The organism is Lutimaribacter pacificus, from assembly GCF_900142185.1.
Classification (GTDB): Bacteria; Pseudomonadota; Alphaproteobacteria; order Rhodobacterales; family Rhodobacteraceae; genus Lutimaribacter; species Lutimaribacter pacificus.
Window position 1 is genome coordinate 446,447 of sequence record NZ_FQZZ01000003.1, and the last position, 56,621, is coordinate 503,067.

The following is a 56,621-nucleotide window of genomic DNA, read 5'->3' on the forward strand; positions in this document are numbered from 1 at the left end:
CGATGGCGGCGCGATCCATCAGGCAAAACGCGGTGGACAGCGCATCGGCCAGCGCTGCCGAGCGGGCCGAGACCGCCACGGTGGACCAGCGCGGCGCGCGCCCGTCGGGATGCAGGATATGCGGCAGCCCGTCCGGCCCGATCCGCGTGGCCATGGGCGAGGAGGTGGCCAGCGCCCGGTCGCGCAGCGTGATATCCGCCAGCCGCTGCCCCGCCGGGCCGGCGATGGCCGCGCGCCAGTCGCGCCCCTCGGGATGCCGGCCAAGCGCCGCGATCTCGCCCATGTCGATCAGCACGTCCTGCAGCCCGCGCGCCCGCATCAGCGCCGCGATCCGGTCGGCGGCCCAGCCCTGGGCGATGCCGTTGAAGGTCAGCGCCGCGCCGGGCGGCAGCCGCAGCCCGCCATCGCGGCGCATCAGCCGCCCCCAGCCCGCCGCGGCGCGCGCCGCCGCCGGGTCGCGCCCCCCGGCCTGCGCCTCGAACACGCCCTGCACCGTGGGGTCGAACGCCCCGTCGGTGGCGTCATGTACACGGTCGCACAGCGCGACCAGCGCCGCGAAATCCCGCGAGGGGCGGGCCAGCAGGCCCGTGGCGTTCAACCGCGTCACCTCGGACCGGCGGTACAGCGAAAACCGACGTTCGATCCCGTCCAGCGCACGCGCCACGTCGCGCCACAGCGCGCGGGCGGCATCCGGCGCCAGCCCCGCCACCGACAGGCGCAGATCGGCCCCCAGCGCCCGGCCCTGCCAGTGCTGCAGGCCGGGCGCGGCCAGCGCGGGGCCGGCGGCCAGCGCGGCGGCCGTGACGGTCAGGAAGCGGCGGCGGCCCAGGCTCATGCCGCCCCCCTTTGGGCGGTCAGGCGCGGCCCCCAGAACACCGGCCAGAGCGACACGGTGAACAACGTGAAGGCCAGCAGCCACAGCGCCCCCGACCCCAGTACCGCGGGATAGTAGAACGCGGGCCAGGCCGAACCGGCAAAGCGCAGCGCGGCGGCCAGCGGCACCAGCCCATAGGCCAGCGCCACGCCCTCGGGCGCGACCAGCGCACGCCCTGAATGGCCCAGTGCGGCGCGCGACATCACCGACAGCGTCATGCCGCCGACACCGCCGATGCCCAGCACGTGCAGCGCCGCCACCTCGGACCCGAGGCCGAGCCAGGCCAGGCCCATAAGGATCAGGCCCAGCGCCGACATGGCGTAGGACAGGTGCAGCGTCCACAGGATCGGCTGGCGCAGGCACCAGCCGCCACGCCAGAACGCAAGCCGCCCCAGCGCCGCCGCCCCGGCCAGCAGCGCGGGCACGGCGATGACGGGCTCGGGCAGGCGTGCCAGCATGGCCAGCGGCACCAGCATCGCCGCGGCAATGGCGGGTATCGCCAGCGGGCGGGGGTCGCGCGGCAGGCCGGTTTCGCGCCCCTCGCGGATCATCGCGTTGCGGGTAAAGGCGGGCGTCACCCGCCCGCCCAGCACCGCGATCAGCGCCGCCAGCGACAGCAGCCCGGTGCGCAGCCCCTCGTTCGCGCCGCCCGCAGTCAGCCCGGCCCATTCCAGGTGCACCGACAGGTTGCCCGCCCAGAACACCGCGATCACCGCCAGCAGGATCATCTGTTGCGGCTTCGGCCGTTTCCACAGCATCCCCAGAAGCCGCCCGGCGACCAGCGGCAGGAAGGCCAGGTCCAGAACCGCCACCAGCAGGTCGGGCAGGCTGGCCGACCACCAGATGCCCATCCGCCCCGCCAGCCACAGCGCCGCCGCCCCGGCGAAGAACGGCACCGGCGCCGACGGCCCGCCGGTCCAGTTCGGCGCGGCGGTCATCAGGAAGCCCGCGACCGCGGCCGCCCCGTAGCCGAATATCATCTCATGCGCATGCCACAGATGCGGCGCCTGCGCGAAAGGCATGTCGTTGACCATGCCGCCAAGGGCGTGCACGGCGAGCCAGCCCTCCCACACGATCATGGTGAAGACGGCGAACAGGCCCGCGGCCAGAAAGAACACGCGGAACCCGGCGGTAAACAGGCGATGCAGGGGTGTCATTGCGGTCTCCGTTGCGTTTGCAGACTCAGAATGACGCCGGTGCCGTGCGGATGCCTTAACGAAAGTCAACTTACCAGAATCATCAGGTTTAACCGACGAGGGCAGAGTCGCGGGAATTCTCTGCCGTTCGGGTAGGCCGCAACCGAAGGGCAGCGCACGGCCGCGGTCGGGCGATCCGACGGCTGTGAGTGGCAGTTTATCGTGCCGCCACCTCCTCCCTCAGACCGTGGCACTTACGGCAGCCAATCGCCCGGCCGGGGGGCGGCCGTGCGATGCCCGGGCCGCTGCGCGGCCGTTCCGGGCTGGGTGTGCCCTTCCAGTATCGCTTCGTGCGACAAATACCCCGATCCCCCGTCACCCGCCCGCCCGTGCGCGGCGTTTCAGTACCGGGCATTGCGTGCCGTCGCTCATGATGACCTGGCAGCGCAGGCACAGCACGCATTCGTTGGGGTTGATCCGCCCCACCGAATCGATGGCGCCCACGGTGCATTTCGTTTCGCACAGCCGGCATTCGCGGCCGCATTGCGGGCGGCGGTGCAGCCAGTCGAAGATCTTGAGCTTGGCCGGAATCGCCAGCCCCGCCCCCAGAGGGCAAAGGTAACGGCAATAGAAGCGTTCGATGAACAGCCCCGCCGCCAGCAGCACGAGGACGAACAGGACGAACGGCCAGGCCCGCAGCATCCGCATGGAAATCGCCGTCTTGAACGGCTCGGCCTCGGCCAGGATCAGCGCGTCGCGCATCGAATAGAAGGACAGCGCGACGATGGCCACGAAAAGCGTGTACTTGATGATCCAAAGCCGCTCGTGCAGGGCCTGCGGCACGGCAACCTGTTTCACGCCCAGTTTCACCGCCAGCCCGTTCAGCAGCTCCTGCAACGCGCCGAAGGGGCACAGCCAGCCGCAATAGACCCCCCTGCCCCAGAACAGCAGCCCCAGCGCGACGAACCCCCAGAGCAGGAAGATCACCGGCTCGATCAGGAAGGTCTCCCACCGGAACCCCTCCAGCAGCGCGTGCAGGAAAGCGACCACCTGCACGATGCTGAGCTGCCCGTTCAGCCCGAGACCCAGCACCACGAAGGTGACCGACAGGAATCCGATGCGCCCATAGCGCCACAGCTTCGGCCGCCGGGTGATCGCCTCCTGGAACAGGAATACCAGCCCCAGCACCGCCAGCAGGGCGGCGACCACAGCGATTTCGGGGCGGTCGTCGCGCCACGCCTGCCGCCACAGTGGCTCGGGCTCGGGCGGGGGCGCGGTGCGGAACGCCTGCGGCAGGGTATAATCGGCCTGCGCGCCCAGCGTCACCGCGCCGCCATCGGCGGCCGGGCGGCTGGCGGTGACCTGCACCGAGAACGGGCGCAGCGGGTCGATGGCCGGGGGCAGCCGGTAAAGGCCGATCTCGCGGAAGGTCGGCGCCCCCGCGATGGCCAGGCGTTTCACCAGGTGGAAATCCCCGGCCCGCGGCTGGTGGACGGTGTCGCCCTGGACGATGCGCAGCCGGTCGAACACGCCGCTGCGCCGCCATTCGGTGCCGCGCGGCGAATGCACCCCCGCCGACAGGATGGCCAGCATGGTTTCGCCCGGCCCCAGGTTGCCCACCGCGCGGGTGAATTCCTGTTGCCCCAGCAGGTTCTGCCCCACCGTGGGCGGATCGACCAGCCCGGCCCGGATGTCGATGAACGCGCCGTCGCCCGGCGCGGGCGGCACCCTTGCCCCGGCCAGTTCCTGCGCCGCCTCGTTCAGCGAGACATAGAGCGGCACCAGCGCGCCGGTGGCGGTCAGATCGTCCCATGTCATCGGCCGGAACCCCACCCTGTCGATCCCGCCCGAGGCGGCGATGATCCCCCGCCCGATGGCCAGCGTGCGCGCGGTGCGCAGGATGCCGTCGCGGATCACCCCGGTGGACACCGTGGCACGGCTGATCACGTCGGGCAGGTCCGCCGCGCTGTCCTGCGGCGGGCGGGTCAGGTCGTAGCCCGCGAAGCTGCCGACATAGGCGGCGATATCCTGATCGGAAATGCCCAGCGTCAGCACCGGCTCGTTATGGCGAACCAGCTCGGCCCCGGAAATCACGCCCTGCGGATCGACCGCCACCAGAACGTCGAGCGGGCGGCCGGAATAGCCCACGGACCCGGCGATTTCCGATGTCGACCCCAGATGCCCCAGCACGCGCCCGTCGCCGCGCGCGATCCAGCCGGGCACACCGTCCCCGATCCGGGTCAGCGTCACCGCGCCGTCATGGTCCAGCAGGCGCGCGGCCATCGCGGGCGTGGGCCCCTCCTCCTGCGCCGCCGCCTGCACGGCCCACAGGCAGAAAACCATCCAGACAATTCTCAGGACCATCGCCGGTTTCCCCCGTCTCGCTGGCATGTCGCGCGGACCCTGCCGGACCCGGCCCGCCGCCACCTTAACGAAAGTCAAGGAGTTGCCGGGGCGCCCGGCGCATCATTTGTTCAGCCTCACCAGCCGAACGGAGAAATGAAATGACCACCCAATTCACCCAGGCCAGAAAGGCGCTGTTGTCGGGCGCGGCCATGGCGCTTGCGCTTGCCGTCTCGCCCGCACTGGCCCAGGAAAAGCCAAAGGATCACGCCGACGGCCCCGCCGCGGCCTACGAGCCGTCGATGACCACGCTCGGCCAGATCCAGGTGGAAATCCCCGGCCGCAAGGAGGGCGACCCGGTGATGACGCAGGAGGAGTTCCAGCGCGGCACCACGATCTATTTCGAACGCTGCGCGGGCTGCCACGGCGTGCTGCGCAAGGGGGCGACCGGCAAGGCGCTGACCACCGACATCACCCGCGAGAACGGGTATGAGTACCTGCACAGCTTCATCACCTACGGCTCGCCCGCAGGGATGCCGAACTGGGGCACCTCGGGCGACCTGACCGAGGAAGACGTCGACCTGATGACGCGCTACCTGCTGCTGGAACCGCCGGCGCCGCCCGAATTCGGGATGCCCGACATGCAGGCCAGCTGGAAGGTCCTGGTCGCGCCCGAGGACCGGCCGACCGAGAAGATGAACGATATCGACATCGAGAACCTGATGTCGGTGACGCTGCGCGACTCGGGCGAGATCGCGCTGATCGACGGCAACACCTACGAGATCCGCGAGATCATCAAGACCGGCTATGCCGTGCATATCAGCCGCATCTCGGCCTCGGGCCGCTACCTGCTGGTGATCGGGCGCGACGCCAAGGTCAACATGATCGACCTGTGGATGGAAAAACCGGCCACCGTCGCGGAAATCAAGATCGGGATGGAGGCGCGTTCGGTCGAAACCTCGAAAATGGAGGGCTGGGAAGACAAGTTCGCCATCGCCGGGGCCTACTGGCCGCCGCAATACGTGATCATGGACGGCGACACGCTGGAGCCGCTCAAGATCGTGTCGACCCGCGGCAACATCTACGACGAACAGACCTATCACCCCGAACCGCGCGTCGCGGCGATCCTGTCGAGCCACTACCGGCCGGAATTCATCGTCAACGTCAAGGAGACGGGCAAGATCCTGCTGGTCGACTATACCGACCTGAAGAACCTGAAAACCACCGAGATCGAGGCCGAACGCTTCCTTCACGATGGCGGGCTCGACAGCACGCACCGGTATTTCATCACCGCGGCGAACGCGCGTAACAAGCTGGTGGTGATCGACACCAAGGAAGGCAAGCTTGTCGCCATCACCGATACCGAGGGGCTGACCCCGCACCCGGGCCGCGGCGCGAACTTTGTCCACCCCGACCTGGGGCCGGTCTGGGCCACCTCGCACCTGGGCGACGAAAGCGTCGCGCTGATCGGCACCGACCCCGAGGGTCACGCCGACAACGCGTGGAAGATCGTCGATACCTTCTATGCCCTGGGCGGCGGGTCGCTGTTCATCAAGACGCACCCGAATTCGGAAAACCTCTATGTCGACGCGACGCTGAACCCCGACCCCGAGATTTCGGCCTCGGTTGCGGTGTTCAAGATCGCCGACATGAAGGAAGGGGAAGACCCCGAATATACCACCCTGCCGATCGGCGAATGGGCCGGTATCCCCGAGGGTCAGCCCCGCGTGGTGCAGCCCGAGTTCAACAAGCAGGGCACCGAGGTCTGGTTCTCGGTCTGGAACGCCAAGGACAAGGTGTCGGCCATCGTGGTGGTGGACGACAAGACGCTTGAGCTGAAGAAGGTGATCAAGGACGAACGCCTGATCACGCCGACCGGCAAGTTCAACGTCTTCAATACCCAAAAGGACGTCTACTGACGCCCCACCGGGCAGGGGGGCATCCCCCTGCCCGACCTTTCCCCCGAGATATGTCAGCGAAAGAGCCAGCCATGAAAGATATCAAACCGGGCAAGGTATTCCTTATCGGCGCGGGGCCGGGCGATCCCGACCTGCTGACCGTCAGGGCGCTCAGGACGCTGCAATCCGCCGATATCGTGGTGTTCGACCGGCTGGTCAGCCCCGAGATCATGGCGCTGGTGCCCGCCGCCGCCCAGCGTATCGACGTGGGCAAGATGCCCCGGCGCCACCGCGTGCCGCAGGACGAGATCAACGCGCTGCTGGTCGACCTGGCCCGCGAGGGCCTGACCGTGGTGCGGCTGAAGGGCGGCGATCCGCTGATCTTCGGCCGCGGCAGCGAAGAGGCGGCGGAACTGCGGGCCGCCGGGATCGCCTTCGAATACGTGCCCGGCATCACCTCGGCGCAGGGCGCGGCCTGTTCGACCGGCGTGCCGCTGACCCATCGCGGGCTGGCCACCGGCGTGCGCTATGTCACCGGCCACCGCGCGCATGACGCGCAGCTGGATCTCGACTGGGCCTCGCTGGCCTGCGAGAACACGACGCTCGTCATCTACATGGGCGCGATGAACATCGCCGAAATCTCGGCGCAGCTGATGGTGCACGGGTTGCCCGCCGACCTGCCGGTGATGGCCGTCAGCGCCGCCACCACGCCGCGCGAAACGCGCATCCTGTCCACCCTTGTCCGCATCCCCGAGGATGTTGCGCGGGCCGATCCCGCCGCGCCGGTGCTGTTCGTGATCGGGCATGTCGTGTCGCTCTGCCCGCAGGACGGGATGGCCGATGCCGAAAGGGTGGCCGCCTATGCGTAAGGCCGCACTATGCCTGTGCCTGCTGCTGGGCGCCGCGCCGGTCCGGGCCGAGATGCCCGCCCCCCGCGCCGCCGAGCTGGAGCATATGGTGATCCAGGATTGCGGATCGTGCCACGGCCTGACGATGAAGGGCGGGCTGGGCAGCCCGCTGACCCGCGATGTGCTGGACGGCGCACCGCCCGAGGCGCTGGCCAGCATCATCCTGGACGGTGTGCCCGGCACCGCCATGCCGCCCTGGCGCCCGCTGCTGACCGAGGCCGAGGCGCTGTGGATCGCCCAATACCTTCTGACAATGGAGCCCGCACGATGAAACGCCTGCTTGCCGCCACCGCCATGGCCCTGCTGCCCCTGACCGCCCTGTCCGACACGGCGATCCGCGCCACCGGCGACCTGGGGCTGGTGATCGAACGCGCCAGCGGCTCGCTGGTGCTGGTCGATCGCTCGGACCGCGCGGCGCTGGCCCGTATCGAGGGCCTGGGCGATCTGTCCCATGCCTCGATGACCTACAGCCCCGACGAACGTTTCGCCTATGTCTTTGCCCGTGACGGCGGGTTGTCAAAGGTCGACCTGCTGGCCGGCGAAGTTGTCGCGCGCACCGTGCAGGCGGGCAATTCCATCGGCGGGGCGATCTCGGACGATGGCCGGCTGGTGGCGGTGTCGAACTACACCCCCGGCGGGGTCAGGGTGTTCGACGCCGACACGCTGGAGCTGGTGGCCGACGTGCCGATGGCGGGCAAGACCATCGGGCTTGCCGATCTGCCGGGCCGCCGTTTCGCCTGGGCCGTATGGGACACGGGCGAAGTGTTCATCGGCGATTTTTCCGGGGCCGAGCCCGCCATCACGTCGCTGGGCGTGGCCGGGGCCAACCCGTTCGACGCCGTCGTGACCGAAGATGCCAGCACCTATCTTGTCGGGCTGTTCGGGGAAAAGGGCGTGGTCGCCATCGACCTCTGGGCCGACCCGCCGGTGACAACGAAGTTCCTGAAGGATTACGGCAAGGTCGAGGACGACATGCCGGTCTACAAGATGCCGCACCTGCAGGGCTGGGCCTTTTCCGAGGGGCAGTTCGTGCTGCCCGCCGTGGGCCGCCACGAATTGCTGTGGGTGGACCGGGCCACGTTGCAGGAAACCGGCCGCACGCCGGTGCATGGCCAACCGGTGTTCATCATCGCGCAGCCGGCCTCTCCTTACGTCTGGGTCAACTATGCCACGCCGCTGAACGGGGTGGTGCAGGTGGTGGATTCGCGCACGCATGACGTGGTCAAAACGCTGGAGCCGGGCCGCGCCATGCTGCACATGGAATTCGCACCGCGCGGCGCCGAGGTCTGGATGTCGTCGCGCGACGACAACAAGGTGCTGATCTACGACACCCGCACGTTCGAGAAACTGGCCGAGATCGACGCCACCGCGCCATCGGGCATCTTCTTCACCGCCCGCGCGCACCAGCCGGGGCTGTAGGCGATGGTTGCGCATCTCGATCCGCTGGACCAACGCCTGCTGGACGAGTTCCAGCGCGACCTGCCGCTGGTGCCCCGCCCCTTTGCCGCGATGGCCGACCGGCTTGACGTGAGCGAGGCCGAGGTGATCGCCCGGCTGGCCGGGATGCGGGCCGAAGGGCGCATCGCGCGGGTGGGCGCCACCGTGCGGCCCAACACCGCCGGCGCCTCGACCCTGGCCGCGATGGCCGTGCCCGAGGACCGGATCGAGCAGGTGGCGCAGATGGTCAATACCGAGGCCGGAGTCAACCATTCCTACCTGCGCGAGGACGCGTGGAACCTGTGGTTCGTCGCCACCGCGCCCGACCCGGCGGCGTTACAGGCCAGCCTGGACCGGATCAGCGCGGCCACCGGCCTGCGGGTGCTCGACCTGCGGCTGGTGCGGCCCTTCAATATCGACCTCGGATTCGCCCTGCGCGGGACGCGGCGGGCCTTGCCGCCCGCGCGTGAGCCGGATTTGAGCGTGCTACGCGACGACGACCGCCCGCTGCTGCACGCGCTGTCGCAGGGCCTGCCGCTGGTGCCCCGGCCCTTTGCCGCGCTGGACCGCCCCGAGGATCAGGCGATTGCCCGCATCGCCGCGCTGTCCGCGGCCGGCATCCTGACCCGTGTGGGCGTGATCGTGCGCCACCGCGCCGTGGGCTGGACGGCCAACGCCATGGTGGTCTGGTCGCTGCCCGGGGATCGCATCGCGGCGGCCGGAACCGCGCTGTCGCAACATCCCGGCGTGACGCTGTGCTACCAGCGCCGCACGGTGCCGGGGGTCTGGGACTACCCGCTATACTCCATGATCCACGCCCGCAGCCGGGCCGAGGCGCTGGCGGTGCTGGAGCGCGCCGCCGCCCTGCCGGACCTGGCCGGGGCCCGGCACCGCGCGCTGTTCTCGCTGCGCTGTTTCAGGCAGACCGGCGCGCAACTGGCCGCACCCGGCGGAAAGGCGGCCTGACATGCGCCGCACCCCCCTGCCCCCCGACGCGCTGGACGCCACCGACCGCCTGCTGCTGAACGTGCTGCAGGACGGCTTTCCGCTGTGCAGCCACCCGTTCGCCGCCGTGGGCGAGGCGCTCGGGCTGGCGGAAAGCGAGGTGATCGACCGCGTCCATCGCCTGCGCGACCTGGGCGCGATCACCCGCTTCGGCCCCTTCATCGACGCCGAGGCGATGGGCGGCGCGTTCTGCCTGTGCGCGATGGAGGTGCCCGCGGAACGTTTCGAAGCGGTCGTGACTTTGGTCAATGCCCATCCCGAGGTGGCGCATAATTATGAACGTGTCCACCGCCTGAACATGTGGTTCGTGCTGGCCTGCGACCGGCCCGAAGCGATCGCCCGGGTGGCGGACCGGATCGAGGCGGAAACGGGCCTGACCGTTCTGCGCTTTCCGAAACTGCAAGAATTCTTCATCGGCTTCCGGGTTCCGGCATGACAATCGACGCCACAGACCGCAAGATCCTGACCGCCACCGCCAGCGGCCTGCCGCTGTCGCCCACCCCCTATGCCGAGGTGGCGGCCTGGCTGGACCTGCCCGAGGACGAGCTGATCGCGCGCATGGCCCGGATGCTGGAGGACGGGGTGATCCGCCGCATCGCCGTGGCGCCCAACCACTATGCCCTGGGGATGGTCGCCAACGGCATGAGCGTCTGGGACGTAAGCGATGACGCGGCCGAGGGGCTGGGCACGCAGGTCGGCGCGCTGGATTTCGTCAGCCATTGCTACCTGCGCCCGCGCGCCCTGCCCGGCTGGCCCTATAACCTGTTCGCCATGATCCACGGCACCAGCCGCGACGAGGTCGAGGCGCACCGCGCCGAGATCGCGCGCCTGCTGGGCCCCGCCTGCCGCGCCAGCGACATCCTGTATTCCAGCCGCATCCTGAAAAAGACCGGGATGCGCTTTGCCAACGGAGGATAACCGATGTTCCGCCTTTCCCAATACATGCGCGAACTGGTCCATCCCACGCCCGTGCGCACCCGTCGCGGAGACGGCCCGGTGAAACCCGTGGTGATCTGGAACCTGACCCGGCGCTGCAACCTGCGCTGCCGGCACTGTTACACCACCTCGGCCGACGTGGATTTTCCCGGCGAGCTGAGCCATGAACAGGCGATGGGCGTTCTGGACGACCTGCACGGCTTTGGCATCCCGGCGCTGATCCTGTCGGGGGGCGAACCGCTGTCGCGGTTCGATTTCTTCGATCTGGCCGAACGCGCCCGCAGCCTGAATTTCCGCTACCTTGCGCTGTCCACCAACGGGACCAGGCTGATCGACAGCACCGCGCAGCGCGTGGCCGACCTCGGCTTCGATTATGTCGGCATCTCGCTCGACGGGATCGGCGACATGAACGACTGGTTCCGCGGTGTGAACGGCGCCTATGCCGCGGCGCTGCAGGGCGTGCGCGAATGCAAGCGGCGCGGTGTGAAGGTGGGGCTGCGCTTCACCATCACCGAAGACAACGCGCATATGCTCGAAGACATGTTGGACCTGTGCGATGGCGAAGGCGTCGACAAGTTCTACCTGTCGCACCTGGTCTATGCGGGCCGCGGCGACAAGCATCGCGGCGACGACACCCAACATGCACGCACCCGCCGCGCGATGGACATCCTGATCGACCGCGCCTGGGTGGCCGAGGCCGAGGGCCAGCCGCTTGAGATCGTCACAGGCAACAACGATGCCGACGCGGTGTATTTCCTGAACTGGGTGCAGCGCAATTTCGATGCCGGTCGCGCCGAACACGTGGCCGATCACCTGCGCGCCTGGGGCGGCAATTCTTCGGGGCTGGGGGTGGCCAATATCGCCCCGCTGGGCACCGTGCATCCCGATACCTACTGGTCGGATTACACCGTGGGGAACGTGAAAACGACGCCGTTTTCCGAACTCTGGACCGGGGACGACCCGATGCTGGCCACCCTGCGCCAGCGCCCCCGCCCGCTGAAAGGGCGCTGCGGGGCCTGCGCGTTCCAGGACGTGTGCGGCGGCAATACCCGCATCCGCGCGCTTCAGGTTTCGGGCGATCCCTGGGCCGAAGACCCGGCCTGCTATCTGTCGAATGCCGAAATCGGACTGGGCACGCCCGAAGGCGAGCGCCTGACCGTCACACCCTTCAGGGGAAAACGCCATGATCCCGCGCATCGTTTCTTCTAAAACCGGGCTGCGCGGCCCGGCGGTCATCGCCACGATCCTTGCCCTTGCGGGCACCGCCCATGCCGGGCCGGACGGCGCGGAAATCTACCGCGACCTCTGTGCCTCGTGCCACGGAGAGGCGCGGCTGGGCGGGATCGGCCCGGCGCTGATCCCGGAATCGCTGACCCGGCTGCGCGGCGAGAATCTGGACGATATCGTCGCGCATGGCCGGCCCGCCACGCAGATGCCCGGCTTTGCCGGAACGCTCGGCTCCGCGGATATCACGGCGGTGGCCGCATACCTGCGCACCCCGCTGCCCGGCATTCCGACATGGGATGCTGCTGAGATCGAGGCGACCCGTGCCCTGTCGCCCGAGTATACCCCTGCCGCGGCCCCGGTTTTCAAAGGCGATCCGATGAACATCACGCTGGTGGTGGAAACCGGCGATCACCATGTCAGCGTTCTGGACGGCGACACGTTCGAGGTGCTCGACCGTTTCGCCACGCCCTTTGCCGTGCATGGCGGCCCGAAATTCAGCCCCGACGGTCGCTATGTCTTTGTCATGTCGCGCGACGGCTGGGTACAGAAATACGATATCTGGTCACTGCAGGAGGTGGGCCGCGTCCGCGCCGGGATCAACAGCCGCAACATCGCCATGAGCGCGGATGGCAAATGGCTCGCGGTGGCCAATTACCTGCCGCATTCCGTCACCATCCTGTCGGCGGACGACCTGTCGGTCGCCCATGTGCGGCGCGTGATCGACGCGGATGGCCGGGAAAGCCGGGTTTCCGCCGTCTACCAGGCGCCGCAGCGCGAAAGCTTCATCCTCGCGCTCAAGGATTCGCCCGAGATATGGGAGATCGGCACCACGCCCGATGCCGGGCCGTTCCACGACGGCTTCGTGCACAGCCACGAAAAGGACATGAAAGAGGCGCTTGGGGCCGAACAGGGCCTGTTCGCCCGCCGCCGCATCAAGGTGGCCGAACCGCTGGACGATTTCTTCTTCACCCCCGACTACCGCCACCTGATCGGCGCCAGCCGCAGCGGCGACAAGGGGGTTGTCGTCAACCTGGACGTGGGCCGCGAGATCGCCGACCTGCCCCTGCCCGGGATGCCGCACCTGGGATCGGGCATAAGCTGGACCAGCCAGGGCCGCGAGGTGATGGCCACCCCGCACCTGAAAGAGGGCCGCCTGTCGGTGATCGACACAAGCGACTGGTCGGTGGTAAAGACGATCGAAACCATGGGGCCGGGGTTCTTCCTGCGCAGCCACGAAAACTCGCCCTATGTCTGGGCCGATGTCTTTTTCGGCCCGCACCGCGACAAGATGCACGTGATCGACAAGAACACGCTGGAAATCGTGCGCACGCTCGACCCCGCGCCGGGCAAGACGGTGGCGCATATCGAGTTTACCCGCGACGGGCGCCACGCGCTCGTGTCGATCTGGGAAGACGATGGCGCCGTGATCGTCTACGATGCGCGGACGCTTGAAGAGGTCCGGCGCCTGCCGATGCGCAAACCCTCGGGGAAATACAATGTCTGGAACAAGATCACCTTTTCCGACGGCACCAGCCACTGAGGGCGGCGTTCTGATCGTCGCCCATGGCAGCCCGTCCGACCCCGCCCCGCAGGAAGAGGCGTTGCGCGACCTGGCCGCACGGGTGGCCGCGCAGGCCCCCGGGCTGCGGGTGGGGGGCACCACCCTGGCCGCCCCCGGCGCGTTCGAAAAAGCGGTGGCCGATCTGGACAGGCCGCTGATCTATCCGTTCTTCATGGCGAAGGGCTGGTTCGTGCGCAAACCGCTGGCCGAGCGCGCGCAACCTTTCGGCCTGCATATCCTGCCCCCCTTCGGGCTGGAGCCGGAACTGGACGCGGCGGTGGCCGACGCGATAACGGCAACGCTGGACCGGCAGGGCTGGGCGGCGCGCGAGACCGGGCTGTTCGTCGCCGCCCATGGCAGCGCGGTGTCGCAGAAGAACGCCGAGACCACCCGCGCCCTTGCCGCGCGGCTGGCCCTGCGGCTGGGCATGGGGCGCGTCGCCACCGGCTTTGTCGAGCAGGAGCCGCGGCTGGAAACCGCCGCGCGCGATCTTGGCCAGGCGCTCTGCCTGCCGTTTTTCGCCCTGCGCTCGGGCCATTACAGCGACGACCTGCCCCGCGCGCTGGACGCGGCGGGGTTCACCGGCCCGGTGCTGCCGCCTTTCATCGAATGGCCGGCCACCGCGCGGCTGATCGCGCGCAGCCTTGCCGCCCGCGCGACCCCGGCGGAGGCGATGCGATGAAACGCCTGTTCGGCCCCGCACCCCGCAGGCTGTGGCTGATGCTCTACCCGTTCACGGCGGCGGCGGTGGCGATCAACCTCTTCCTGCTGTTCCTGATGCTGCAGGCGGTGGGCATCCCCGCCATGCCGCCGGTCACGGCTCTTCTGATCGGCCTGCCGCTCGGGCTGCCGGCGAATTTCGCCGTCACCGCCTGGGTGCAACGCCTGATCGACGAGGCCGAGGGGCGCGGCTGAGCGGCGTTTCGCCCCCACCCCGGCCGGAGCGGTGCAGCGGCGCCGTTTTGCCGCCCCGCCGGGCCCTGTCTGCTGTCGACTCGGGCCGCGAGCTTTCCTATTATCCCGGCAACGGCAGGAACGGGAGCGGCATCTCATGCGCGCAGAGGACCGGGAACTGGCAACCGCCACCATGTTGTTGAGCGGTTTGTCGACGGACGTTCAGAACCAGTTGCTGAAAAACGCGATGGTCCGGGAATACGACCGGGGCACGACCGTCTTTCTGCAAGGGGAAAGGGCGCGCGCGATCTATATCGTGCTGTCGGGCTGGGTGAAGCTGTTTCGCATCACCCCCAACGGGACCGAGGCGGTGGTGGGCGTGTTCACCCGCGGCCGCTCGATCGGCGAGGCGGTGGCGTTCCGCAACGATGTCTACCCTGTTTCGGCCGAGGCGGCCAGCCAGTGCCGCCTGCTGCGCATCGAGGCCGAACAGTTCCTGTCCAATATCCGCCGCGACCCGGAAATTGCGCTGTCGATGCTGTCGGCCACCTTCGCGCACCTGCACGGCATGGTCGCCCAGATCGAGGCGCTGAAATCGCGCACCGGGGCGCAGCGGGTGGCCGAATTCCTGCTGGAACTGGCGCATTGCGAGGACGGCAAATGCGACGTCACGCTGCCCTATGACAAGGTGCTGATCGCCGGGCGGCTGGGGATGAAACCCGAAAGCCTGAGCCGCGCATTCTCAAAGCTGCGCGAACAGGGCGTGAAGATCACGCAGAACCGCGCCGAGATCTCGGACCTGGCCGCGCTGCGCGATTTCGTCGAGGAAGACCCCGCGCTGGCCTGGAGCCGGGGATGACCGGCAGCGACCGCCTGGCGCGCGCGCTGTCCGCCATCGACGCGGCCAATGCCGCCGATCCCGGGCAGGAGGACGGCCGCCCCGCCGCCCTGCTCTATGGCGAGCGGATGAGCGCCGAGCTGGCCCGCCTGTTTCCCGATGCCGGCGAGGTGTTGCAGATCGCCGCGCGCGGCCAGCATATCGAACGCTGGCTGCTGCCGCGCAGCGCATATCCCGAAGGGCGCGAAGGGTATCACGCCTGGCGGCGCGAACAGGCCCGCCGCCATGCCGACCGCGTGGCGGCGATTATGGCCGGGGCCGGGTATGACGCCGCCGAGCGCGATCGCGCGGGCGTGCTGCTGCGCAAGGAAGGGATCAAGCGCGACCCGGAGGTTCAGGCGCTTGAGGACGTGATCTGCTTTACCTTCCTGAAATGGTATTTCGCACCCTTCTCCGGCACGCAAAGCCCCGAGGCGCTGCAGAAAATCGTCGAACGCACCGCGCGCAAGATGTCGGAAGAGGGGCGGCAGCGGGTTCTGCGCGAGTTCGACCTGCCGCCCGCGCTGGCCGTGGCCTTCGGCGGCTGACCGGGGCCGACGGGCCGGGTGAAACCCTGCGGCGTTTCGATGCGTTCCCATTTCACGCGGGCACGGATAGGCAGGCCCTGAATTGCGGAAGGGATCGTCATGGTGACAGCGCAGCTTCTCGACCAGCCGCCCGGGTGTATCCTGACGGCGCTCCGGGTCCGGCACGAGGATGCCGACACATGCGCGCGCAAGCTTGCGCAACTGAACGAGATTCTGGTCACGTTCGACGGGTTCGCCAGCCTCGACACCATCCGGCGCGAGGGCGGGCTGGGCACCGATTTCTACATCCTCGCCCGGTTCCGGGATGTCGCGGCGCTGGAACGCTGGCGTGCCTTGCCGGATCGCAACGCGCTGATGGACGAGATCGAGGCGATGTCGATCGCCGATGTTTCGCGCCAGCAGGCCGCGGGGTCGAATATCTGGTTCGAGCCGATCGTTTCCATGCCGAGCCAGCCAAAACCGCCGCTGCTGTGGAAACGCTGGGCGACAAGCATGCTGGCCGTCTATCCGGCGCTTATCGTGCTGGTCACCCTGCTGCGCCCCGTCACCGCCCCCCTGCCCGAGCCACTGGGGCTGCTGGTGGTCGCGCTGATCCTGACCGGGCTTACCACGGCCTTCATCGTGCCCTGGCTGACCCGGGTCCTGCATCGCTGGCTTGTCGCCCGGTAAAGCATCATCCATTCGATCCGCAGCCAGCCCGGAACGGCCGCGCAGCAGCCCGGGCATCGCACAGCAAACGGCGGCTCAGGCCAGCCGCCGGCTCGTCTCCAGCTCGGCCATCAGCGCCTCGATCCGGCGTTTGCGGTCCTGTGCATCGGCGATCAGCGCCGTGACGGTTTCATGCTTCCTGGCCAGCAGCGCCAGCGCGTCGGTGCACGAGACGATGTGCTCGCCCGTACCGATCTCGACATCGGCAATCTCGCGCAGCGAAAATCCCAGCCCCTGCGCCTGCTCGATGAAGCGCAGCTGCGTGACCAGCTCCTCGGGGTAGTCACGATAGCCGTTCGTCCCGCGATCGGCGGCAGGAATGATGCCCTTGCGCTCGTAAAACCGGATGCGCGAGGTGGTAACGCCGGCAGCTTTCGCGATTTCTCCGATTTTCATGGAAACGGCCCTTGACCTTAAACCTAGGTTTAAACCCTATATAGGCTGCGACCGGAAATCAAGGATCGCAGACATGTTCGACACTTCCACGCCTTCACAACTGTTTCAGCCCCTGACCCTGCCGAACGGGCAGGTCATCCCCAACCGCATCGCCAAGGCGGCGATGGAGGAAAACATGGCCGATGCCGCGCATCTGCCCGGCGCCGCGCTGCGCGGACTCTACCGTCAGTGGGGCGATGGCGGCAGCGGGTTGCTGATCACCGGCAACGTCATGGTCGCGGCCGACGCTGTGACCGGCCCCGGCGGGGTGATCCTGGACGGGCATCAGCCGTTGGAGCCGTTCCGTCACTGGGCCGAAGCGGGCAAGGCGCAGGGCGCGCGGATGTGGATGCAGATCAACCACCCCGGCCGGCAGGTCTTTGCCGCGACCAGCCCCGACGCCATCGCCCCCTCGGCGGTGCCGGTCGAGATCGAGGGGTATTCGAAACTCTTTGCCCAGCCCCGCGCCATGACCGAGGCCGATATCCGGCGCGTGATCGGCCAGTTCACTGAGACCTCCGCACTGGCGGAACAGGCTGGGTTCGACGGTATCGAAATTCACGCCGCCCATGGCTACCTGCTGAGCCAGTTCCTGTCGCCGCTGACCAACCGGCGCGACGATGACTGGGGCGGCAGCCTGGAGAAGCGCGCCCGCATCCTGATCGAGATCGTTCGCGCCGTGCGCGCCCGCGTCCGCCCTGGCTTCGGCGTCGGCGTCAAGCTGAACTCCGCCGACTTCCAGAAGGGCGGGTTCGACGCGGCGGACGCCGTGGCGGTGGTGCGGATGCTGAATGCCGAGGCGGTCGACCTGGTCGAGATTTCCGGCGGCAGCTATGAAAGCCCCGCCATGCATGGCCGCCCGCAAGAGGAGAACAAGCGCGCCAGCACCCGCGCGCGCGAGGCCTATTTCCTCGATTTCGCGCGCGACATCGTGGCGGTGGCCGAAATGCCGGTGATGGTGACGGGGGGCATTCGCCGCCGCGCAACCGCCGGGGATGCGCTTGCCCCCGAGGATGGCCGCGCCGGTGTCGCGATGGTCGGCATCGCGCAGGCGCTGGCCTATGCGCCCGACCTGGCGAACCGCTGGCAAAAGGGCGAACATGCCGTCACGGTGCCGGCGGTTCACTGGAAGCGGCGGGCGCTTGCGGGCCTTGCAACCATGGCGATGACCAAGCTGCAACTGCGCCGCATGGGCGCGGGCAAGCACCCCGACCCTTCGGCCTGGGCGCCGGGCGTGCTGCTGCGCGACCAGTTGCGCACCCGCCGCCGCAACCGGCAGTATCGCGCATGGCTGCGCAACGCCCGCCAGACAACGAAAGGAGCCACCACATGAGCAAACGCATCCTGCATGTCGTCACGAACGTGGCGCATTACGAAGACCCCTCGCATCCCACCGGGCTGTGGCTGTCGGAACTGACCCACGCCTGGGATGTCTTCGCGGCGAAGGGCTGGGAGCAGCAGATCGTCAGCCCGCAGGGCGGCGCAGTGCCGCTGGAGCCGCGCGCGCTGAAATGGCCGCTGCTGGATGCCAGCGCGAAAGCCTGGCTGAACGATCCGGCGAAAATGGAGATGCTGGCCGAAACGGCCAGACCGGACGAGATCGACACGGCCGGGTTCGACGCGATCTATTTCACCGGCGGCCATGCGGTGATGTGGGACTTCCCCGACAGCGCGGGCCTGCAGCAGATCACGCGCACGCTGTGGGAGGACGGCAAGGTCGTCTCGTCGGTCTGCCATGGCTATTGCGGGCTGCTGAACACACGCCTGTCGGACGGGTCGCTGCTGGTCGGCGGGCACCGCGTGACCGGGTTTTCCTGGCGCGAAGAGGTGCTGGCGGGCGTCGCGAAAGAGATGCCCTACAACGCCGAGGCGCAGATGAAGCGGCGCGGCGCACGGTATGAGAAGGCGTTGCTTCCCTTCGTGTCGCATGTCGTTACCGATGGCCAACTGGTGACCGGGCAGAATCCGGGATCGGCAAAGGCCACCGCCCGGCAGGTCGCGCGATTGCTCGACGCCCCGGACCAGTGAAAGGCCTATCTGTCGCGTTTCGCGGTGCCTAGCCCCACATCGGCATAGGCCTCGCGCAGCCAGGCCTGCATCTCGGCGTCCACCTCCTCGTCTGGTTCCAGCGTGAAGCGATTGGTGACCACCTTTTTCGTGGTGTGGAAGGACGCCCTCAGATGCCTGTGTTCGACCGGGTGCAGCAGGTCGATCGAGCATTCCAGGTACCGGCCCTTCACATAGGCCGTGGCAAAGCTGCGTGTCCTTTTCCAGGCCACCATCGTGCGCGAGACCTTTTCGCTCACGTCCTCGCCCGCGGCAAGCGCGTGATCCCGGAACGCCATGAACACCGGAACGGCGCTTGGGGTCTTGTCGGACAGGTAGCCGCGTATGTACTCGTCGCTCATGGCGAAAGGCTAGCATCCGGCGGGCAGGCCGGAAAGCGCCGCGCCCTCAGACCGTGCCGCCACGGGTGGGCGGAACGCGCTGCCCGCGCGCCTCGGCCTCGGCCTCGTCGGTGGCGAGGTTCTGCAGGATCAGGATCAGCAGGCGCCGCAGCCCGTCCTCGTCATCGGCATCCAGCCCCTGCAGGGCGGCCTCGTTCGCCTCGACCGCCAGCGGCTCCAGCACCGCCTGCAGCGCCTTGCCCGCGTCGGTCAGGTAGACATGCTGCTTGCGCTTGTTGCCGTCCTCGGTGCGGCGGATCACGATACCCTGCTGTTCCAGCTTGCCGAGCGCGGTGTGCACCGTCGGCTGGGTCAGGTTCGCCCGTTCGCTCAGTTCGCGCTGGGTCAGGCCCTGCTCTTTCCACAGGATGCGCAGGAACACCCATTGCCCGAACGACACCCCGTGTTCGGCCAGCCGGAGCGTCAGCGAGCGGTTGAACCCCCGCGCGCAAAGCCGCGTCAGATGCGCGATACGCTCGTCGCCGTAAAGCTCGAACAGATCCTTTTCCCCGGCCTCGGGCGGGGTCGTATCACGCACTGCACGGTTCATCCCGGACCATCCCTTTCGGGCCTTCATCGGTTCCAACATCAAGCGACACGGTATTCGGAACGCCCGGCCCCGGCAATCGGCCACGCGGCAGGCCCCCGAATTCTTAGATACCGAATTAACCAGCAGACGGGGCGACCTGGCCACGAAAAACCGGCGTCAGCGGCGATATACCACAGGCCCGCGGGGCACCTGCACGGGCCGGATGCCTCCATTTCCAGAATGAACCTTCTTTATCAGCAATTTAAATATTCGTAGATACCTAATTTCTTGACATGAATGGCCGATAACCCCTTAATGTGTCGCATCGTCGCAGCCACGACCGTGCGGCGTTGGAAGGGGAGGAAAACATGCAACCATTCAAGATGTTCCTGCGCGGACTCGCGCTTGCCGCCGTGATGGCGCCGGCCGCCGCACAGGCGGAAAACCTGCGCGTGCTCAGCAGCTGGAGCGACAATTACGCACCCGTGACCGAGGTGCTCGATCCGTTCCTGCGCAAGCTCGAAACCGAATCCGACGGCGCGCTCACGCTCACGCGGATGGGCCCCGAGACGATCCCGCCCTTCGAACAGCTCGACCCGGTGTCGCGCGGGCTTTTCGACATGCTGTTCACCAACGGCGCCTACCATTACAACGACACCGCCGTCGGCATGGCGCTGGACGCGCTGAGCGGGAACGCCGCCGACCTGCGCGAGGCCGGGATCTGGGATTTCGTCGACCAGCATTACCAGGAGCGCGGGCTGAAGCTGATCGCGATCCTCTATGACCTCAACGGCTATCACATCATGCTCAAGGAGCCGCTGACCGGCAACGCGCTGGAAGGCCGGAAGATCCGCGGCACCCCGATCTATCACGCGATCATCGAATCGCTCGGCGGCTCCCCGGTGGTCCTGCCTGCCGGCGAGATCTATCCCTCGCTGGAACGCGGCGTCGTCGAAGGGGCGTCCTGGCCCACGGTCGGCGCGGTCGGGTTCCGCTGGTACGAAGTGGCCGATTACATGATGCGGCCCACCTTCGGGCAGGTCGGGCACCCGGTCTTCATGAGCCTCGACACCTGGAACGGGCTCGATGCAGCGACCCAGGAACTCATCTCCCGCGCGGCCGAGGAATACGAGGCCGAGGCGGTCGAGAACTTCAACCGGCTGGTCGCCGCCGAAGAGGCCACGCTGGAACAGGAAGGCATGACCGTCACCGAACTGGGCGAGGCGCATCTCGGCAAGCTCGGCGCGGCCTGGTACGAGGGCGCGATGGGCCTGGCCGCCCAGCAGAACCCCGACGCGATCGCCCAGATGGACGAGATGGCCCGCAAGGCCGGGCTGACCCCCTGAGCCGAAGCCGCACAACCTGAAACATGATCGCCCCCGCCGGTTCCGGCGGGGGCGGTTTTCCCGGTGGAGAGCCCGATGACAACACGACCAACGACAGGTGTCTGGCGCCGCGTGCTGCGCATTCACGATGCCATCTCACTCGCCGGTTTCGCGGGCGGCGCGGTGGCCCTGGGGTTGATCGTCGTGATCTACGCCTACGAGGTCACGGTGCGCTATTTCTTTATCTCGCCGACGATGTGGGCCAGCGATTTCGTCTCGTTCCTGCTGCTGATCTCGGTCTTTCTGGTCATTCCGTGGCTCAGCCGCGAGGGGGGCCATGTCGCGGTGACGCTGCTGCCCGACATGATGCCGGCGCGGTGGGCCGACCGCTTTCTGCGGGTGGGGTTCCTGGTCGCCGCCATCGTCTGTCTCTGGAGCGCGTGGATCAGCGTGCAGGAAACCCAGCGGCTGATCGAACGGGGCACGACGACCCTGACCACCGTGCGCATCCCGAAATGGACGCTGATCGCCTTCGTCACCTACGGGCTGGCCAATGCCGGGCTCTATTTCCTGCGCGTGGCGGCAAGGCCCACCGCGCGCCTGCAGACAGGGGACACCAGCCATGCTTGAGGGGATTCCCGCCGTCAGCGCGGCCATCGGGCTGCTGCTGTTCCTCATGGCGCTCGGCCTGCCGGTGTTCATCGCCTTCATGCTGGTGAACCTGGCCGCCGTCGGCGCGATCATGGGTCCGGCCGGGTACGGCATGTTCATCAACAGCGTCTACGACACCACCACCACCGGCGCGCTGGTGACGATCCCGCTGTTCATCCTGATGGGCGAGGTGCTGTTCCGGTCAAACGCGGTCGATGTGCTGTTCCGGTCCATCGACACGCTGGTGGGCCATGTGAAGGGCCGGCAATACGTGCTGGCGATCCTGCTGGCGACGGTGTTCAGCACGCTGTCCGGCGCCGCGATGGGCGTGGCCGCGATGCTGAGCCGGTCGCTCTTGCCCGCCATGATCGGGCGCGGCTACGATCCGCGCCTGTCCATCGGCAACATCCTGGCCGGCGCCAGCCTTGCCCCCCTGATCCCGCCAAGCGTCCTGGTCATCATCATCGGCACCATCGCCGGGGTCTCGATCGCCGGGCTTCTGGTGGCGGGCATCCTGCCGGGGCTGATGTTCGCGGCCCTGTTCCTGGGCTATTCCTTTTTCCGGGTCTGGCGGAACCCCGCCCTTGCCCCCGGCGACGAGGCGCCGGTCTCGCGCCCCGGCGCGGGCGAGGTGGCGATGGCGCTGCTGCGGCTGGTGCCGTTTTCCATCGTCATCATGATGGTGATGGGGTTGATCCTGCTGGGCGTGGCCACCCCGACCGAGGCGGGCGCGATGGGGGTGATCGGCGCGCTGATCACCGCCGCCATCTACCGCAAGCTGAGCCTGCGCATGATCCGCGACTCGCTGACCGCCAGCGCCCGCGTGGCGGCGATGATCCTGATCATCATGGCGTCGTCCAAGCTGTTCAGCCAGTTGCTTGCCTTTACCGGCGGCGCGACTGCGCTGGCGGAACTGGTCGTCGGCCTTGAACTGGGGCGCTGGTCGATGCTGTTCCTGCTGATGGCCCTGCCCTTCCTGCTGTGCATGTTCATCGACCAGATCGCCCTGATGCTGATCGTGATCCCGATCTACGGGCCGATCGTCGCCTCGCTCGGCTTCGATCCGATCTGGTTCTGGCTGCTGTTTCTGGTGAACATCACCGTGGGCGGCATGACGCCCCCCTTCGGCTATACCCTGTTCGCGCTGAAAAGCGGCTGGCCCGACGGCAAGCTGACCACGGTGTTTTCCGCCGCATGGCCCTTTGTCGGGCTGTTCGTGATCGGCATGATCATCCTGGCGATCTTTCCGGGGATAGCGACCTACCTGCCGAGCCTCATCTGACCGGCCCGCCCTTCATGTCCGGCGCCTTGCGGCCACGGTAGCGCACGGTCAGTTCCAGCGGGGCGTCGTTCTCGTCATAGATCCCGAGGACGACGCCACGGCCACGGGACTTGGTGCGCATCTCGACCAGTTGCACCTCGCTCCGGGTGGTGCGCTGCGCGGGGCGGCGCGCCCATGCGAAGAGCTTATCATACATCTGCGCGATCACCCCGGTATGGTCCTCGCTGTCGCCCAGATCGTGTAGTTCGTCGGGGTCGTTTTCCAGGTCGAACAGCATCGGCCGGTGGCCGCCTTCGAAATGCATCAGCTTCCATTTCCGGTCGGCCACCATGAACATGGTCGCCTCGCGCACCGAGGCGCCCAGCGCCTGCGCCACCGGCGTGGCCGAGTAGTCGTATTCGCAGATCACGTAGTCGCGCCGCGTATCGGTCGCCTGCCCGCGCAGGATCGGCAGCAGGCTTTCGCCCTCAAGGATGTGGGTGGCGGGCTCCCCCCCGGCGAAATCGACGAATGTCGGCGCGAAGTCGATGCACTCCACCAGCGCGTCGCAGACCGTGCCGCGCGTGGCGTCGGCATCGGGGCTGGGGTCGTAGACGATCAGCGGCACCTTCGTGCTGGCATCGTGAAAAAACGTCTTTTCACCCATCCAGTGATCGCCCAGGAAATCCCCGTGATCCGAGGTCAGAACGATCATCGTGTCCGCCATCCGGCCGGTTTCCTCCAGCCAGGCAAAGAGGCGCCCCATCTGGTCGTCGGCCTGTTTGATCAGCCCCATATAGGCCGGGATCACGGCGTCGCGCACCTCCTGCCGGGAAAACGCCTCGCCTACCTTGTTGCCCATGAAGGCCCGGAACACCGGGTGGTCGCTGTCACGCTCGGCGTCCGAGCGCACCACCGGCTGCACATCTCCGGGGCCATACATCCCGGCATAGGGCTCGGGCACGATATAGGGCCAGTGCGGCTTGATATAGGACAGGTGGCAGCACCACGGGCCGACATGGCCCTGCATGAAGTCGATCGCCCGCCCGGTCAGATAGGGGGTTTCGCTGTCGGGTTCATGGATATTCGCGGCCTCGGCGCTGTTTTTCAGGAACCAGCCCGACAGCACGTTGCCATCGTCGTCGAGACCGGAATTGGCGAAATCGTGCCAGGGGTTGTCGGACTCGTATCCCCTGGCCTTCAGCCACTTGTTGTATTCCTTCGCCCCGTCGGGGTCGTAATAACCATCCGGCCCCTCGGGCAGCATCCCGTCGTCGCGTTCGAACACGTCGAAGCCGCATTCGCCGACCCGCGCGCCGATGATCGAATCCGGCTCCAGCCCCAGCCGCGCCATGCCTTCCTCGTCGGCGCGCATATGGGTCTTGCCGACAAGGTAGCAATCCATGCCCACCTTGCGCAGGTGATCGCCCATCGTCATCTCGCCGACCTTGAGCGGGGTGCCGTTCCAGCTTGCGCCGTGGGAATGCACGTAGCGCCCGGTATAGGTGCTCATCCGGGACGAGCCGCAGATCGGCGACTGGATGTAGCAGCGGGTGAACCGCACGCCGCATTCGGCCAGCCTGTCGATATTGGGCGTGTGCAGGTGCCTGTGCCCGTAACAGCTCAGGTAATCCCAGCGCAGCTGGTCGAACATGATGAACAGGATATTCTTCGCTCTGGCCATGTTGTCCTGACGCGCCCCTTGCTCCGGCAAGGTCGCGGCGTTCCCCCGGTTTCGTGTCGGGTGTCAGGTTAGCAACAGATGCGCCGGGTTAGAACCTGCGCGGCGCGGTTTTCCCGGCGCGCACCTCCCCACCGCTTGCGCCGGGGCGGCGTAACCTCAGCAACCCGGCCAACAGGGCGATGGCCACGCCCGACAGCTCGATCAGGTCGACCGCGCGGAACGGCCCGAACGTCCCGGCATAAAGATGTTCGAGGTCATGGTAATTCACCGCCTTGACGAAGGTCGTCCCCAGCGCCAGCACCAGCCCGAGGATCAGCAGAAGGTTGCGCAGGATGCTGCGAAAGAACACCGCCAGCAGCACCAGCAGCACAAGGCAAAGCGCCACCAGCGACCAGACGAGAACGAGGTACTGCACGTCATGGCGTATCCCGTACCACCCCTGCGCGCGCGACAGGCAGCGGCCATAGCTGACGACGAATGCGTGCAGGTCGAGATGCGTGTTCACGACCTGGAACAGGAACAGCCACGCGCTCAGCCGCCAGAACAGCGCCTCGCGCCCGGTTTCGCGCCGCGCGACGCGCAGCATCAGGATGGCCGCCACGCCATAGCCCAGCATGAAAACCGTGCCCGAGACCCACGGATCGCCGAACACGGTTTTCCAGTCCTCGAACCCGCAGGCCAGGGATTGCAGAACGTCCTGCGCGAACGTGCCTGTGCTGTACTGGTTCATCCCGCCGCCCATCGCCCGGTTTGGCAAAGGTTAACGCAGGCGCCGCGGCCGGTCCATCGCGGGCGCGGGCGCCCCGGTCAGATCCGCATCCGCGGCACGTCATGCGGGTCGAGCCGCAGCTCCAGCAGGATCGGGCCGTCGCGGTTTTCGATCCGGTCCAGCGCGTTTTCCAGATCTTCCGCCGATTGCACCAGGATGCCGGTGCCGCCCAGCGCGGTCGCCACCTCGGCAAAGGACGGCCAGTCGAATTGCGACAGGCCCGGGTCCATGCTGCGGTCGAGAAACTGGATATGCTCGGCGCCATAGGCGCTGTCGTTGCAGACGATCACGATCAGGTCCTGTTTCAGCCGCACGGCGGTGTTGAACTCGTTGACGCCGCCCATCATGAACCCGCCATCGCCCGTGAACAGCACGACGGGCCGCCCGGTATCGGCCAGCCCCATGCCGATGGCCGCCTGCAGCCCCAGCCCGATCGAGCCGAAATTGGTGGTGGCGATGAAACTGCGCGGATCGGGGGCCGACACGCGGCACCACACCTCGGTCATGAAACGCCCGCCATCGGTGGTCAGCAGCCGGTTCTTCGGCAGTGCCTCTTCCAGCCGGTCCAGCGCCCAGACATAGTTGACCGTATCCGGCGCGGCCTTGTCGCGCTGCCCCGGCGGGTGCCATGTCAGTTTCGCCATGTCCAGCTCGGCGGTGAAGCCCGAGGCCGGGATCTCGGCCTCGTCCAGCCAGTAGACGATATTGTCGGCGGTCAGCCCCGCATCGGCCACCAGCGCCGCGTCTGGGTGAAAGTTGCGCCCGATCGCGCGGGCATCGTCATTGACCTGCACCACGCGCTTGCCCTTCATCAACTTTCCCTGGTCGGTGGTAAAGCTGTGCAGGCTGGCCCCGAAGGCGACCACGCAATCGGCCTTGGCGATCACGTCATAGGCGGCCTCGGTGCTGAGCGTGCCGAAGATGTCCATGTTGTAGGGGTGATCGTTGAACAGCCCCTTGGCCTTGAGCGTGGTGGCCAGCGGCGCCTCGAGCCGGTCGGCCAAGCGGCCGATCTGGTCGCGCGCGCCCGCCGCCCCGGCCCCGGCCAGGATCACCGGACGCCGGGCCGAGGCGATCATGCCGACCGCCTGGTCCAGCCCGTCGCCCTCGGGGACATAGGACGGGGTCGAGAATACCGGGAATATCTTCTTCTCATGCGTGATTTCCTGCCACATGAAATCGGCCGGCATGTTCAGAACGACGGGCCGGCGCTCGACCCGGGCGCGGTAAAAGGCGTTGGCGACATCATGCGCGGCGGTTTCGGGCGCGCGCATCTGTTCGAAACCGGCCCCGGCCGCCTTGACCGTCTCGCGCTGGTCGATGCTTTGCAGATGCTGGGGAACCATCACCGGCGTGTCGCCCGCCAGCAGGACCATCGGGATATTGCCCCGCGCGCCCTCGGCCAGCGCGGTCATGCAGTTGGTCAGCGCCGGGCCATGGGTGACGGTGGCCACCCCGACCTTGCCGGTGACATGCGACCATGCCAGCGCCATCAGGACCGAACTGCCCTCATAGGCCACGGGCACGAAGGTGCCGCCGCAGCCGCGCACGTAATGGTCGACCATGAACAGGTTGGCATCGCCCATCAGGCCGAACATCGTGTCGATGCCATGATCCTGCACCGACCGCGCGATGGACTGGTAGGTATAGATCGTATCGTCAGCCATGGGTCATCCCCCCTTATCGGTTTTTTCCTGTTCTCCGCCCCCAGCTTGCGTTTTGCAAGCCCGCTGGCGCAAGGGTGCCCGGCACCACCCCCGCCCCGGTTGCACAAATCCTGACCTGACCCCGCAAATCCCCGGCCGCGCCGGGCCCCACGGCCCGTCAAACTTGCTTTTGAAAGCGGGCTGAGTTTTGATCAAATCGGGAATCGGGGGCGCGGACGTGATCGAGATCAGCGAAGTCAGCAAGATTTTCACCGGGCGCGGGGCACCCTTCACGGCGCTCGACACCGTCTCGGTCACCATCCGGGAAAACGAGTTCTTTACCCTTCTGGGCCCCTCGGGATGCGGCAAGACAACCCTGCTGCGGGTCATTGCCGGGTTCATCGACCCCACAAGCGGCACGGTCGTTCTGGACGGGCAGGACCTGGTGCGCCTGCCGCCCTACAAGCGCCCGGTGAACACGGTTTTCCAGTCCTACGCGCTGTTTCCGCACATGACCGTGGCGCAGAACATCGCCTTCGGGCTGGAAATGCTCGACAAGCCGCGCGCCGAGGTCGGAAAGACCGTGGACGAGATGCTGGCGCTGGTGCGCATGACCGAGATGGCCGACCGCAAGACCTCGGAAATCTCGGGCGGCCAGCAGCAGCGCGTGGCGCTGGCCCGCGCGCTGGCGCCGCGGCCCAAGGTGCTGTTGCTGGACGAACCGCTGAGCGCGCTGGATTTCAAGCTGCGCAAGGACATGCAACTTGAGCTGAAACGCCTGCAGTCGGAAACCGGCATCACCTTTGTCTTCGTCACCCACGACCAGGAAGAGGCGCTGACCATGTCCGACCGGATCGCGGTGATGAACGCCGGCAGGATTCGCCAGATCGGCGGGCCGCGCGACATCTACGACCACCCGGCCGAACGCTTCGTGGCGGATTTCATCGGCGACACGAATTTCCTGGATGTGGAACTGCTGTCCATCGCGGGCGAGCAGGCCACCGTGCGCCTGCCCTCGGGCGCCGAGGCGCAGGTGCGTGCGCCCGGCGAAGACGTGGCGCCGGGCCCGGTGACGCTGGCGGTGCGGCCCGAACATGCCAGCCTGTCGGGCGGCGCCGGGGCGGTTCTGCCCGGCACGCTGGCCAATGTCGTCTATTTCGGCACCGACACCCATTACCATGTGGAGCTTGAGGGCGGCGGGCGCTTCGTGCTGCGCCAGCAGAACCAGCCCGACCAGGCCCAGACCCGCGCCGTGGGCGACGCCGTCGAGGTGACGCTGGCCCCCGGTGTCGGCCAGGTGCTGAGAGACTGACGGCATGAGCGACGCAGCCACGACCAGAGCGACACGATCCCGCTGGCTGCTGCTGGCCCCGGCGCTTGCGGTGCTGGTCTTTGCCGCCTCGGGGCCGCTGCTGATCGTGCTGATCTATTCCTTCCTGACGCCCGGCGATTACGGCGGCGTGGTGTGGAGCCTGTCGCCGGACGCCTGGTTCAGCGTCGTCATGGAACAGGATTTCTTTACCGAGGAAATCGGGTTCGCCGATGCGCATCTGTCGATTTTCTGGCGGTCGATCAAGCTGTCCCTGATGACCGCGCTGCTGACCTTCGTCTTCGGGTTTCCCACGGCCTATTTCATCGCCACGCGCCCCAGGGAAAAGCGCGATATCTGGATGCTGCTGATCATCATCCCGTTCTGGACCAACCTGCTGATCCGCACCTTCGCCATCATGGAACTGATCCGCGCCGAGGGCACGGTCAACAGCGCGCTGCTTGCGCTGGGGATCATCGACGAACCGATCCAGATGCTGTTCACCGAATTCGCGATCCTGCTGGGCATGGCCTATGTCTATCTGCCGCTGATGGTGCTGCCGATCTATGCCTCGCTCGAACGGTTCGATTTCACGCTGGTCGAGGCGGGATACGACCTTTACGCAAGCCGCTGGCGGGTGCTGCGCAAGGTGATCTTTCCGCTGGCGAAACCGGGGGTGATCGCGGGCTCGATCCTGGTCTTCGTGCCCTCGCTGGGCGCCTATGTCACGCCGCGCGTGCTGGGCGGCGGCAAGCAGCTTATGCTGGGCAACCTGATCGAGCTGCAATTCGGCGCGGGCCGCAACTGGCCGCTGGGCGCGGCGCTGTCGCTGACGCTGCTGGCGATCGTGATGGTGGCGCTGATCCTCTATGTCCGCGCCGCCGGGAACGAAGAGGTGCGGCATGGCTAAGGGGTTCGACATCCGCCGCCAGACCGGGTTCGCCACGGTTGCGATGGCGTGTTTCGTCATCCTTTACCTGCCCATCGTCCTGCTGGTGATCTATTCCTTCAATGCCGGCACCTCGGTCGCCATCTGGGAGGGGTTCAGCTGGCGCTGGTATCAGACCGCGTGGCAGAACGAGCAGGTGCAGGCGGCCACCGTGCGCTCGCTGGTGATCGCCACCTGGGCCACGCTGATCGCGACCTGCTGCGCGGTGCCGGCGGCGCTGGCGACGACACGGCAGGGCACGTTCCGCGGCTATACCTTCGTCTTCGCCATGATCAACCAGCCGCTGATGGTGCCCGAGATCGTGACCGCCGTCGCGCTGCTGATCTTTTTCGCCATGATCAAGGTCGCCACCGGATATACCGGCCTTTTCTACCTGATCATCGCGCATTCGGCCTTTTGCATCCCCTTCGCCTACATGCCGATCCGGGCGCGGCTACAGGGCATGGACCTGAGCCTGGAACAGGCCGCGATGGACCTTTACGGCACGCCCTGGCGCGTGTTCCGCCGGGTGACGCTGCCGCAGCTCTGGCCCGGCATCCTGGCCGGTGCGATGCTGGCCTTCGTCATCTCGCTGGACGACGTGGTGATTACCGAGTTCGTGAAATCCGCCGGACAGGATACACTGCCCACCTACATGCTGGGACAGTTGCGCCGGGTCGTGACACCCGAGGTCAACGCGATCTCGACCGCGCTTCTGGCGATTTCGGTGGTGCTTGTGATCGCGTTCTTCTTTCTCAGCCGGAAAAAGAAATAACCAAGAGAACCAACAGGAGGGTTCACCCATGAAACTGACCACGACATTTTCCGCACTTGCCGCGATGGCGGTCGCCGGCGCGGCCTCGGCCGAGGGCCAGTTGAACATCTACAACTGGGGCAACTACACCAGCCCCGAAATGATCGAGAAATTCGAACAGGAATACGATGTCGAGGTGACGGTCACCGATTACGACAGCAACGACACCGCGCTGGCCAAGATCAAGGCCGGCGGGCACGGGTTCGACATCGTGGTGCCCTCGGGCACCTATGTGCCGATCTTCATCTCCGAGGGGCTGCTGATGGAATCCAGGCCCAACGAGATGGAGAATTTCAAGAATATGGACCCGCAATGGGTGGATGTGGAATTCGACCCCGGCCGCAACTACACCGTGCCGTGGCAATGGGGCACCGTGGGCATGACGGTGAACACCAGCGTCTATGGCGGCGACATCAACACCGCGGGCATCTACCTCGATCCGCCCGACGAGCTGAAGGGCAAGATCAACGTCGTGCCCGAGATGATGGATGTGATGTCGACCGCCATCTACTACATGGGCGGCGAACAATGCACCACCGACAAGGAGGTGCTGAAACAGGTCCGCGACAAGCTGGTCGAGGCCAAGCAGCACTGGCTGTCGATGGATTACGGCAATATCGAGAAATTCGCCAAGGGCGACCTGGCCGCCGGCGTGAACTGGAACGGCGCCTCGATGCGCGCGCGCCTGCAGAACGCCGATATCGCCTATGGCTATCCGATCGACGGCTACCCGGTCTGGATGGACAACGCGGCCATCGTCGCGGATGCGCAGAATGTCGAGAACGCCAGGCTGTTCCTGAACTTCATCATGGCGCCCGAAAACGCCGCGATGCTGTCGAACTTTGCCAAATACGCCAACGGCATCGTGGGATCGGCCGAATTCATGGACGCAGACCTGCAGGACGCGCCCGAGATCAACCCCTCGGACGAGCTGAAGGCCGCGGGCGTGCTGTCCAAGACCTGCCCGCCCGAGGCGCAGAAGATCTATACCGCGATCTGGACCGAGCTTCAGAAGTAACGCGCGCCGGGCGGGCCTGCGGGCCCGCCCGTTTCCCTTCACGGAGTTCCCCCATGTCCCCCGATATCGTCATCCTGAACGGTCGCCTGATCACCTTTGACGACGCGACACCGCAAGCCGGGGCGCTGGCCATCGCCGATGGCACGATCGCGGCCGTGGGCGACACGGGCGATATCCGCGGGCTTGCCGGGCCGGGAACGCGGGTGATCGACGCGGGCGGCGCCACGGTGCTGCCGGGCTTCATCGACAGCCATGTGCACCTGTTCGGCGGCTCGGTCGAGCTGGGCTATCTCGACCTTTACGGCGTTCAGGGGCTGGACCGGCTGACCGCAAAGCTGCGCGACTGGGCGGCGCAATGCCCCGATGACAAGGTGGTGTTCGCCGTGCAGGCCGATTACGCCATCCTCGGCCCGGGCCGAAGCACCACCCGGCAGGATCTGGATCAGGCCCTGCCCGATCGGCCCTTTGCCATGTTCGCCCCCGATCACCACACCGTCTGGGCCAATACCAGGGCGCTGGAACTGGCCGGGCTCTTGCGTGGCGGCGCGGTCGACATGGGCGCCGAGATCGTGATGGCCCCCGACGGCACCGCCACAGGTGAACTGCGCGAGCCGGGCGCCTACGCCCCGGTGCTGCAACTGACGCGCCACGGCGGGCGCGACATGCTGGGGCTGGTCACCGGGGCCGACCCGGTGCCCCCCGCCACGGCGGCGGAACGCGCGCTCGACAAGGCGGCGATCGCGCGCGGGCTGCAACATTGCGCCAGCCACGGGATCACCGGGCTGCACAACATGGATGGCAATTTCTACAACCTCGAACTGCTGTCCGAGCTTGAGGCCGATGGCGACCTGCTGTGCCGGGTCGAGGTGCCGTTCCATTACAAAAGCCATGACACGCTGGACCGTTTTTCCGAGGCCGCGGACATGCGCGCCCGTTATAGCGGCGACTGGGTGTGGTGCAACCGGGTCAAGATGTTCATCGACGGGGTGGTCGAAAGCTCGACCGCGCTGATGCTGGAGCCCTATCCGGGGCTGGATACCGTGGGTGACGCGGTGTTCGACTACGACCATTTCGAGGCGGCGGTGATCCGTGCCGATGCGATGGGGCTGCAGATCGCCGTGCACGCCATCGGCGACAAGGGCATCCGCTGGACGCTGGACGCCTACGAGGCCGCGATCCGCGCCAATGGCCGCCGCGACAGCCGCCACCGCATCGAACATATCGAGGTGCTGCACCCCGACGACCTGCCCCGCTTTGCCGAACTGGGGGTGGTCGCCTCGATCCAGCCCGGCCACGCGCCTTTCGGCGGCATCTTCCCGCCCGAGGGCGTTGGCAAGATGCTGCACCCCCACCAGATCCCCACCGCCTATGCCTGGCAGGATATCCGCGACACCGGCACGCCCGTCGTGTTCTCGACCGACTGGCCGGTGATCCCGGTCGACGTGATGCCCAACGTCAAGGCCGCCGTGGCGCCGGTGAAGATGCCCGCCCCGTGGCGCGATCAGGGCCAGAGCCTGCACGACACGCTGAAATCCTATACCGCCGACAATGCCTGGGTGGAGTTCAACGAGGCCCGCAAGGGCCGGCTGGCCCCCGGCCTGATGGCGGATATCGCCATCATGTCCCACGATCTCGAGGCGATGGCGCCCGGGGATCTGGACAAGGCGCGCGCGCAACTCACCATCGCGGGCGGGCGCGTCACCTACGAGGCGTAGGCGCGGGCGGCCGCTCAGTTCCCCAGGATGCCCGGCAGGCGCAGGCCGTGGGCGCGGGCGCAGCGGATCGCCTCGTCATAGCCGGCATCGGCATGGCGCCAGACGCCCGAGGCCGGGTCGTTCCACAGCACGCGCTCCAGCCGTCGGGCGGCCTCGGGCGTGCCGTCGGCGACGATCACCATGCCGGCGTGCTGGCTGAACCCCATGCCGACCCCGCCGCCATGATGCAGGCTGACCCAGGTCGCGCCTGAGGCGGTGTTCACCAGCGCGTTCAGCAACGGCCAGTCGCTGACCGCGTCCGAGCCGTCCTTCATCGCCTCGGTCTCGCGGTTGGGGCTGGCGACCGATCCGCTGTCCAGGTGATCGCGCCCGATCACGATCGGGGCCTTGAGTTCGCCATTGGCGACCATCTCGTTGAACTTCAGCCCGGCGCGATGCCTGTCGCCCAGCCCGATCCAGCAGATGCGCGCAGGCAATCCCTGAAAGCTGATACGCGCGCGCGCCATGTCGAGCCAGGTGTGCAGGTGCTCGTTTTCCGGGAACAGTTCCTTCATCGCCCGGTCGGTCCTGTAGATATCCTCGGGGTCGCCCGAAAGCGCGCACCAGCGGAACGGGCCGATGCCCCGGCAGAACAGCGGACGGATATAAGCGGGCACGAAGCCGGGGAAGGCAAAGGCGTTTTCCAACCCCTCCTCCAGTGCCATCTGGCGGATGTTGTTGCCGTAATCCAGCGTCGGCACGCCGTCGTTCCAGAAATCGACCATCGCCGCCACATGCACCTTCATCGAGGCGCGGGCGGCCCTTTCCACCGCCTTGGGATCGCTTTCGCGTCTGTCGCGCCACTGTGCCATGGTCCAGCCCTGCGGCAGGTAGCCGTTCACCGGGTCATGGGCGCTGGTCTGGTCGGTCACGATGTCGGGGCGCACGCCACGGCGGTGGATTTCGGGGAAGATATCGGCGGCATTGCCCAGCAGCGCCACCGATTTCGCCTCGCCCGCCCTGGTCCAGCGGTCGATCAGCGCAAGCGCCTCGTCCAGGCTGTCGGTCTTTTCGTCCACGTACCGGGTGCGCAGGCGGAAATCTATCGAGTCGGGGTTGCATTCCACCGCCATGCAACAGGCGCCCGCCATCACCGCGGCCAGCGGCTGCGCGCCGCCCATGCCACCAAGGCCCCCGGTCAGTATCCACTTGCCCTTCAGGTCACCGCCGTAATGCTGCCGCCCGGCCTCGGCAAAGGTTTCATAGGTGCCCTGCACGATCCCCTGCGAACCGATATAGATCCACGATCCCGCGGTCATCTGGCCGTACATCATCAGGCCCTTGCGGTCGAGTTCGTTGAAATGGTCCCAGTTGGCCCAGTGCGGCACGATGTTGGAATTGGCGATCAGCACGCGCGGCGCGTCGGCATGGGTGCGCACGATGGCGACCGGCTTGCCCGATTGCACCACCAGCGTTTCGTCGGCCTCAAGGTCTTTCAGCCCAGCCACGATCCGGTCGAAATCCTCCCATGTGCGGGCGGCGCGGCCGATGCCGCCATAGACCACCAGCTCATGCGGATTCTCGGCCACGTCCGGGTGCAGGTTGTTCATCAGCATCCGCATCGCGGCCTCGGTCAGCCAGCTTTTCGCCGTGATATCGGGGCCGGTGGGCGGGTACACGTCACGAAGGTTGTGTCGGGGGGTCGTCATTCGGGCCTCCAGCGCATCAGGGTGTCGAGGATGGTTTTCAGATGGCCGCGCAGCCGGTCGGCGCGGCGCGGATCGTATGCCCAGGGCGCGTGCCCGGTCATGTAGGTCGACTGCGCCAGCTCCATCTGGATGGCGTGCAGCCCCTCGGCGGGGCGGCCGTACTGCCGGGTCGTCCAGCCACCCCTGAAACGGCCGTTGCGCACCGTGGTATATCCCCCGGCCCGCGCACAGATATCGGCGACGGCGGTTTCAATGCCGGGCGCGCAGGTCTTTCCGCCATCGGTGCCGATGTTGAAATCGGGCAGCCGCCCGTCGAAGAGAAAGGGAATTTCCGACCGGATCGAATGGCAGTCATACAGGATGGCAAAGCCATGCCGGACCCGCACGCGATCCAGTTCGGCGGACAGCGCGGTGTGGTATGGCACATGGAACGCCAGCCGCCGCCGTTCCACCTCGGCGGCACCGGGTTCGCAACCCTCTTTATAAATGGGGATGCCGTCGAAATCGGTCAGCGGGCACAGGCCGGTCGTGTTCTGCCCCGGATAGAGGCTGGCCCCCGAGGGGTCGCGGTTCACGTCGATCGCGTAGCGGTGGATCGTGGTGCGGACGGTCGTGACATCCTCGGCCAGTCCGTCGTAAAGTCGGTGAATATGCCAGTCGGTATCGGCCAGCGCGCCGCCGGTTTCGTTCAGCGCGCCGGCCACGTCGTCGGGCAGATCGGTGCCGGTATGCGGCAGGCCCAGAACCAGCGGGCCGTCGCCGCGCGTGATGTCGAGAAAGCTCATGACGCCAGCTCCAGCCCGGCGGCGCGGGGCAGCGCATCGTCGCGGATCATGGCGGCGGCGGCCTCGATATCGGGGGCGAGATAGCGATCTTCGCCCAGGCCGGGAACGATACGGCGAATTTCGGCTATGACAGCCGCCAGCCGGTCCGACGTTGCAAGCGGCGCGCGCGCCTCGATCCCCTGCGCGGCGCACAGCGCCTCGATCCCGAGGATCACCGACAGGTTCGCGTTCATCCGCGCCAGCCGCCGCGCGCCATGGGCGGCCATGCTGACATGATCCTCCTGGTTGGCCGAGGTGGGCGTGCTGTCGGTCGAACAGGGATTCGCCAGGTGCTTGTTCTCGCTCATCAGCGCGGCGCTGGTCACCTCGGCGATCATGAAGCCCGAGTTCAGCCCCGGCGCGGGCGTCAGGAAGGGCGGCAGGTCGAAGCTCAGCGTCGGGTCCACCATCAGCGCCACCCGGCGCTGCGCGATGGCGCCGATCTCGGACAGGGCCAGCGCGATCTGGTCGGCGGCAAAGGCGACGGGTTCGGCATGGAAATTGCCGCCCGACAGGATGCCCGCCTGCGTGATCAGCGGGTTGTCCGTCACGGCGTTCGCCTCGATCTGCAACGTGCGGCCGGCAAAGCGCAGGATATCCAGCGCCGCGCCCGCGACCTGCGGCTGGCACCGGATGCAATACGGGTCCTGCACGCGGCTGTCGCCGTCGCGGTGGCTTTCGCGGATGGCGCTGCCCCGCATCAGGCCGGCCATGGCGGCGGCCACGTCGATCTGCCCCGGCTGGCCGCGCAGGGCGTGGATTTCCGGCGCAAGCGGCTGGGTCGAGCCCATGATCGCGTCGGTCGACATCGCCGAGGTGACGACCGCGTTGCGCAGCATCCGCATGGCATCGAAATACCCCGCCAGCGCGCAGGCGGTGGAAAACTGCGTGCCGTTGATCAGCGCCAGCCCCTCCTTGGGGCCAAGAACCACCGGCGACAGCCCCGCGCGCGCCAGCGCCGCGCCGCCGGGCATCCGCACGCCGTCATGCAGCGCCTCGCCCTCGCCGATCATGACCGCCGTCATATGCGCCAGCGGCGCCAGGTCGCCCGACGCGCCGACCGAGCCCTGCACCGGGATCACCGGCATGACATCCGCCGCCAGCATCGCCTGTATCCGGGCGCAGATCTCCCAGCGCACACCCGACGCGCCACGCCCCAGCGACAGCAGCTTGAGCACCATCATCAGCCGGGTCGTCGGGACATCCAGCGCCTCGCCCACCCCGCTGCAATGGCTGAGGATCAGGTTGCGCTGCAGCGTCGCGGTATCTTCCGCCGGGATGCGCACCGAGGCGAGCTTGCCGAAGCCCGTGTTGATCCCGTAGACCGGCACATCGCCCAGCGCGGCCTGCCGGACCTGCCCGGCCGCGGCCTCGACCGGCGCGCGGGCGGTATCGTCCAGCCGCGCCGCCGCCCCGCCGCGCCACAGCGTTTCGAGCGTGGAAAGATCCGTCGAGCCGGGGGAAAGAATGACGGTCATGCCGCGCCTCCGAAAATGCGTTCATGCAGCGGGTTGACCCCGATGCGATAGGACAGTTCCGCCGGGTCCTCGACATCCCAGACCGCAAGGTCGGCGCGCAGCCCCGGCGCGATCATGCCGCAATCTTCCCGCCCCAGCGCGCGGGCGGCGTTGCGGGTGGTGCCGGCCAGCGCCTCGGTCGGCGTCAGGCCGAACAGCGTGCAGGCCATGTTCATCGCCAGCAGGACCGAGCCCATCGGCGACGACCCGGGGTTCCAGTCGGTCGCCACCGCCATCGGCACGCCATGGTCGCGAAACCCATCGACCGGCGGCTTTCGCGTTTCATGCAACGTATAGAACGCCCCCGGCAGCAGCACCGCGACGCTGCCCGCCCCGGCCATCGCCCGCACATCCGCCTCGCCGGCATATTCCACGTGATCGACCGACAACGCCCCGTGCCGTGCCGCAAGGATCGTTCCGCCGAGATTGGACAGCTGGTCGGAATGCAGCCTGACCGGCAGGCCCAGCGCCCGCGCCCTGTCGAAGACGCGGCCGATCTGGCCGGGGGTAAAGGCGATCCCCTCGCAGAACCCGTCGACCGCATCGACCAGCCCCTGCCCGTGCGCGGCGTCGAGCGCGGGCAGGCAGACGGTGTCGATATAGGTGTCGGCATCCATGCCCGCGGGCACCGCGTGCGCCCCCAGGAACGAGGTGACGACCCGCACCGGCCGCCGCGTGGCGATCGCACGCGCGACGCGCAGCATCTTGAGTTCGGTCTCGATATCCAGCCCGTAGCCCGACTTGACCTCGATCAGCGCGACACCCTCGGCGATCAGCGCATCGGCGCGGCGCAGGGCCTGCTCCAGCAGCGTGGCCTCGGGCGTGTCGCGCGTGGCCTGGACGGTGGAAACGATGCCACCGCCCGCGCGGGCGATCTCTTCGTAGCTGGCCCCTTCCAGCCGCATCCCGAATTCGCGGGCGCGGTTGCCGCCGTGAACCAGATGGGTGTGGCAATCAATCAGCGCGGGCGTGACCAGCCGCCCGCCAAAGCCGGTGCGCGGGATATCCCGGCACGCGTCGGGCAGCGCGCGCATCGGCCCGACCCAGCGGATCGTCCCGCCCCCGGTGACGATCCCGGCATCCCGGATCAGGCCGCAGCCATCGGCCCCGTCCGCCATCGTCGCCACGGTCACATCGGTGATGAGTTGCCCGCCGGACATGCCGCCCCCTTGTTTTAAGACATTCTTATTCGTAATATGTAGCTACTTAATATGTCAACTCGGATCACCCGATGAAGAAAATCCATGCCCGGCAGGCGCTTACTGAAAACGGCTGGCAGGCGAATGTCACCATCGGCATCGACGATGCCGGTCGAATCGCCGAAATCGGAACGGGGCCCGCCCCCGCGCATCCTGCGCATGACCTGATCCTGCCCGCGCCGCTGAACCTGCACTCGCACGCGTTTCAGCGCGCGATGGCAGGCCTGACCGAAACCCGCGGCGCCGATCCGAGGGACAGTTTCTGGACCTGGCGCAGGCTCATGTACCGATTTCTCGACCGGCTGACGCCCGACCATGTGCAGGCCATCGCATCGCTGGTGTTCATGGAAATGCTCGAGGCCGGCTATGGCGCGGTGGCCGAGTTCCACTATCTCCATCACGACATGGGCGGCACCCCTTACGCCAATATCGCCGAGATGGCGGACCGTATCACCGCCGCCGCGAACGCGGCCGGGATCGGCCTCACGCTGCTGCCGGTGCTTTATACCCACGGCGGTTGCGACGGGCGGCCGCTGGCCGGCGGGCAGCGACGGTTCGGAACCGACCCGGCAGCGTTCGCGCGGCTGCACGAGGCCGCGGCCCGGCTGATCGCGGCGGCCGGGGCCGATTACGCCCTGGGCGTCGCGCCGCATTCGCTGCGCGCGGTGACGCCCGAGGGGCTGACCGCGGCCGTCGGCCTTGCGCAAGGCGGCCCGGTGCACATGCACCTTGCCGAACAGGTCGCCGAGGTCGAAGAGGTGCAGGCCCACCTGGGCGCGCGGCCTGCCGAGTGGCTTTTGGCCAACCAGCCGGTGGATGACCACTGGTGCCTGATCCACTGCACGCAGATGACCGCGCCCGAGACACGCGCCCTTGCCGCGACCGGCGCGGTGGCAGGGCTGTGCCCGATCACGGAATCGAGCCTTGGCGACGGTATCTTCGACGCCACCGGCTTTGTCGCGGCGGGCGGTCGGTTCGGCATCGGGTCCGACAGCAATATCCATATCTCGCTGTTCCACGAGCTTGCGACGCTCGAATATTCGCAACGGCTGCGCGATCGCAGCCGCGCGGCGCTGGCGAACCCGGCGCAATCGACCGGGCGCGTGCTGTTCGACAACGCCGCCCACGCCGGGGCGGCCGCAGGCGGCCGGGCGTCGGGGCGGATCGCGGTGGGGCAATGGGCCGACCTGATCGGCATCGCAACCGACAATCCCTGGCTGTGCAACCGGCAGGGCGACACGGTTCTCGACAGCCTGGTCTTCACCGGGCGCGGGCAGGAGTGCATCACCGATGTCTGGAGCGCGGGCCGCCATGTCGTGCGCGACGGTCGCCATTTCGCCCGCGATGCGATAACCCGCGATTTCATGGCTGTCATTCGGGAACTCGGGCAGGATATCTGATGTCGGACACGCGGCTTGGCTGGAAGGATGTGCGGGACAGGATTCACCGGATGATCCTGACCGGCCGCTACGGCCCCGGCGACAAGCTGCCGCGCGACGCCGATATCGCCGAGGAACTGAACTGCGCCCGCTCGACCGTGCAGCGCGCGATGCAGGACCTGTCCGACAGCGGCCTGGTCGAGCGCCGCCGCAAGGGCGGCACCCGCGTCCGGCCCGACCCGGTGACGCGGGCGACGTTCGACATCTCGATCACCCGCCACGAGGTCGAACAGACCGGCGCCGCCTATGGCTATCAGCTGATCGGCGCCACGCAGGAGGTGCCGCCGCGCGGCGTGCAGGCGGTGTTCGGCCAGAAGATCGCGCAGCCCATGCTGCGGGTTCAGGCGCTGCACCTGGCCGACGCCCGGCCCTATATCCTCGAGGATCGCTGGATCTGCCTGCAAACCTCGCCCGAGATCCTGTCGCTGGACCTGACGGGGATCAGCGCGAATGAATGGCTGGTCCTGAACAAGCCCTATGACCGGCTCGACATGCGGTTCTACGCCGAAAACGCCGATCCCGCGCGCGCCGGGCTGCTGGGCACCGCGCCGGGCGAGGCGCTGCTGGTGATCGAACGCACCACCTGGATCGGCGATGCGCCGATCACCACGGTCAAGGCCAGCACGGCCCCGGGATACCGGCTGCGCAGCCAGTCCTGAACGCGCACCGGGCGGTCCGGGCGCGTTTTTCCGGCCGCGATTCCGAAACCCGCGTTTCGGCATGGCCGTGGGCCGGGGCCGATCTTTTCGATCATCGCCACCCCGGGACGATAGCGTTCCGGCAATGCGCGCGATGCGGCACCAACCTCCTTATTTTCCTGACCCCATGGCGTAACGCCCGTCCAGCACTTCATAATTCGGTACGGCAATCGAAACGAGAGCGCAGCAATGATCCACCTCCCACCCCTTGTCCAACGCGACCGGCGTCGGGGCGTCGTTCCGGGTACGATCACCCGCACGGCCAATGCCGGGCGGGCGGCGCATCATGCACCGGCCCGCGGGATGCTGGCACGGATCGCCGCCCTGTTCCGCCCGCAGGCCCAGACCGTGCCGGGTCTCTCAACCCGCGCACCGCGCCGGGGGCAGGTCGCCTTCGTCGGCGCAGGTCCGGGCGACCCCGAGCTTCTGACGCTCAGGGCGCACAGGGAATTGCAGGAGGCCGATGTCGTGATCCATGACCGGCTGGTATCAAACGGGGTGCTTGCGCTGTGCCATCCGGGGGCGGCGATGATCCCCGTGGGCAAGCAGGGTTTCGGCCCCTCGGTGCCGCAGGACGAGATCAACGCGCTGATCCTCGGGCACGCGCAGGGCGGCGCGCGGGTCGTGCGGCTGAAAGGCGGCGATCCAACGGTGTTCGGGCGTCTTGACGAGGAAATCGCCGCGCTGGAACCCGCCGGCATCGACTGGCACATCGTTCCGGGCATCACCGCGGCCTCGGCCAGCGCCGCCGCCATCGGCCAGAGCCTGACCCAGAGGCAGCGCAACCGCGACATCCGCTTCATGACCGGCCACGACATGAAGGGCTTTGCCGAACATGACTGGGCCATGGTCGCACGCCCGGGCGAGGTGACGGCGGTCTACATGGGCAAGCGCGCGGCCCGGTTCATCCAGGGCCGGATGCTGATGCACGGCGCCAGCCCGGCAACCCCCGTGACCATTGTCGAGAATGCCTCGCTCCCCGATCAGCGCATCCTGTCGACCACGCTGGCGCGACTGGCGGCGGACGTGGCGGCGGCCGGGCTGGACGGGCCGGCACTGACATTCCTGGGCCTCGCGCCGCGCGCGGCACAGGCAGAACTTCGCAAGGAGGCGGTTCAATGAAAAACCAGGTCATCACCGCAAACGCCCTGATCGAGGGCGATGTCGTCTATCTCGCCCCCTCGGGCCAGTGGGTGCGCCACCTGTCGGACGCGCAGGTCTTTACCGACGACGCGGAGGCGGACGCAGCCCTGCACGTGGCCGCCGCGCGCAGTAACGAGGCGGTCGGCGCCTACCTCATCACCGTCACGCTGCAGGACGGCATCCCCGGCCCGACGCATTTCCGCGAGGCGTTTCGCCTGCGCGGCCCGTCCAACCGGTTTCACGGCAAGCAGGCCGAACATGTGGATCTGAACGATGTATGACTACAACGCATTCGACCGCGCCTTCCTGAAAGAGCGCAACAGCCAGTTCCGCGCGCAGGTCGCGCGCCGCATCTCGGGCGAGCTGACCGAGGACGAGTTCAAGCCGCTGCGGCTGATGAACGGCGTCTACCTGCAGCTGCACGCCTACATGTTGCGGGTGGCCATCCCCTACGGCACGCTGAACAGCGCCCAGATGCGCAAGCTGGCCGAGCTGGCAACCCGCTGGGACAAGGGCTATGGCCATTTCACCACGCGCCAGAACATCCAGTATAACTGGCCGAAACTCAGCGACATCCCCGACATGCTCGACTCGCTGGGCGAGGTCGGACTGCACGCGATCCAGACCTCGGGCAACACCATCCGCAACGTCACCGCCGACCATTTCGCCGGTGCCGCCGCGGACGAGCTGGCCGACCCCCGCCCCGTGGCCGAACTGATCCGGCAATGGAGCACCGACCACCCCGAATTCCAGTTCATGCCGCGCAAGTTCAAGATCGCGATCACCGGCAGCCCGAACGACCGCGCCGTCACGCGCGCGCACGATATCGGCCTGCGCATGGTGGAGCGCGATGGCGAAACCGGGTTCGAGGTGCTGGTCGGCGGCGGGCTGGGGCGCACGCCGATGATCGGCAAGGTGATCGAGGAGTTCCTGCCCAGGGCCGACCTCCTGCCCTATCTCGAGGCGATCGTATCGGTCTGGAACCAGATCGGGCGCCGCGACAACAAGTACAAGGCGCGCATCAAGATCACCGTGCACGAACACGGGATCGACGAGATCCGCCGCCTCGTGCGTGCGCGCTTCGCCGCGCTGCGCGGCGAGTTCAGCGGCATCGACCAGCAGCTCTTGGCGGAGATCGAGGCGCAGTTCGCTCCGCCCGCGTTCCGGCAGGCCGGTACGGACGGCTACGAAGCCGCGCGCAAGGCCGATCCGCTGTTCCGGTCCTGGAGCGATACGAACCTGACCCCGCACCGCGCCGAGGGCTACGCGATCGTCAGCGTGTCGCTGAAGAAACACGGCGCGACGCCGGGCGACGCCTCGGCCGCGCAGATGCGCGTTCTGGCCGACCTGGCCGAGCGTTACGGCCATGACGAGCTGCGTATCAGCCACGAACAGAACGTGATCCTGCCGCATGTGCATAAATCAGACCTGCCGGCGCTTTTTGCCGCGCTGCGCGAGGCGGACCTGGCGACCGCCAATATCGGGTTGGCCTCGGATATCATCGCCTGCCCCGGCATGGATTACTGCGCGCTTGCCACGGCACGGTCGATCCCGATCGCACAGCAGATCGCCCAACGGGTCGACGCGCTGAAGATCGAGCATGACCTCGGCGCGCTGAAGATCAAGATCTCGGGCTGCATCAACGCCTGCGGGCATCACCATGTCGGGCATATCGGCATTCTCGGGCTCGACCGGGCGGGGGTGGAAAACTACCAGATCACCCTTGGCGGCGACCATACCGAAACCGCCGCGCTCGGCACGCGGACCGGGCCGGGATTTTCCTATGACGAGATCGTGCCCGCCATCGAACGGCTGATGCTGGCCTATCTGGGGCTGCGGCTGACCGATGACGAGCCATTCGCCGAAACCTATCGCCGCGTCGGCCTCGGGCCGTTCAAGGCGGCGCTTTACGAGGAGGCACAGGCATATGCTGCAGAGTGATCTGGCCGAACGCACCATGCTGCTGAACACGCGCTTTGCCAGCGCGCAGGCGCACAGCCTGCTCGAGGCGGCGCTGCTGGACAGGCAGTTCGGCAGGGTGGCGCTGGTATCGAGCTTCGGCGTCGAGGCCGCGGTTCTGCTGCACATGGTGGCGGATATCGACCCGCGCACGCCGGTCCTGTTCATCGACACCGAGATGCTGTTCGAAGAAACCCTGACCTACCAGCGCGACCTCAGCGCCCGGCTGGGGCTTTCCGACGTGCGCGTCCTGCGCGCCGATCCCTCGGACGTGGCGACAGCCGATCCGCGCGGCCTTCTGCACCAGAGCGATCCCGACACCTGCTGCGCCCTGCGCAAGACCGTGCCCTTGCAAAACGCCCTCAAAGGGTTCGACGCCTGGATCAGCGGGCGCAAACGCTATCAGGGCGGCAAGCGCGAGGCATTGCAGCTTTTCGAGGCCGAAACCGGAACCGGGCGCGTCAAGCTCAATCCGCTGGCCAACTGGACCGGCGGCGACATGCAGGCCTACATGAACCTGCACGACCTGCCCCGGCACCCGCTGGTGGCGCGCGGCTATGGATCGGTCGGTTGCGCCCCCTGCACCGTGCCCGCCGAGGGCCGCGAGGGGCGCTGGAAGGGGCGTGAGAAAACCGAATGCGGCATTCACTTCGAAAACGGCCGGATGGTGAAAACAGGGGCAATCGCATGAGCGTTCTTATTCGTGACGGCGGCTTTGTCGCCGAGGACTGGGCATACGGGTTCACCGACGACCGCGATGCGGCCGGCGGCGAAACCGGGCCGGGGCTCGACCTGGCCAGCGATGCCGAGATGTCCGATTTGCAGGCCCTTCTGCCGCGGCTGCGCATGATCCGCGTCGTGTTCGACGGTTTCTCGGATGGGCGGGTGTTCACCGTCGCGCGGCAATTGCGGCTGATGGGCTATGCCGGTCGCCTGCGGCTGGCCGGGCCGCTTCTGGCCGACCAGTACGCCATGGCGCGGCGCGTCGGCTTCGACGAGGTCGAGGTAAGCGACGCGCATGCCGAACGCCAGGGCGAGGCAAGCTGGCGCTTCCGCGCGGCGTGGCAGGCCCATGACTACCAGGCACGCCTGCGCGGATAAGGCCGCGCAGGCCGGCAGGCGCCGCCGCTGTCGGCGGTCACGGGTTTTGTCCGGGCGGGCATAACCCGGGGGCGGATATGCGGAGGAAGCCGCCGGTCTAACGTCCCCCAGCCCGGAACAGCCGCGAAGCGGCCCGGGCATCGCACGGCCGCCCCCGGCCGGGCGATTGGCTGCCGCAGGCACTCCGCTTTAAGGAAGGAAGTGACGGCACGATAAAATGCCAGTCACAAATGTCGGATCGCCCGACCGCGGCCCTGCGATGCCCTCTGTTGCACTCGACCTGAAATATCGGCCCAAGCCTCCAGGCAGACCTTTTGGTTTTCACGAAGCGGCGCAGGCGATGGGGCGCAGCGGCACCCGGAAAGGCAATGCCGCCGACTATCGGCACCCGCGCCGGAACCGGCAGCGAATCGCCATTCCGAACCCGTGCGGATTGTGCCCGGGAATGCCGCATTCGCTGCCGAACATGCCTGATCGCAAGGGATTTTCCCCGGATTCCCCCGCCGATCACAAACTTTGTAACGGGATTTTCCGCACATGATCCGCTATAGTCGGGTCAGTGTTAGGAATTTCACTTGATAGATGGGGGACGTCATTATGTCCAAGAAAGTTTTGAATTCGACCATCGGCGCGGCGATCGCCACCGGTCTTGCGCTGGCGACACCGGCACCGGCCGTGGCAAGCGACCTGGGCAAGGCCCTGATCGGCGGCATCATCCTGTGCGGCATGACCAATTGCGCGAACCAGAACAAAACCCGCCGGAGCAGCGGCGGCGGCGGCAGCCGCCCGGCCCCCCGGGTCAACGAAACGGTGCGCACCGACCAGCAGGCGCTGAATTACTTTGGCTACAACGTCGGCACCGCCGATGGCGTGAGCGGCCAGAAGACGCGCAACGGCATCAGCCAGTACCAGTCCTACATGGGCTACCCGGTGACCGGGCGACTTGACGATGCGCAGCGCGCCAACCTGCACAACGCCTATGCCTGGGCGCAATCCGGGCGCGGCGCGGCCTATGCCGGCATCAACGGCCCCGAACTGCTGCGCGCCTACGGGTCCGAAGCGCGCGGCGGCAATTATTGCCAGGAAACCGGCCGCTGCCAGTATTACGGCAACAACCACGGCAACAATTACGCCAACAACCAGGGGACGTATGGCAACGGCAACATGCCCAATATCTACGACGCCAACACGCCCAACGCGGTGCCGCCCACCAACAGGGTCGTGACGCCGGTTTCCGCGCCCACCACCCAGGCGCCCAACCTGCCCTCGTTCGGGGCGGTGGAGGATGCGGGCGCCTCCAAATCCATGGCCGGGTTCTGCCAGAATGTCGGCTTCCTGACCTCGGCGAATGGCGGCCGTATCTCCGATCCCGGGGCAATCTCGGACCCGTCCCATGCGCTTGACGAGCAGTTCTGCGGTGCCCGCGACTATGCCATCGCGGCGACCGAGCAAAAGGTCTCGTCCGCGGGGATCAGCGACGCCCAGCTTGACGAGGCCTGCGGCCAGGTCGTCGCGCTGATGGAACAGCAGATCGGCGCGCTCGACACGCAATCGCCGGACGATGTCACCATCTCGGCCGGGCAGCTTGCCCAGTCGGCGGGCTGGCAGAAGGACGTCATGCTGCAAACCGGCGAAATCTGCCTTGGCTACGGCTACCGCACCGATGACGCGCATATGGTGCTGGCCTCGTCGATGCTGCTGGTCGGCGCCGGCAGCACCCCCTATTCCGAGGTGTTCGGCCACCACAAGCGCCTCGGCTTCGGCACCTCCAGCGATCTCGACCGCGCGAATGCCTGGTACGGCAACACCTTCGCCGCGCTCGAACAGGGGGCGACCCCGGCCTTCCTGCCGGCCCAGAGCGCGCAGCGCGTGACGATCATGCGCGCGGCCTTGGGCTCGGGCGCGGCCGCGTCGACCGCCGACGCCGGTGCGGCACCCTCCCTGCCGGCCTTCAATCTCAACAAGAACTGAGGCCACGGCCCCCATCCGAGACCCGACGCAAACGGCCCCTTCGGGGGCCGTTTCGCATTGTCCTAACGCGGCGATCCGATGATGTGGAACGGCGCCCAAAGCGCCGGATGGGCATAGGGATAGGCCGTGTCGTCGGCCGAGCGGTCGGCCACCAGCCGCGCCAGCGCGCCCCGCAGCGCCGCCGCGCGGTCGCCGCTTTGCGCCCCGTCCGTCACCGTGTCCGCGATCAGCCGCGCGGCCACATCGTCACGAACCGCCCAATGCGTGACCAGCAGCGACCGCGCCCCGGCATGGAAAAAGGCGCGGGCCAGCCCGCTTAGCCCGTCCGCGGTGATCTGCCCGCTTCCGGCGGTGTTGCAGGCCGACAGCACCACCCAGTCGGCCGACAGCGACAGCCGCGCGATCTCGGCCCCGGTCAGCAACCCGTCCTCGGTGCCGCCATCCGGCAGCGGCCGCGAAACCGCGGGCGGGCTCAGCGCCAGCGCGGGCTCGTCCAGCCCGTCGATACCGCCGGCAAGCAGCCCGTGGGTTGCGAAATGGACGATCCGCGCCCGCCCCAGCACCCCCGACCGCGCCAGCGCGTCAAGCTGCGCCTCGCTCGCCTCGGCCCCGGTCAGGATGCGGCTTGCATCGGGGCCGAAGGCGCGCGCGACCTTGCGCAATTCCTCGCCCGTTCCGGCAAGCCGGGGCAGCCCCCTGACCGCCGCGATCCGGTCCGGCGCGGCCAGCGCCCGCGATTGCCCCTCGGCCCTGAGCGGCGCGGCAGTACCCGCGAAATCCGGGTCGCCCAGCCCGAGATAGGCCAGCCGCCCGCCCGGCGTCCCGGCGTCGGGCCGCCGCTCCAGCAGCCGCAGCGCCGCGACGGAGGGCAGCACCGTCAGGTCGCGCCGCAGCCCCAGCCAATGCGCCGCGCGCAGCTCGTCCGGCCGCGTCGCAACCGCCACCGGCGGCGGCGCCTCGACCAGCGCGGCAAAGGGCAGCGACAGGAAGGGCCCGCGCGGCACGACGATCCAGCGCGACTTTCCCGCCAGCGCCCCGGCCACCGCGGGCGCGCCGAACAGCGCCTCGTAAATCCCGTGGGCCAGCGACAATTCCACCGGCGCCATGCCCCCCGCCCTGTCGGCCCGGCCCGGCTGCACCGGCGCGCGCGCCGCCAGGGTCAGCCCCGCCGGACGGTCGAGCTGCGCGCGCAGCCGGGCGATCCTGTCCCCGAACCCGGCCGTCACCGGCGGGGCATGCAGCACCACCGCCTCGCGCGTGATCACCCAGACCAGCGCCAGCCCCGGCAAGGTATCTGCCCCGTCGCCACCGATCCCGCCCGGCCCCGGCGACAGCAGGATCAGCGCGTCCTCTGCCCCCAGCAGCCCCTGCACCTCGCGCGCCGCGACCGGCCCGGACAACAAGGCCGCCCGCGCGTCGCTGTCATCCTGCGCGGCGATCCGCGTCGCAAGCGCCGCAATCCGGTCGTTCAGCGCCGCAAGTCGGGCCGAGGCCGCATCGGCCGCATCGTCGTGGCCCTGCCCCAGCGCGCGGGCCAGCGCCGCCTCTTCCTGCCGGAACGCGCCCAGCAGGTCGTCGCGTTGCCGCAACGCCGCGCCCAGCGGCCCCGCCGCCGCACGCAGGGCGGCCTTGCGCACCGCCTCGTCGGTGCGGTCGAACCCCAGAAGCTGTGCGCTCAGGAACCCCTCGGCCGCCAGCCGCGCCCGGTCCGCACCATCGGCCACGCCCTCGCGCAGCGCGGCCCGCAGCGCCGTCAGGTGCAACCCCAGGGTCAGCGGCAGGGCAAGCTCGCGGCGCAGGTCCGCGCCGTCCTCGTCGCTGCGCGCGGCAAGGATGCTCTGCTTAATCCCGCGCGCGCGGCGGGCCGCCTCCAGCGCCTCGGCCACGCGCCCGCCGCTCAGCGCGCCAAGCGCCATCTGATCCAGCAGGCCCGCCGCCGCCGCATCGTCGGGGGCGCCCTGCAACAGCGCCTCCTGCAGATCCTGCGCGGTGCCCGCGGTTTCGCCGCCCTGACTCAGCACCATCGCATAGGCCGAGCGCGCGGCGCGCGCATAGGGGTGGTTCGGCCCCAGCCGCGCATCGAGATCGGGCAGCAGGCGTTCGAACCCGGCCCGCGCGGCGGCCATATCGCCCAGATCCGCCAGGGTCGTCGCCAGCGTCAGCCGCGCCGCCAGCGTATCGGGCGAATCCTCTCCGAGTTCGCGGGCAAACACCTCGGCCACCTGCCGCGCGATGCGGCGTGCCTCGTCCTCACGCCCGTCGCGCATCATCAGCGGCATCCGCTCGATCTGCACGGCCAGCGTATTGGGATCGTCCGGCCCGAACAGCCGTTCGCCCAGCGCCAGCCGCTCGTCCAGGATCGGGCCCAGCGCGTCATACCGCCCGGCGCGCGTCAGGGCAGCGGCGTACCCGCCCAGCGCCTCGAACATCTCGGGCGTTTGCGGCCCCGGATCGCGCCGCACATCGGCCAGGTTCGCGGCCAGCAGCGACAGCGCCTCGCGCGGCCGCCCGAGATCGAGATAGACCGCCGCCAGATCGCGCCGCCACACCAGCCGCAGCGTGGCATCCGCCGGGTCCAGCCGCGCCCCGGCGGTTTCCAGCAGCGCCGCCGCGCGCGCCGCGTTCGTCGCATCGCCAGTGCTGCGCAACCCGGTGGCCAGCGACACCAGCCGCCCCGCCGGCACCCCTGCCCCGGCCCGCGTCAGCGCCGCAACATGCGCGTCCATCGCCGCGCGCAGGCTGGCGGCCTCGGCCCGGTGCCCGGCGCGCAGCAACACCCGCTGCAACCGCGCGGTCACCTCCAATGCAAAGGCGTGATCGTCCGGCTGTCCCTGCGCAAGCGCGGCGCGCAGCTCACGATACAGCGCGATCGCCGCCTCCAGCGCCCCCGCCTCCTCCTGCATCTGCGCCAGTTCGATCAGGCCCAGCGCCATCAGCGGATCGCCGGGCGCCAGCGTCTGCCGGAACGCCGCCAGCACGCGCGTATAAAGCGCGATACCCTCGGCCCGCGCGCCGGTTTCGTGCAGCACCGCGGCGCGCGTGGCCTCCAGCCACAGAACCAGCCGGTCCTCCGGTCCGCGCCGCTGCGCAAAGACCGTGCCGAAATGGCCCAGCAGCGCCAGCGCCTCGGCGCCGCGCCCCTCGCCGCGCAACCCCCGGGCGATCTGCACGACGGCGGTAATCGCCTGGTCGTCCGTCACCCCGCCCCGCGTCAGCGCGGTTTCCAGTTGCCCGATCCGGTCCGGGGTCATCGGCACTATCTCGGCCGAAAGCGGCCGGGCCAGCGTCATCAGGCCAAGCGCCAGCCCCGCCAGCCCCGCCAGCCCCCGCCGCAGCCCTTCAGGGGTCACAGCGCGGCTCCAGTGCGGGGGGCGAGATCACGGCGATCCGCGCCGTTTCCGTCCCGGCATTGACCAGCGTCGCGGTGATGTCCAGACAGGTTTCCGGCACGAATTCGACATAGGCGGCGATCCCGACGATGCCGCTGGACGGGCCTATGTCCGAGCCGCGCACGGCGCCATCCGGGCCCGTCACGATCAGGTCCACATCGGCGGCGCCGCTGCCGCGCTTCAGCCGCGCCTCGACAATCGCCGCCTCGGCCCCGACCACCCGCAGGGTAAACGCCTCGTCCGCGCCGGGCGCGAGTTCAAGATCGAAGCGGCTGAAACCGCCGCTCGACCCGCGCGCGCGGGCAGTCAGGATGGCGATGTCGCGGGCATGGGCATCGCCGCTTTCGGCGCTCAGTTCCCTAAGCCGCGCCATATAGGCGGATGCGTTCCACGGATCGTCGGGGGCAAGGGTCGCGCCGCTGGCCAGAAGCCCGCGCAGCCCCGCGATCAGCAGCGCCGCATCCCCCGTCCGGGCACCCTCGGCGCTTTGCGCCTCGGCGGCGGCGCGGCGCGCGGCCACGGTTCCGCCCTCGGCCAGTGCCGCCCCCGGCATCGCAAGGGCCAGACCCAGCGCCAGCACGCCAAGCCATCTGCCGCTTTCGCCCGTCATATCCGTTTCATCCCGCCGACCGACATGGGAAAAAGCCTAGACAGCCGGGCGGTGCGGGGCAAGCGCGCATGGCCTAACGTTCCGTGCGCAGCGCAAGCGCCGCCGCCCCCGCCGCCAATGCCGCGCCGGGCGCGGCATCCCGCAGCATATCGGGCGCGGGCAGATCGCCTTCGAGCATACGCAGGTCGCGCGGATGGGGCGACGCCGTGTCGGCAATGTCGGCCAGCACCAGAAGCACCATGTCGCCGACCGGATCACCGGGCCCCAGCGATTCGGTATAGCGCACCGCCCGCGTCTCGCCCGCGTTCAGGCGCAGCCCGAACAGATCGCCCCCCTCGTAGCCGCGCAGGTAATAGATCCGCCCCTGCGGCCCCAGGTAGAACGGCGACAGGTCGAGCGCCACCGCCCCCCGGTTCGTGATCTCCAGCGCCACGGTGTCGCAATCGCGCACCACCATCCGGGGCGCGTCGACAGCCCCACCGCCACGGCGCGGCGCGGCGCCGGGCGCACAGGGCGTGACCGTCACCCGCAGATCCAGCGCCCGGCCCGGATCGCTGCGCGCCAGTTCGGGCACGAGGTCCAGCAGGAAATCCGCCCTGGCGATCTGCGCGATGGCGGCGCTCACCTCGTCCCAGCGCGACGCGGCGCGCGGCAGCACATAGGGCGCGGCCGCCCCGTCGCGGTGAAACTCCAGCGCCGCCTCGGTCAGTGCCAGGCGCAGCTCTGCCGGTTCCCCCGGCCGGACAAGCGCCAGCGGGCGCGGCAACCGCGCCTGTTCAACCGCCGCGCGCAACGGGGCCAGCAGCGATGGCGGCGCATCGGGCAGCGCCACCCGGTAGGGCGCCACCGGCCCCCGCGCCACCCGTTCGAAACGCAGCCCCGGCAGCGCCGCCGGGTCCCCCGGCGGATCGTCGGCGACCAGCGCCACCCGGCTTTCGGTCAGCCCCGCCGCCACGATCCGCAGACGCCCGGCGGGCCGCCCGGCAGCCGGGGCAACGGGGGCCAGCACATCGCCCTCGGCGAACCCGTCGAGCCGCCCCCGGTCGGCGACCAGCGCCCCGTCCACGGCGCGCAGCGTGATACCCGCCGCGCCAGCGCCCACCGGGCTGTCCAACGCGCCGGAAAACAGCGGCGCGGGCGCCGCCTGCCCCCAGTCGAGCAACCCGCGCGCCGTATCGCCCGCCAACTCACGAAAGCGCATCGGCCCGCCCGCGCGCAACGCCCGCGCCAGTTCGAAGGTAAAAAGCCCGTGCACCCGGTCGCCATCGAGCGGCAGTTCGATGCTCTGCGCCGCCTCGCCCGCCGCGTGGAAGCCGATGAACCGCCCCGCCGCAACGGCCGGCGGATCGAGCGTGCCGGGCGCCCCGCCCGTCCCCGCCGCCACCGGCGGGTTGAGATCGACAAGCGTCATCCCCGGCCGCAGCCCCAGCAGCGCGAAACGCGCCTGGGCCGCACCGGCGCCGGGCGTGCCGCGTTCGATGGTGCCCGCGTGGCACAGATCGGCGATCAGCCACAGCCGCGCCCCGGCCCCGACGATCCGCCCGAAGGCCGCGCCCAGCTCGTCATCCAGGATATGCCCGGAAATGCGCAGCTCGGCCCCGACCCGCCGCGCGGAGAAATCCGCCGGCAGGAACAGCTCGTCGAACCCGTCGGGCTCGGCGCGCGACGGGATCTGGGTGCCATGCCCGGCCAGGTAGACCGTCACCTCGTCCCCCGGCCCCGCCCGCCGCGCCAGATCGTCCAGCGCCCCGAGGATCGCCGCGCGCCGGGCCGCCGGGCCGGTGAGCGTGGTGATCGCGATATCCCGCCACAGCCCGGCCAGCACCCCCTGCATCAGCGCCACGTCGTTTTCCGGCCCGGCCAGCGCGGGAATTTCCGGCGCATCGGGATAGGCGTTCACCCCGACCAGCAGCGCGAAACGCTCGGCCCGCACCGGCAGCGCCGCCGCCAGCAGCAGCCCGGCCAGCAGAACGATGCGCGGCAAGCGGCCCGTCATGGCGCGCAGTCCCCGCTTATCGTCACCTCGGCGCGGTCGGTCGCGGGGGCGATCGCCGCGTCGAAACCGTGGCGCTGCGCGATGGCGCGGATCAGGCTCAGCCCGATGCCGGTGCCCGCGCTCTCGCCCTCGTCGCGGGCGCGCGAAAACCGCTCGAAGGCGCGGGCGCGGATATCGTCGGGAAAGCTCGCCCCGGTGTTCCACACCGACAGCGCGAAGGCATCCCCCTCCCGCGCCAGCGTCACGCCGATCCCGGCGCCGTCGGGGGCGTATTTCGCGGCGTTGCCCAGCAGGTTCGACAGCATCAGGTCCAGCAGCGCCCGGTTGCCCGTCACCGCGACGCCCGGCGCGATATCCAGCCGCAACTGCCGGTTTCGCGTCTCCAGCAGGTCGGCCAGGTCGTCCGCCGCCTGCTCGGTCAGCGTGCTCAGATCGACGCGCGTCATCGGCACCTCGGCCATCGCCTCGAGCCGGAAAAGCTGCGTCAGGGCGTGCAGCCGCGCGTTGGCGGCATCAATGGTGCGGTCGATATCGGCGGCATAGGTGGCCCGCCCGGCGGCGTCGGGGGCCGCGCCCAGGCGCGACAGGTCGCTTCGGATCACCTGCAACGGCGTCTTCAGCTCATGCGCCATCGTCGCCGACAGGTAGCGCAGCCCGCCGACAAGCTCGGCGATGCGCGGCAGCACCCGGTTCAGGTGGCGCGCAAGGTCGCCAAGCTCGGGCGCGGGCTGATCCTCGGGCAGGCGCAGGTCGGTCTCGCCCTCGCTGAACCGGGCCAGCAGGGCGTTGATCTCGGCGATGCCGTCGGAATAGCGCCGCTTGTGCGACGCCAGCAACGCCAGTCCGATCACCACCGCCAGCGCCAGCCCCGACCAGACCGCCCAGATCACCCGCCGCGCCTCGTGCACGGCGGGGCCCGGCAGGGCAAAGGCCAGCGACAGCGCGGTATCGGCCATCGGCAGCAGCCAGTCGGCGGACAGCGCCGCGATATCGGGGCTTTCGATCAGGTAGCGGCGCCCGCCGATCGCGCGCTCCTCCCGCCCGGGATCGGGCGGTGCGGGAAAGGCGGCGGCGATGTCCGGCGCGGTGGTGCGATGCAGCCGCCAGTCGCCCGCGCGCCATTGCCACAGCACGAGGCGCACATCCTCCAGCCCCGGCAGCAACTCCTCGCCGCGGCGGTCGATCCGCAGGGTCAGGTCCGACAGCCCGTTTTCCAGCAGCAGCAGGACGATCCGGTCCTCGATCTGCGCACGGTCGCGCGCGTCGGTCGCGGCGGCGGCCGAGAGCAGCCCCACGGTCAGCGCCAGCGCCCCCAGCGCCGCCGCCGACAGCATCGCCGCCAGCAGCGCGCCGCCCGACACATGCCGCAGGAACCGCAGATGCGCCGCCATCCCGGTCAGCCCCCCGCCGCCAGCGCCAGCAGCGCCCCGGGCCGGAAGGTATAGCTGTTGCCGCCGGTTTCGATGATCTCGGGCAGCACCTCGCCCCGCGCCTCGACAAAGCCGCGCAGCCCGGCCTGCATCCTGTGCTTGGTCGCCGAAACCGGGTTCGATCCGGCCTCCATATACACCTTTTCCCAGATATCGAGATAGAGCATCTGCTGCGGGATCGGCAGCCCGGCGCGTTCGGCCAGGTAGATCAGCATCGCGGTCTCGCGCGGGCGCATCTCCACCCGTTCGCCGCGCCAGCGCACGATCCTGTCCTTGCGCGACAGTTCCAGCGGGCCGAAAACCAGCTGGTCCTCGGCGATCCGGGGGCGCAGCAGCACCCGCACCCGCGCGCGCAACTCCTCGCCATGGGCGGGCTTGCACAGGTAATCGTCGGCGCCGGCCTCTTCCAGCCCGGCCACGCGGTCCTCGATCGCGCTCATCGCGGTATAAAGCAGCGCGGGCGTCGCCACCCGCCCGGCGCGCAGCTCGGCGATGAAGGTCAGGCCGTCGCCGTCGGGCAGGTTGCGGTCCACGATCAGCGCATCCACCGGGCCTGCACGAAATGCCTGCCGCGCCTCGGCGATGGTGCCGGCCATCGTGACCTGCATCCCGATCCCGGCCAGTTCCTCGGCCGCCCATTGCCGGATCGGCGCCTCGTCATCGACGACCAGCACACGCGGCGGTTCGTTGAGATGGCACAAAGCCCGCAGCCGGATTATCAGGTCGCGCGCGCTGTCTCCGGCCTCGATCACGTCCGCCGCCCCGGCGGCAAGCAGCGCCTCGCGCCGGGCGCGGAACGGCACGCGCGGCCCCAGCGAAAACACCGCCAGCACCGGCGCCCCGAGACCGGCCGCCGCGCGCAGCCGTGCCCCGGCCTCCGCATCCTCGAGCCCCGCAAGGTGGGCGACGATGGCGCAGGGCGGTTCCTCCGCCGCGCCGGGTTCAAGCCGTTCGGCACGCATCATCTGCGCGTCAAGCTGGCCCGACAGCCCCTCGAAAAACCCGTCATCGTCGCAAATCACACCGATCCGTCGCATTCCTTACCCGTCCGTCGCGCATGGCTGTCCGGCCCCAAGCCTAGGCCAGCCGCCGCCCGATACCGAATGATTTTTCCTGTCATTGCACATCGGCACGGATCGTTATGCAGGGATACCGCCCGCCTGCGACCGCGCGATCCGCCCCCGATACCGCGCGATTCCGCGATGACATTATTTGTCAACTTCCCGGTCCGTCCAATATGTTGACCCAACAAGCTAAATATCCTCTACTGAACTGAAATTAAGAACTGTAATTTTTGTACCCGGACACGGAGAACAATGCTCCGCATACTCTTGCCCATATTCTCGCTGCTGCTTCTCGGCCTTGTCGCCTTTGCCGGCCACGCCGCCCTGCAGGCCTGCACGCTGAACGCGCCGGCCCTGGCGCGCTGGCTGCCGCAGAACTGCCGGGGCGAGGCCGAGCAGGCCGCGCTGCTGCGCCTTTCCGCGCTGCGCGCCGAACATGCCACGTTACTGCGCGACATCCGCGAAAAGGAAAACGAGCTGGGCAAGATCCAGTGCGTCGCCGACCACCCCGAACCCCCGCCGATCGTCCTGCCCGCGCCCACGCCCGAGCCGCCGCCCCCGCCGCCGCGCGACGAAACCACCATCGACGAAGACGCCTGGCGCAACCGCGACCTTGCCGTTCTCGACGGCTGCTGGGAGCTGGAAACCAACATGCGCGTGACCAACATCCAGACCGGCAAGGTCTCGCATTATACCGAGTGGACCATGTGCTTCGACGCCAATGGCGCGGGCACGCAGAAAATGAGCGCCACCAACGGAGCGACCTGCAACGGGACCGTCAGCGGGCGTTTCCTCGACGACGGGCAGCTCAGGATCGACGAGCCCGGCGACCTGCCCTGCTCGGACGGGATGGATATCCTGCGCCGCGTCGGAACCTGCACGCTGTCCGGCGACGGAACCGCGCGCTGCAACCTCTATCAACCCGAACGCGGAGGGCGCGACACCGTGCGCCTGCGCCGCGCGACGAGGAACTGAGCCATGGCCGAACATTTCCTGACCAAATCGCAGATCGAACTGGGCCAGTGCCTTGAAACCGGCAGCGGGCTGGCGCTGGAAAGCCATGCCGCGCTGGAACGCATCCTCGCCGACCGGGTGTCGCCCGAGGCCGCCGCGCTGTTCGCCGAGCCGCTGATCAACCGTGGCAATGACGAGGCGCCCGCCAGCATCGCGTGGTATACCGACCTGCCCGGCGACGGTCGGCCGCTGTCGGATCTCGGAGACAGCGAACGCAGCCGGGTCGAGGCGATCCTGACCGAGCAGCTGCGCGCCATCCGCGAGGTGCTGAACGACCCCGAGGACGGGCCGCTGGTCGGCGCGGCGCTGCATCTGGCCGGCACGCCCAAGGGCGATGTCTGGGTGGTCAACGGCCGCCCGGTCCTGATCAACTGGGCGATGATGCCCGCGGGCGCCGGGCATGACTCCGCCGCCCGCGCCCGGGCCTTTGCCGCCAGCCTGGGGCGTTACCTGCCGCTCAGCGCGGCACCGCCCGTGACCGCGCAGGACGTGGCGGCGCGGCGCTCCGCCACCGCCGCCGCATCGGAACCTGCCACCAGCGCGCCCGCGCCCGAGGCGGACAAACCCGCGGCCGCCGTGCCGCCGCCCGGCGCGGTGCCGCCGCCGCCGCCCGCGCGCGAACCCCGGCGCCACGGGCTGATGTCGTGGCTGCCGCTGGTCCTTTTGCTGCTGATCGCCGCCGGCACGCTGTTCTGG

Annotated in this window: 52 protein-coding genes (2 of these 52 running past the window's edge); 34 read left to right on the forward strand and 18 right to left on the reverse strand. The window is 68.5% G+C overall.

Annotation, left to right across the window (positions count from 1 at the left end; all coding sequences use genetic code 11):
- The 3 genes from F3H87_RS11030 to F3H87_RS11040 form a co-directional block, all read right to left on the reverse strand.
- Positions 1–835: the 5' portion of an FAD:protein FMN transferase gene (locus F3H87_RS11030; RefSeq protein WP_223228032.1), read on the reverse strand. The gene continues 53 nt to the left of window position 1, outside the view; the window shows 835 of its 888 coding nt (coding positions 1–835); its start codon is at positions 833–835; its stop codon lies off the left edge, out of view.
- On the reverse strand, positions 832–2,031 hold the full coding sequence (locus tag F3H87_RS11035) for an NnrS family protein (protein ID WP_149788694.1): 1,200 nt from the start codon (positions 2,029–2,031) through the stop codon (positions 832–834). The genes F3H87_RS11030 and F3H87_RS11035 overlap by 4 nt, the downstream gene beginning before the upstream one ends.
- 354 nt (positions 2,032–2,385) lie before the next feature.
- Positions 2,386–4,374, reverse strand: coding sequence for a NosR/NirI family protein (locus tag F3H87_RS11040; RefSeq protein WP_223228033.1), 1,989 nt, complete (start codon positions 4,372–4,374; stop codon positions 2,386–2,388).
- A gap of 140 nt (positions 4,375–4,514) precedes the next feature.
- Here F3H87_RS11040 and F3H87_RS11045 point away from each other — a divergent pair, with 140 nt between their 5' ends.
- From F3H87_RS11045 to F3H87_RS11110, 14 genes are all read left to right on the forward strand, one after another.
- Positions 4,515–6,272 (forward strand): nitrite reductase, encoded by a 1,758-nt coding sequence (locus F3H87_RS11045; protein WP_149788692.1) that lies wholly within the window; start codon positions 4,515–4,517, stop codon positions 6,270–6,272.
- Positions 6,273–6,343: 71 nt separating this feature from the next.
- On the forward strand, positions 6,344–7,120 hold the full coding sequence (cobA, locus tag F3H87_RS11050; RefSeq protein WP_149788691.1) for a uroporphyrinogen-III C-methyltransferase: 777 nt from the start codon (positions 6,344–6,346) through the stop codon (positions 7,118–7,120).
- Positions 7,113–7,430: a c-type cytochrome gene (locus F3H87_RS11055; protein ID WP_149788690.1), complete on the forward strand. Its 318-nt coding sequence runs from the start codon at positions 7,113–7,115 to the stop codon at positions 7,428–7,430. Before cobA (F3H87_RS11050) ends, F3H87_RS11055 begins: the two co-directional genes overlap by 8 nt.
- Entirely contained in the window at positions 7,427–8,578 is a 1,152-nt protein-coding gene (locus F3H87_RS11060; RefSeq protein ID WP_149788689.1) for a cytochrome D1 domain-containing protein, read from the forward strand. The genes F3H87_RS11055 and F3H87_RS11060 overlap by 4 nt, the downstream gene beginning before the upstream one ends.
- Before the next feature lie 3 nt (positions 8,579–8,581).
- Positions 8,582–9,562, forward strand: coding sequence for a siroheme decarboxylase subunit beta (ahbB, locus tag F3H87_RS11065; protein ID WP_149788688.1), 981 nt, complete (start codon positions 8,582–8,584; stop codon positions 9,560–9,562).
- A 1-nt stretch (position 9,563) separates the two neighbouring features.
- Positions 9,564–10,037, forward strand: a complete 474-nt coding sequence (locus F3H87_RS11070) for an Lrp/AsnC family transcriptional regulator (RefSeq protein WP_149788687.1) — start codon at positions 9,564–9,566, stop codon at positions 10,035–10,037.
- Positions 10,034–10,519: a siroheme decarboxylase subunit beta gene (gene ahbB, locus F3H87_RS11075; protein ID WP_149788686.1), complete on the forward strand. Its 486-nt coding sequence runs from the start codon at positions 10,034–10,036 to the stop codon at positions 10,517–10,519. The genes F3H87_RS11070 and ahbB (F3H87_RS11075) overlap by 4 nt, the downstream gene beginning before the upstream one ends.
- A gap of 3 nt (positions 10,520–10,522) precedes the next feature.
- Positions 10,523–11,746 carry a heme d1 biosynthesis radical SAM protein NirJ gene (gene nirJ, locus F3H87_RS11080; RefSeq protein ID WP_149788685.1) on the forward strand — a complete coding sequence of 408 codons (1,224 nt, stop codon included), beginning with the start codon at positions 10,523–10,525 and terminating at the stop codon, positions 11,744–11,746.
- Positions 11,721–13,304 carry a nitrite reductase gene (locus tag F3H87_RS11085; RefSeq protein WP_149788684.1) on the forward strand — a complete coding sequence of 528 codons (1,584 nt, stop codon included), beginning with the start codon at positions 11,721–11,723 and terminating at the stop codon, positions 13,302–13,304. Before nirJ ends, F3H87_RS11085 begins: the two co-directional genes overlap by 26 nt.
- Positions 13,261–14,007, forward strand: a complete 747-nt coding sequence (locus tag F3H87_RS11090; protein WP_149788683.1) for a sirohydrochlorin chelatase — start codon at positions 13,261–13,263, stop codon at positions 14,005–14,007. Before F3H87_RS11085 ends, F3H87_RS11090 begins: the two co-directional genes overlap by 44 nt.
- Positions 14,004–14,240, forward strand: coding sequence for a hypothetical protein (locus F3H87_RS11095; RefSeq protein WP_149788682.1), 237 nt, complete (start codon positions 14,004–14,006; stop codon positions 14,238–14,240). The genes F3H87_RS11090 and F3H87_RS11095 overlap by 4 nt, the downstream gene beginning before the upstream one ends.
- A 136-nt stretch (positions 14,241–14,376) precedes the next feature.
- The gene (locus F3H87_RS11100) at positions 14,377–15,078 is read left to right on the forward strand and encodes a Crp/Fnr family transcriptional regulator (protein WP_149788681.1); all 702 of its coding nucleotides are present in this window, start codon (positions 14,377–14,379) and stop codon (positions 15,076–15,078) included.
- On the forward strand, positions 15,075–15,644 hold the full coding sequence (locus tag F3H87_RS11105; RefSeq protein WP_149788680.1) for a DUF4202 domain-containing protein: 570 nt from the start codon (positions 15,075–15,077) through the stop codon (positions 15,642–15,644). The genes F3H87_RS11100 and F3H87_RS11105 overlap by 4 nt, the downstream gene beginning before the upstream one ends.
- Before the next feature lie 99 nt (positions 15,645–15,743).
- Positions 15,744–16,313 carry an antibiotic biosynthesis monooxygenase gene (locus F3H87_RS11110; protein ID WP_149788679.1) on the forward strand — a complete coding sequence of 190 codons (570 nt, stop codon included), beginning with the start codon at positions 15,744–15,746 and terminating at the stop codon, positions 16,311–16,313.
- Positions 16,314–16,388: 75 nt separating this feature from the next.
- On the opposite strand, the gene F3H87_RS11115 is transcribed toward F3H87_RS11110, so the two are convergent.
- Entirely contained in the window at positions 16,389–16,748 is a 360-nt protein-coding gene (locus F3H87_RS11115; RefSeq protein ID WP_149788678.1) for a MerR family transcriptional regulator, read from the reverse strand.
- A gap of 73 nt (positions 16,749–16,821) precedes the next feature.
- On the opposite strand from F3H87_RS11115, the gene F3H87_RS11120 reads away from it, so the two are divergent.
- Together F3H87_RS11120 and F3H87_RS11125 are read left to right on the forward strand one after the other, a co-directional pair.
- Positions 16,822–18,120 carry an NADH:flavin oxidoreductase/NADH oxidase family protein gene (locus F3H87_RS11120; protein WP_149788677.1) on the forward strand — a complete coding sequence of 433 codons (1,299 nt, stop codon included), beginning with the start codon at positions 16,822–16,824 and terminating at the stop codon, positions 18,118–18,120.
- Positions 18,117–18,815 (forward strand): type 1 glutamine amidotransferase domain-containing protein, encoded by a 699-nt coding sequence (locus F3H87_RS11125; protein ID WP_149788676.1) that lies wholly within the window; start codon positions 18,117–18,119, stop codon positions 18,813–18,815. Before F3H87_RS11120 ends, F3H87_RS11125 begins: the two co-directional genes overlap by 4 nt.
- A 5-nt stretch (positions 18,816–18,820) precedes the next feature.
- Here the strand turns inward: F3H87_RS11125 and F3H87_RS11130 are convergent, their stop codons facing one another.
- Positions 18,821–19,195, reverse strand: a complete 375-nt coding sequence (locus F3H87_RS11130; RefSeq protein WP_149788675.1) for a DUF5655 domain-containing protein — start codon at positions 19,193–19,195, stop codon at positions 18,821–18,823.
- A gap of 46 nt (positions 19,196–19,241) precedes the next feature.
- The gene (locus F3H87_RS11135; RefSeq protein WP_223228034.1) at positions 19,242–19,772 is read right to left on the reverse strand and encodes a MarR family winged helix-turn-helix transcriptional regulator; all 531 of its coding nucleotides are present in this window, start codon (positions 19,770–19,772) and stop codon (positions 19,242–19,244) included.
- Between the two features lie 359 nt (positions 19,773–20,131).
- Here F3H87_RS11135 and dctP point away from each other — a divergent pair, with 359 nt between their 5' ends.
- From dctP to F3H87_RS11150, 3 genes are all read left to right on the forward strand, one after another.
- The gene (dctP, locus tag F3H87_RS11140; RefSeq protein ID WP_149788674.1) at positions 20,132–21,109 is read left to right on the forward strand and encodes a TRAP transporter substrate-binding protein DctP; all 978 of its coding nucleotides are present in this window, start codon (positions 20,132–20,134) and stop codon (positions 21,107–21,109) included.
- Positions 21,110–21,184: 75 nt separating this feature from the next.
- Positions 21,185–21,718: a TRAP transporter small permease gene (locus tag F3H87_RS11145; RefSeq protein WP_149788673.1), complete on the forward strand. Its 534-nt coding sequence runs from the start codon at positions 21,185–21,187 to the stop codon at positions 21,716–21,718.
- A complete protein-coding gene (locus tag F3H87_RS11150; RefSeq protein ID WP_149788672.1) occupies positions 21,711–23,021 on the forward strand; it encodes a TRAP transporter large permease in 1,311 nt (436 codons plus the stop codon). Before F3H87_RS11145 ends, F3H87_RS11150 begins: the two co-directional genes overlap by 8 nt.
- On the opposite strand, the gene F3H87_RS11155 is transcribed toward F3H87_RS11150, so the two are convergent.
- The 3 genes from F3H87_RS11155 to F3H87_RS11165 all read right to left on the reverse strand — a co-directional run bounded on the left by F3H87_RS11155 (position 23,014) and on the right by F3H87_RS11165 (position 27,120).
- On the reverse strand, positions 23,014–24,684 hold the full coding sequence (locus F3H87_RS11155; protein WP_149788671.1) for a sulfatase-like hydrolase/transferase: 1,671 nt from the start codon (positions 24,682–24,684) through the stop codon (positions 23,014–23,016). The genes F3H87_RS11150 and F3H87_RS11155 overlap by 8 nt on opposite strands.
- Positions 24,685–24,772: 88 nt before the next feature.
- A complete protein-coding gene (locus tag F3H87_RS11160; RefSeq protein ID WP_149788670.1) occupies positions 24,773–25,414 on the reverse strand; it encodes a hypothetical protein in 642 nt (213 codons plus the stop codon).
- A 77-nt stretch (positions 25,415–25,491) separates the two neighbouring features.
- Positions 25,492–27,120 carry a thiamine pyrophosphate-binding protein gene (locus tag F3H87_RS11165; RefSeq protein WP_149788669.1) on the reverse strand — a complete coding sequence of 543 codons (1,629 nt, stop codon included), beginning with the start codon at positions 27,118–27,120 and terminating at the stop codon, positions 25,492–25,494.
- Between the two features lie 217 nt (positions 27,121–27,337).
- On the opposite strand from F3H87_RS11165, the gene F3H87_RS11170 reads away from it, so the two are divergent.
- From F3H87_RS11170 to F3H87_RS11190, 5 genes are read left to right on the forward strand one after another with little or no spacing between them, the layout of a single operon-like run.
- Positions 27,338–28,411: an ABC transporter ATP-binding protein gene (locus tag F3H87_RS11170; protein ID WP_149788668.1), complete on the forward strand. Its 1,074-nt coding sequence runs from the start codon at positions 27,338–27,340 to the stop codon at positions 28,409–28,411.
- A gap of 4 nt (positions 28,412–28,415) precedes the next feature.
- Entirely contained in the window at positions 28,416–29,318 is a 903-nt protein-coding gene (locus F3H87_RS11175; protein ID WP_149788667.1) for an ABC transporter permease, read from the forward strand.
- Positions 29,311–30,111, forward strand: coding sequence for an ABC transporter permease (locus tag F3H87_RS11180; RefSeq protein WP_149788666.1), 801 nt, complete (start codon positions 29,311–29,313; stop codon positions 30,109–30,111). Before F3H87_RS11175 ends, F3H87_RS11180 begins: the two co-directional genes overlap by 8 nt.
- Positions 30,112–30,139: 28 nt before the next feature.
- Positions 30,140–31,168 carry an ABC transporter substrate-binding protein gene (locus F3H87_RS11185; RefSeq protein WP_149788665.1) on the forward strand — a complete coding sequence of 343 codons (1,029 nt, stop codon included), beginning with the start codon at positions 30,140–30,142 and terminating at the stop codon, positions 31,166–31,168.
- A gap of 53 nt (positions 31,169–31,221) precedes the next feature.
- The gene (locus F3H87_RS11190; protein WP_149788664.1) at positions 31,222–32,883 is read left to right on the forward strand and encodes an amidohydrolase; all 1,662 of its coding nucleotides are present in this window, start codon (positions 31,222–31,224) and stop codon (positions 32,881–32,883) included.
- Positions 32,884–32,897: 14 nt separating this feature from the next.
- On the opposite strand, the gene hutU is transcribed toward F3H87_RS11190, so the two are convergent.
- The 4 genes from hutU to hutI are packed head-to-tail and all read right to left on the reverse strand — an operon-like array spanning position 32,898 to position 38,072.
- On the reverse strand, positions 32,898–34,571 hold the full coding sequence (hutU, locus tag F3H87_RS11195) for a urocanate hydratase (RefSeq protein ID WP_149788663.1): 1,674 nt from the start codon (positions 34,569–34,571) through the stop codon (positions 32,898–32,900).
- Positions 34,568–35,356 (reverse strand): N-formylglutamate deformylase, encoded by a 789-nt coding sequence (gene hutG, locus F3H87_RS11200; RefSeq protein WP_149788662.1) that lies wholly within the window; start codon positions 35,354–35,356, stop codon positions 34,568–34,570. The genes hutU and hutG overlap by 4 nt, the downstream gene beginning before the upstream one ends.
- Positions 35,353–36,873: a histidine ammonia-lyase gene (gene hutH, locus F3H87_RS11205; protein ID WP_149788661.1), complete on the reverse strand. Its 1,521-nt coding sequence runs from the start codon at positions 36,871–36,873 to the stop codon at positions 35,353–35,355. The genes hutG and hutH overlap by 4 nt, the downstream gene beginning before the upstream one ends.
- Positions 36,870–38,072, reverse strand: a complete 1,203-nt coding sequence (gene hutI, locus F3H87_RS11210; RefSeq protein WP_149788660.1) for an imidazolonepropionase — start codon at positions 38,070–38,072, stop codon at positions 36,870–36,872. The genes hutH and hutI overlap by 4 nt, the downstream gene beginning before the upstream one ends.
- A 71-nt stretch (positions 38,073–38,143) precedes the next feature.
- Here hutI and F3H87_RS11215 point away from each other — a divergent pair, with 71 nt between their 5' ends.
- From F3H87_RS11215 to F3H87_RS11250, 8 genes are all read left to right on the forward strand, one after another.
- A complete protein-coding gene (locus tag F3H87_RS11215) occupies positions 38,144–39,511 on the forward strand; it encodes a formimidoylglutamate deiminase (RefSeq protein ID WP_149788659.1) in 1,368 nt (455 codons plus the stop codon).
- A complete protein-coding gene (locus tag F3H87_RS11220; RefSeq protein ID WP_188129221.1) occupies positions 39,511–40,209 on the forward strand; it encodes a GntR family transcriptional regulator in 699 nt (232 codons plus the stop codon). The genes F3H87_RS11215 and F3H87_RS11220 overlap by 1 nt, the downstream gene beginning before the upstream one ends.
- Positions 40,210–40,437: 228 nt before the next feature.
- Complete coding sequence (gene cobA / locus F3H87_RS11225) at positions 40,438–41,370, forward strand: uroporphyrinogen-III C-methyltransferase (protein ID WP_149788658.1); 933 nt, start codon at positions 40,438–40,440, stop codon at positions 41,368–41,370.
- A complete protein-coding gene (locus F3H87_RS11230; protein WP_149788657.1) occupies positions 41,367–41,672 on the forward strand; it encodes a DUF2849 domain-containing protein in 306 nt (101 codons plus the stop codon). Before cobA (F3H87_RS11225) ends, F3H87_RS11230 begins: the two co-directional genes overlap by 4 nt.
- Positions 41,665–43,332, forward strand: coding sequence for a nitrite/sulfite reductase (locus F3H87_RS11235; RefSeq protein WP_149788656.1), 1,668 nt, complete (start codon positions 41,665–41,667; stop codon positions 43,330–43,332). The genes F3H87_RS11230 and F3H87_RS11235 overlap by 8 nt, the downstream gene beginning before the upstream one ends.
- Positions 43,319–44,041, forward strand: a complete 723-nt coding sequence (locus tag F3H87_RS11240; protein ID WP_149788655.1) for a phosphoadenylyl-sulfate reductase — start codon at positions 43,319–43,321, stop codon at positions 44,039–44,041. The genes F3H87_RS11235 and F3H87_RS11240 overlap by 14 nt, the downstream gene beginning before the upstream one ends.
- Positions 44,038–44,451 (forward strand): DUF934 domain-containing protein, encoded by a 414-nt coding sequence (locus F3H87_RS11245; RefSeq protein ID WP_149788654.1) that lies wholly within the window; start codon positions 44,038–44,040, stop codon positions 44,449–44,451. Before F3H87_RS11240 ends, F3H87_RS11245 begins: the two co-directional genes overlap by 4 nt.
- 597 nt (positions 44,452–45,048) lie before the next feature.
- Entirely contained in the window at positions 45,049–46,422 is a 1,374-nt protein-coding gene (locus tag F3H87_RS11250; RefSeq protein WP_188129220.1) for a peptidoglycan-binding domain-containing protein, read from the forward strand.
- 62 nt (positions 46,423–46,484) lie between these two features.
- On the opposite strand, the gene F3H87_RS11255 is transcribed toward F3H87_RS11250, so the two are convergent.
- The 5 genes from F3H87_RS11255 to F3H87_RS11275 form a co-directional block, all read right to left on the reverse strand.
- A complete protein-coding gene (locus tag F3H87_RS11255) occupies positions 46,485–49,772 on the reverse strand; it encodes a CHAT domain-containing tetratricopeptide repeat protein (protein WP_149788652.1) in 3,288 nt (1,095 codons plus the stop codon).
- Positions 49,762–50,421 (reverse strand): hypothetical protein, encoded by a 660-nt coding sequence (locus F3H87_RS11260; protein WP_149788651.1) that lies wholly within the window; start codon positions 50,419–50,421, stop codon positions 49,762–49,764. Before F3H87_RS11260 ends, F3H87_RS11255 begins: the two co-directional genes overlap by 11 nt.
- 73 nt (positions 50,422–50,494) lie before the next feature.
- Positions 50,495–52,417, reverse strand: a complete 1,923-nt coding sequence (locus F3H87_RS11265) for a caspase family protein (protein ID WP_149788650.1) — start codon at positions 52,415–52,417, stop codon at positions 50,495–50,497.
- The gene (locus F3H87_RS11270) at positions 52,414–53,808 is read right to left on the reverse strand and encodes a sensor histidine kinase (RefSeq protein WP_149788649.1); all 1,395 of its coding nucleotides are present in this window, start codon (positions 53,806–53,808) and stop codon (positions 52,414–52,416) included. Before F3H87_RS11270 ends, F3H87_RS11265 begins: the two co-directional genes overlap by 4 nt.
- A gap of 5 nt (positions 53,809–53,813) precedes the next feature.
- Positions 53,814–54,884, reverse strand: a complete 1,071-nt coding sequence (locus F3H87_RS11275) for a response regulator transcription factor (RefSeq protein WP_223228035.1) — start codon at positions 54,882–54,884, stop codon at positions 53,814–53,816.
- A gap of 279 nt (positions 54,885–55,163) precedes the next feature.
- On the opposite strand from F3H87_RS11275, the gene F3H87_RS11280 reads away from it, so the two are divergent.
- Complete coding sequence (locus F3H87_RS11280; protein WP_149788648.1) at positions 55,164–55,886, forward strand: hypothetical protein; 723 nt, start codon at positions 55,164–55,166, stop codon at positions 55,884–55,886.
- Between the two features lie 3 nt (positions 55,887–55,889).
- Positions 55,890–56,621, forward strand: partial view of a S1C family serine protease gene (locus tag F3H87_RS11285; protein ID WP_149788647.1) — the 5' end (the start) only. Its footprint extends 1,089 nt past the window's final position; only the first 732 of its 1,821 coding nucleotides appear in the window; the start codon lies at positions 55,890–55,892; its stop codon lies beyond the right edge, outside the window.

Excerpts from the sequence above, each read along its gene's own strand:
- F3H87_RS11155 (WP_149788671.1), bottom strand. The coding sequence starts at position 24,684 with ATGGCCAGAGCGAAGAATATCCTGTTCATCATGTTCGACCAGCTGCGC.
- hutG (WP_149788662.1), bottom strand. The coding sequence starts at position 35,356 with ATGAGCTTTCTCGACATCACGCGCGGCGACGGCCCGCTGGTTCTGGGC.
- F3H87_RS11240 (WP_149788655.1), top strand. The coding sequence starts at position 43,319 with ATGCTGCAGAGTGATCTGGCCGAACGCACCATGCTGCTGAACACGCGC.
- F3H87_RS11220 (WP_188129221.1), top strand. The coding sequence starts at position 39,511 with ATGTCGGACACGCGGCTTGGCTGGAAGGATGTGCGGGACAGGATTCAC.
- F3H87_RS11060 (WP_149788689.1), top strand. The coding sequence starts at position 7,427 with ATGAAACGCCTGCTTGCCGCCACCGCCATGGCCCTGCTGCCCCTGACC.
- hutI (WP_149788660.1), bottom strand. The coding sequence starts at position 38,072 with ATGTCCGGCGGGCAACTCATCACCGATGTGACCGTGGCGACGATGGCG.
- F3H87_RS11105 (WP_149788680.1), top strand. The coding sequence starts at position 15,075 with ATGACCGGCAGCGACCGCCTGGCGCGCGCGCTGTCCGCCATCGACGCG.
- nirJ (WP_149788685.1), top strand. The coding sequence starts at position 10,523 with ATGTTCCGCCTTTCCCAATACATGCGCGAACTGGTCCATCCCACGCCC.
- F3H87_RS11265 (WP_149788650.1), bottom strand. The coding sequence starts at position 52,417 with ATGACGGGCCGCTTGCCGCGCATCGTTCTGCTGGCCGGGCTGCTGCTG.
- F3H87_RS11125 (WP_149788676.1), top strand. The coding sequence starts at position 18,117 with ATGAGCAAACGCATCCTGCATGTCGTCACGAACGTGGCGCATTACGAA.
- F3H87_RS11185 (WP_149788665.1), top strand. The coding sequence starts at position 30,140 with ATGAAACTGACCACGACATTTTCCGCACTTGCCGCGATGGCGGTCGCC.
- cobA (WP_149788658.1), top strand. The coding sequence starts at position 40,438 with ATGATCCACCTCCCACCCCTTGTCCAACGCGACCGGCGTCGGGGCGTC.
- dctP (WP_149788674.1), top strand. The coding sequence starts at position 20,132 with ATGCAACCATTCAAGATGTTCCTGCGCGGACTCGCGCTTGCCGCCGTG.
- F3H87_RS11085 (WP_149788684.1), top strand. The coding sequence starts at position 11,721 with ATGATCCCGCGCATCGTTTCTTCTAAAACCGGGCTGCGCGGCCCGGCG.
- F3H87_RS11270 (WP_149788649.1), bottom strand. The coding sequence starts at position 53,808 with ATGGCGGCGCATCTGCGGTTCCTGCGGCATGTGTCGGGCGGCGCGCTG.
- F3H87_RS11100 (WP_149788681.1), top strand. The coding sequence starts at position 14,377 with ATGCGCGCAGAGGACCGGGAACTGGCAACCGCCACCATGTTGTTGAGC.
- hutH (WP_149788661.1), bottom strand. The coding sequence starts at position 36,873 with ATGACCGTCATTCTTTCCCCCGGCTCGACGGATCTTTCCACGCTCGAA.
- F3H87_RS11280 (WP_149788648.1), top strand. The coding sequence starts at position 55,164 with ATGCTCCGCATACTCTTGCCCATATTCTCGCTGCTGCTTCTCGGCCTT.
- hutU (WP_149788663.1), bottom strand. The coding sequence starts at position 34,571 with ATGACGACCCCCCGACACAACCTTCGTGACGTGTACCCGCCCACCGGC.
- F3H87_RS11120 (WP_149788677.1), top strand. The coding sequence starts at position 16,822 with ATGTTCGACACTTCCACGCCTTCACAACTGTTTCAGCCCCTGACCCTG.
- F3H87_RS11095 (WP_149788682.1), top strand. The coding sequence starts at position 14,004 with ATGAAACGCCTGTTCGGCCCCGCACCCCGCAGGCTGTGGCTGATGCTC.
- F3H87_RS11245 (WP_149788654.1), top strand. The coding sequence starts at position 44,038 with ATGAGCGTTCTTATTCGTGACGGCGGCTTTGTCGCCGAGGACTGGGCA.
- F3H87_RS11260 (WP_149788651.1), bottom strand. The coding sequence starts at position 50,421 with ATGACGGGCGAAAGCGGCAGATGGCTTGGCGTGCTGGCGCTGGGTCTG.
- F3H87_RS11160 (WP_149788670.1), bottom strand. The coding sequence starts at position 25,414 with ATGAACCAGTACAGCACAGGCACGTTCGCGCAGGACGTTCTGCAATCC.
- F3H87_RS11215 (WP_149788659.1), top strand. The coding sequence starts at position 38,144 with ATGAAGAAAATCCATGCCCGGCAGGCGCTTACTGAAAACGGCTGGCAG.
- F3H87_RS11150 (WP_149788672.1), top strand. The coding sequence starts at position 21,711 with ATGCTTGAGGGGATTCCCGCCGTCAGCGCGGCCATCGGGCTGCTGCTG.
- F3H87_RS11235 (WP_149788656.1), top strand. The coding sequence starts at position 41,665 with ATGTATGACTACAACGCATTCGACCGCGCCTTCCTGAAAGAGCGCAAC.
- ahbB (WP_149788688.1), top strand. The coding sequence starts at position 8,582 with ATGGTTGCGCATCTCGATCCGCTGGACCAACGCCTGCTGGACGAGTTC.
- F3H87_RS11175 (WP_149788667.1), top strand. The coding sequence starts at position 28,416 with ATGAGCGACGCAGCCACGACCAGAGCGACACGATCCCGCTGGCTGCTG.
- F3H87_RS11275 (WP_223228035.1), bottom strand. The coding sequence starts at position 54,884 with ATGCGACGGATCGGTGTGATTTGCGACGATGACGGGTTTTTCGAGGGG.
- F3H87_RS11180 (WP_149788666.1), top strand. The coding sequence starts at position 29,311 with ATGGCTAAGGGGTTCGACATCCGCCGCCAGACCGGGTTCGCCACGGTT.
- F3H87_RS11145 (WP_149788673.1), top strand. The coding sequence starts at position 21,185 with ATGACAACACGACCAACGACAGGTGTCTGGCGCCGCGTGCTGCGCATT.
- F3H87_RS11230 (WP_149788657.1), top strand. The coding sequence starts at position 41,367 with ATGAAAAACCAGGTCATCACCGCAAACGCCCTGATCGAGGGCGATGTC.
- F3H87_RS11130 (WP_149788675.1), bottom strand. The coding sequence starts at position 19,195 with ATGAGCGACGAGTACATACGCGGCTACCTGTCCGACAAGACCCCAAGC.
- F3H87_RS11040 (WP_223228033.1), bottom strand. The coding sequence starts at position 4,374 with ATGGTCCTGAGAATTGTCTGGATGGTTTTCTGCCTGTGGGCCGTGCAG.
- F3H87_RS11165 (WP_149788669.1), bottom strand. The coding sequence starts at position 27,120 with ATGGCTGACGATACGATCTATACCTACCAGTCCATCGCGCGGTCGGTG.
- F3H87_RS11070 (WP_149788687.1), top strand. The coding sequence starts at position 9,564 with ATGCGCCGCACCCCCCTGCCCCCCGACGCGCTGGACGCCACCGACCGC.
- F3H87_RS11045 (WP_149788692.1), top strand. The coding sequence starts at position 4,515 with ATGACCACCCAATTCACCCAGGCCAGAAAGGCGCTGTTGTCGGGCGCG.
- F3H87_RS11035 (WP_149788694.1), bottom strand. The coding sequence starts at position 2,031 with ATGACACCCCTGCATCGCCTGTTTACCGCCGGGTTCCGCGTGTTCTTT.
- F3H87_RS11110 (WP_149788679.1), top strand. The coding sequence starts at position 15,744 with ATGGTGACAGCGCAGCTTCTCGACCAGCCGCCCGGGTGTATCCTGACG.
- ahbB (WP_149788686.1), top strand. The coding sequence starts at position 10,034 with ATGACAATCGACGCCACAGACCGCAAGATCCTGACCGCCACCGCCAGC.
- F3H87_RS11055 (WP_149788690.1), top strand. The coding sequence starts at position 7,113 with ATGCGTAAGGCCGCACTATGCCTGTGCCTGCTGCTGGGCGCCGCGCCG.
- F3H87_RS11190 (WP_149788664.1), top strand. The coding sequence starts at position 31,222 with ATGTCCCCCGATATCGTCATCCTGAACGGTCGCCTGATCACCTTTGAC.
- cobA (WP_149788691.1), top strand. The coding sequence starts at position 6,344 with ATGAAAGATATCAAACCGGGCAAGGTATTCCTTATCGGCGCGGGGCCG.
- F3H87_RS11090 (WP_149788683.1), top strand. The coding sequence starts at position 13,261 with ATGTCTGGAACAAGATCACCTTTTCCGACGGCACCAGCCACTGAGGGC.
- F3H87_RS11250 (WP_188129220.1), top strand. The coding sequence starts at position 45,049 with ATGTCCAAGAAAGTTTTGAATTCGACCATCGGCGCGGCGATCGCCACC.
- F3H87_RS11115 (WP_149788678.1), bottom strand. The coding sequence starts at position 16,748 with ATGAAAATCGGAGAAATCGCGAAAGCTGCCGGCGTTACCACCTCGCGC.